This window comes from Candidatus Sodalis sp. SoCistrobi (assembly GCF_900143145.1).
GTDB lineage: Bacteria > Pseudomonadota > Gammaproteobacteria > Enterobacterales > Enterobacteriaceae > SoCistrobi.
On sequence record NZ_FRDB01000004.1, the window covers coordinates 1 to 45121 of the forward strand.

Genomic DNA, 45121 nt, shown 5'->3' on the forward strand with positions numbered 1-45121 from the left:
CATAGGTATCTACACATTTATCGTGATACCTGTTATTACTTTGCAGAATGATTTCAACCTATCTGTTGGCGGGATTGACTCTCGCCTTACCCGCCGATATCAGACGCTGGTTAAACAGCATATGACGCCCGCGGCTCTTCTTGCTTCTGCGGTTAAAGACCTCGCAAGTGCTCAAAAATCAACTTTCGCAACTACCCAAGCTGTCTGGCGTTTTCTGAATAATAAGCGAATTAGCTTCAGTCAACTCAATGAGCCAATTATTTCGCTAGCACTTGAGCAAATTTCGCTTAGCCCGCATCCATACGCTCTCGTTGTTCATGATTGGTCACGTTTACAATTTCTTTACCATCATGCCAAATACGGACGCTTAAAAATGACGCACGGTGGCGATGTTGGATATGAACTTCAAAGCAGCTTGCTGGTTGATGCTGGCACGGGTTTGCCAATAGCGCCTCTATCTCAGACACTTACCGATGCAACCGGTTGTCATTCAACGTTGGCGGAAGGACTGTCCGAACGGCAGACACATATGGACGCCTTGACGACCGATATTGCCCGTGTGGAATCGCTTAATATAGGTAAAAAGCTGATTCATATAATTGATAGAGAGGGTGACTCTATTGGACATATGCGGACGTTGAGTACTCAAGGAATATGCTGGCTTATCCGAGGAAAAGAAGGACATGGTGCAGAGTGGCAAGGTAATTCATTGAAAATTGGTGAGATTGCTGCTCTTCTGCCATACAACGGATGCGGACAGGTAGACTGGAAAGGGAAAAAAGCTGATATGGAAATCAGTGAAACCTCGATAGTCATAACCCGAGCTGCGCAGCAGAAGCGTAAAGATAAAGAAACCGGCCGCCGCATAAAAATCCAACCTGGAGAGCCTCTGACGGTCAGATTGGTTGTTGTTCGGCTTACGGATGATCTCGGTAATGTGGTGGGACGCTGGACGCTGCTTACAAACGTTTGCAGCGAGATCACCTGCGAGGAAGTAGCTCGTTGGTATTACTGGCGCTGGAATATTGAATCATTTTTTAAGTTGCTGAAAGGTGCCGGACATGACGTAGAAACATGGCTTCAGCGCAGCGCGCCAGCCGTACTACGCAGGTTGTTAATAGCCAGTATGGCTGCTGTTCTGGTATGGCGGCTGCAACGCGCTGAAGGAGAAGAAAATGCGGCAGCCCGCCAGCTGATATGTCGCTTGTCAGGACGACAGCAAAAGCGAGGCCGCAGAGAGAGCGCTCCTGCTCTGCTCGCTGGCCTATCCATCTTGTTGAATACACTAAAATTATTATCGGAATATAGTCTGGAAGAACTTACTCATTTAGCGAGAGTTGCTCTTAAGCCTCCTCCCTGATGTGTAGATACCTATGCCTTAAGTGCCAGCGCATGTCGCGGGCGCGGCTGGCCAGCGGCAAGTAATCGGCTTCGGCGGAACCTGTTCCCTTACTTATAACCTTCGCCGCCCCGCGCGGGTGCGGCGGTCGGACAAAAAAGGAGAAATCATGACAACGCAACCCACGGTCACATTCCATGATGGACACACCATGCCGCAATTGGGTTTGGGGGTCTGGAAAGCCACTAACCAGGAAGTCGTCACTGCGGTTGAGGCGGCGCTGGATGCCGGTTATCGCTCTATTGATACCGCGGCGATGTATAAAAACGAAGAAGGCGTCGGCCAGGCGCTGCAGGACGCAACGATCCCACGGGAAGAACTGTTTATTACCACTAAACTGTGGAACGGCGATCAAACCAAAGTGCCCAAGGCTATTGAGCAAAGTCTGACCAAGCTGCGGCTGGATTATGTCGATCTTTATCTGATGCATTGGCCGGTGCCCAGCCAGGATAACTATGTGCAAGCCTGGCGCGAGATGGTGAAGCTGAAGGAGGAAGGGCTGGCAAAAAGCATTGGGGTGTGCAATTTTGAGCCGCACCATCTTCAGCGCCTGCTGGATGAAACCGGCGTGGTGCCGGTGATAAATCAGATCGAGCTGCATCCGCTGTTACAACAACAGGCATTGCGGACCTTTGATGCCCGCCACCAGATTTTGACCGAATCCTGGAGTCCTCTGGCGCAGGGCGGCAAAGGGGTATTTGATCAGGCAATCATCCGCGAACTGGCGGCAAAATACGGCAAAACACCGGCGCAAATTGTCATTCGCTGGCATATCGATAGCGGATTAGTCGTGATCCCGAAATCGGTAACGCCGGCGCGGATCCGCGCCAATTTTGCGGTGTTTGACTTCAGTCTGGCGCAAGATGACCTGGACGCCATCGCCAAGCTGGACTGCGGCAAACGGCTGGGTTCGCATCCGGATACCATGGCGGCAGTCTGATGGGAGAGACAGCTGACGGCACAGCCTGAACGCGGCCGTTACCCCATGGACGGGGGCCGTACCACAAATTGCCCCGCAGCGCCGCGATCGGCCATCTCCAACGTCTGGCTATAATAGAGATAGGGAAAGTGATCCGGCGCCATTTGTGGGAACCAGACCAGCAATTCTACTTCGTTATCAACCCACACCGTGTCTTTCCAGCCCTGATCTTCCGGCAACGGCATACTGCCATTGACGCGTTTAATCAAAAAAGCCACGCCCTGAATATGAAACGCCTGCGGAGTGTTAGTGTGAACTATCCAACGCTCAAAACTGCCCTGTAAGCTTTGAAAGTCGTTACGGCTCATATTCCATAACGCACCATTGATATCAGGCGTAGAGCCGCCGAGTGAAAACTCGCGGGTGCGGCTGATACCGCCGTCAATGAGCTGGTCGGACAGCAACCGCATCGGCAGGTTATCGGTAACCAGGGGTAGCAGCCCCGTCGGTTTCAGCGTCAGCACCGTGGTATTGACCAGTATCGACGAGGGTTCAAAAAAGCCGCGCACCCTGTCCATCAGGCCGGCCGCTTCACCGGCGGTGATGGCCACCTCTTCCCCTTTGGACATATCGATAAGAATTTCACGCCGCTCGCCCGGTGCCAGCGACAGCCGGATAACCGGCACCGGCGCCGGCAGAAAGCCCTGGTCGCCGGCAACGACTTGCATGGCGCGGCCGTCGCTCAGTTGCAGCTGATAGCGCCGGGCGTTTGAGGCATTGAGCAACCGCAGACGCACCCAACCCCGCGACACCTCCACAAACGGATTCTGCGCGCCGTTCACCAGCAGCGTATCGCCGAGGAAACCGCCGCTCGCGGGAGGGTTATAGACCGGCTGACCAAAGTTATCCAGCCGTTTGTCCTGGATAATGAGCGGGAAGTCATCGACGCCATAATGATTCGGCAGCGGCAGCACCTTACTGCCCGCATCTTCCACCAGCCAGAGTCCCGCCAGACCATTGTAGACGTGCGGTGCCATCCGGTTTGGCGTATTGGCATGGTACCAGCAGGTGCCGGCCGGTTGCCGGATGGGCAGCACCGGCGACCAATCGGCACCCGGCGACATCATCCGCGCCGCGCCGCGCCGCCCATGAGCGTGCCGGGCACTTGCAGACCGCTAATGGTCATCGCCACGGGTTCCGTCAGGCGATTGTTATAGATAAGCTTGACGTCATCGCCATTGAACACCCGCACCGTCGGGCCGAGGTAGCCGCCGTTAATGCCCCAGGTGGCGGCGCGCCGACCGGCGGCAAATGTCCAATGCGAGCGCTGCAGCGTCAAAAATAACGGCTGCCCGCGGCGCGACTCCAGCAAGGGTGGGATCGGCAGCGCAACGGGCGTTTCGGCGGCTTGCGCCTGCAGCGGCAACGCGCTGGCCGCAAGGGTAACCCCCGTTGCCTGAATAAACCGACGCCGACTGAGTGACATATCTGCTCCATTAGACACGGCAAAACTTTTCTCGTAATGTCCGGCCTGGGACAGGCCGGGAAATCGTCAATCGTACACCGGCATAGCGGCGTCGGGAGCCTTCAGCGCCCGGCGGATTCCCGCCGCGCCACTTCCGCATTCAGTTCGTCCAGCTTGTTTTTCATAATATCCCGACAGTGTCTGGTCAACGCGCGCACCTGCTCCCGGCTGTAGCCGGCCGTTGCCACCGGCGGCAAAATTTCAATGATGACCAAACCGTTAGACCAGCGATTGAGTTTGATTTTGTTCGAGGTATTGGAAACGCAAATCGGCACAATGGGAACGTCGGCGGCAATGGCGGTATAAAACGCCCCGGTTTTAAACGGCAGCAAACCGCGACCGCGGCTGCGGGTGCCTTCTGGAAACATCCAGATGGAAATATTACGTTTTTTAATGCTCTGCACAATCTCGGTAAGCGTGCTGTGGGCGCGAGCGCTGTTATCGCGATCGATAAGCAGATTGCCGGTCAACCAATAAAGCGGCCCGAACAGCGGGATCCACAGCAGGCTTTTTTTCCCTACCGTAACGGTGCGGGGCTGCACCACATACGCGGCGGTAACCATATCGTAATTGTTCTGATGATTGGCGATATAAATGCAATTTTGCGGCAGCGTCACGCCTACGGGATGACGAACTTCCACCCGGATGCCAAACAAAGGCGACATACGGCCGAACCAGCGGCCAAAGGTGGCGACATGACGAGGGTTTCGCGGGCTGAACAAGCAATAAATCAAGCCAAAAACGCAGATGATTATCGACAACAGCACCACCAGAATGGTGCGAACAATAGCGAGCATAGTTACCTCTTAACCTTCAGCCGTCGCTAGTATACCGGCTTCCTGACAAAATACACGGTTATTCCCCCCGGTGGCCGGGCGGCGGTGGCAAACAGCGAAGAGCATCACCTATCAGCATGAAGAAACCGGCCGGACATTGCCCGGCCGGCGCGCAAATTACGCCGTTTCCTCGTCGCCGTTGTCGGCCAGCGGATCGGTGACTTCCACCCGGTCGATATGCTGCAATCCGCGCGGCAACAGCGTCCCCTTACGTCCGCGTTCGGCGCTGAATTTCTGCAGATCTTCTGGCCGCAGGGTCAGCTTGCGTTTGCCGACGTGGAAGGTGACCGAAGCCTTGGTAGACAGGAGGTACAGGCCGGCGAGGCGATCTTTGCCCGCCGCCGCGTCCGCGGCGGGAATGGAGATGATTTTATTGCCTTTCCCTTTCGACAGCTGCGGCAGATCGTCAACCGGGAACATTAACAGGCGACCGGCTTCGGTTAACGCCAGAAGCTTATCGGCGGCGCCTTTTAACCATAACGGCGGCATGACTTTGGCGTTTTCCGGCAACGTCAATAACGCCTTACCGGCGCGATTGCGCGCCACCAGATCGCTGAAGCTGCAGACAAATCCGTAGCCGGCATCGGAGGCCATCAGCAGTTTCCGATCATCGGCGCCGGTGAGCATCTGTTCGATTGACGCGCCCGGCGGTAACGTTAGCTTACCGGTCAGCGGCTCGCCCTGGCCGCGCGCCGAAGGCAGGCCGGCGGGCTCAAGCGCGTAGCTGCGGCCGGTAGAATCGATGAAGACCACCGGCTGATTGCTCTTGCCGCGCACCGACGACAGGTAATTGTCGCCGGAGCGGTAACCGAGCCCGCTCGGATCGATATCGTGGCCCTTGGCGCTGCGCACCCAGCCCATGGTCGATAGGATAACCGTCACCGGTTCGGACGGTATAAGCTCATTTTCGCTCAGCGCTTTCGCTTCGCCACGCTCCACCAGTGGCGAGCGGCGCGCGTCGCCGTAAGCGGCGGCATCCGCCTCGATTTCTTTTTTCAGCAAGTTGCTCAGCTTGCGTTCCGAGGCGAGAATGGCCTGCAGCTTGTCGCGTTCTTTCGCCAGCTCATCCTGTTCGCCACGCAGCTTCATTTCTTCCAGTTTGGCCAAATGACGGAGTTTTAACTCGAGGATGGCGTCGGCCTGCGTTTCGCTGAGCTCGAAGCGCTGCATCAAAACCTGTTTCGGCTCGTCCTCGGTGCGGATGATGTGGATAACCTCATCCAGGTTAAGGTAGGCCACCAGAAGGCCGTTCAGGATATGCAGCCGGCGCAGGACTTTTTCCAACCGGAAGTTCAGCCGGCGGCGAACGGTGTCGCGGCGATAAACCAGCCATTCCGACAAGATTTCGTGCAGGTTTTTCACCGCCGGCCGGCCGTCCAGCCCGATCATGTTCATATTGACGCGGTAGCTGCGTTCCAAATCGGTGGTGGCGAACAGATGGTTCATCACCTGCGTCAGGTCAACCCGATTGGAGCGCGGGACGATGACCAGACGGGTCGGGTTTTCATGGTCCGATTCGTCGCGCAGATCCTCCACCATCGGCAGTTTCTTCGCGCGCATCTGGCTGGCTATCTGTTCGAGCACCTTGGCACCGGACACCTGATGCGGCAACGCGCTGATGACCGCTTCGCCGTCCTCGACGGTCCATAGCGCGCGCATGCGCACGGAGCCACGCCCGGTCTGGTAAATTTTGCGCAGATCATCCTTGGGGGTAATGATTTCCGCCTCGGTGGGAAAATCCGGCCCCTTTACATGTTCCAGCAATTGCTCCAGCGTGGCGGCAGGGTTGCCCAGCAGCGCAATCGCGGCGGTCGCCACTTCGTTAACGTTATGCGGTGGGATATCGGTCGCCATCCCGACCGCGATGCCGGTGGTGCCGTTTAGCAACACGTTCGGCAACCGCGCCGGCAGCATTTTCGGCTCATCCAGCGTGCCGTCGAAGTTCGGCACATAATCAACCGTGCCCTGTCCCAGTTCGCCCAGCAATACCTCGGCGTAGCGGGACAAGCGCGATTCGGTATAGCGCATGGCGGCGAAGGATTTGGGATCGTCCGGCGCCCCCCAGTTGCCCTGACCGTCCACCAAGGGATAACGGTAGGAGAAAGGTTGCGCCATTAGCACCATGGCCTCATAGCAGGCGCTGTCGCCGTGGGGGTGGTATTTACCCAAGACGTCGCCGACGGTGCGCGCCGATTTTTTGTATTTCGCGCTGGCGTTCAGCCCCAATTCCGACATCGCGTAGACGATGCGCCGTTGCACCGGTTTGAGCCCGTCGCCGATAAATGGCAGCGCGCGATCCATGATGACGTACATGGAATAGTTGAGGTACGCGTTTTCGGTAAATTTATGCAGCGCCAGGCGTTCGGCGCCGTCATGAGTCAGCTCGCTCATTGATGATTGTTTCCTCTGACCGCGGTAGGGTCACGTGAGCAGTCACTTCCCTAGGCCGCGGGTATGGGGTTAGTGAGCATGATACTACCCTATCGCCCCTCCGCTGTCACAGCACTCGCGTGGGCGCTAATCGGTCAGCGTGGCTAAGCCGTGGCCGCATTCAGTATAATAAGGGGTCAAATCACGGATGCGATAAAATATCACGAGCATCCGGCCCGCGTCTTTGGTTAACTATTGGCGCCCCCGAACGAAAGTGAAACAGAGGAAGCGATGATCACGGTAATTGCAGAAATCAAAGTCAAACCAGGACGAAGAGAAGCGGTTTTAGCCGCTATCGAAGCGCTCAGGCCCAACGTGCTGGCCGAAGACGGATGTGGCGAATATACCTTGCTCACCGACTATAAAGCGCAAGTACCGTGGCGTAAAACCGCTCCCGACTCCATTTTTATGCTGGAACAATGGAAGAGTATTCGACATTTGGAGCAGCATCAGCAAACGGCGCATATGGATGCCCACCGCGCCAATATTCGCGATGATGTGATGGATGTGACTTTTCATATTTTGGAGAAACGCACCGGCTGACTCCGGCAGGGGTAACCGATAGAGGGTAAGCCACGGCTTACCTTCTTTTGCCCCGCATCACGCGCGGCGCAGCGGCGAGAGGCTGGCGCTAACGGGAGCGCCGTTAGCGCGGGGCGGCATCAGAAGATCAATTTAAACACACCGGTCAACGTCAGCAGGCCGACGATAAAAATAATGGCAATTATCCACAGAAATATTTTCATTCCCTGTTCCTTCTCGTTAAGTGATGCTCGTTTTGACTATAAGTCGATGATATCGTTATTTGAGTATAGAAGAGGAATCAGGATTTACCGTATCAGCAGGAAGAAATTTCTCCCTCGCGCAACGGCCAGCGCGGAACAGAAAGCCGATTGGCCCGTACCCATGCGGGCCGGGCGTATGGGGTAAAACCGGCGCCCGTCCACGGCAGGTGGCGGCCGCTCAGGCATGTTGACGTATACGGGCATCCAACGCGGCGGCGTCAGTGATGTGCGGCGCAGCGAGGATAAGCATTTTACCCAACGCCAACGCCTGACGCTGGCAGGCGTGACGCATATCATCATCCTGTATGCCGTCAAGATCGCTCACATGCGCCAAGCCTACCGTGCGTCGGATAAGCTCGGTGCCGCAATACCCTATGGCGTCTTGGAACACCTCGCGCAAAAACAGCTGGACATACCCCGGCTCGGCCAGCGTGATGTCGCGGCTCTTTTCCGCTGCCAGAGCGTGGAACCCCTCACTGAACGCCTGCCAGACCACCTGCACATCCTGCAGGCGCTGCTCGCGCCCCGCCGCAGCTTCGCGCAGCGCTAACAGCCCCGGCAAACCGCAATAATTGAGCAGCAGATTGCCGATGGCAGTGCCGATATCAAAGCCCACGGGGCCATAATAGCCAAATTCGGCATCGATCACTTTTAGTCGCTCGCGGGCAACAAAGAGGGATCCGCTATGAATATCCCCATGCAATAACGCTTCCGCCTTCGTCAAAAAACGGTGTTTCAGCGCCGCCACCCGCAGCTTCAATTCCCGATCGTCACGCAACGCCGCAGCGTCCTGCGCCAGTTCCGGCTCATAGGCATTGCGCTCATGCACACGATAAGGATCGGTAAAAAACAGATCTTCCGTTATCCGGCACATTTCAGGATTGGCGAAACGGGCGACTTCGTTTTTTTTCTCCTCGGGCGGCTGGTAAAAATCGGAGGTATGAAACAACGTCTGCGCCAGATATTCGCCCAGTTGGCGGGCGGCGTCAGGGTACCAGGCGCCCTTGACCAGCTCGCTGCGCCAAATATGGTGGTCGGAAAGATCTTCCAGCACCATCGTCGCCAGTTGCGGGTCATGATGCACGACCCGCACCGTGTAGGCCGGACAATAGCGGCCATGAATCAACAGGGTTTCCGCCTCGATACGCGCGCGATCGAGCGTTAGCGGCCAGGATTCACCCACGCAGCGGACATACGGCAGCGCCTGTTTAACGATGACCCGGCTGACGCCGTCGGCATCAAGAATTTTAAACACCAGATTGAGATTGCCGTCACCTATTTCCTGTGCGGCGCAAAGCGTCTCGGGGTTGCTGAGGCCGGCGAAACGGCGGGCATAAGCTACCGCGTCGGCGGCGGTAAGGGTACGGTAGATTGTCATATCGACTTCCCTGATGCGCTGCAAAAAGGCCGTAAAGGCGTAAAACCGTGTAGACGTCTATACATCTTAATGGCATGTTGGCAGAATAGTAAATCAGATGCAATAACCGGACAGGGACAACAGCATGCTCACGTTTAGCACTACCAGCCTGCGGGTCAGGGAGAATCAACTATGGATTTTGGATCAGCAGGCGCTGCCGCAGCAGCAGCGCTGGCATCCGGCGGAGAATGTGGCGCAGTTGGTGGACCATATCCGCACGCTACGCGTGCGGGGGGCACCGCTTATCGGTCTGGCCGCCAGCCTGCTGATGGCACTGCTAGCGGAGGGCGGACAGAGCCGGACACAGCTTGAGCGCGATTTGGCGATACTGCGCACGGCGCGCCCGACCGCGGTAAACCTGATGAATAATCTGGCGCGCATGGCGCAGGCGTTGACGCAGCCGGATTTCGTTAGCGCCATGGGGCAGGAAGCGCTGCGGCTGGTCGCGGAGGATCGGGCGCTGTGCGACGCCATTGCCCGGCACGGCGCCGCGCTGGTCACACCGCACAGCCGCCTGTTGACCCACTGCAATACCGGCGGGCTGGCGACGGCCGGCACCGGCACCGCGCTGGGCGTGATCGCGCTTGCCCACCGTCAGGGCAACATCGCCCAGGTATGGGTAGATGAAACCCGGCCGCTGCTGCAGGGCGGCCGTCTTACCGCCTGGGAGCTGGGCGAACTGGGCGTGCCCTACCGGCTGATATGCGATGCGATGGCGGCCGACCTGATGGCGCGCGGCCAGGTGGATGCCGTCTGGGTCGGCGCCGACAGAATCGCCGCCAACGGCGATGTCGCCAATAAGATTGGCACCTACAGTCTGGCCGTGCTGGCCCGCTGGCACGGGGTGCCGTTTTATGTGGCGGCGCCCCACACCACCTGCGACGCCCGCTGCCCCAGCGGCGAGGCAATCCCCATTGAGCAACGCGACGCCGCCGAGGTGACCGGCGTGGCCGGCAGCTTCGGCCAGTGTCGGTGGGCGTCGGCCGGAGCGGAGGTCTATAATCCGGCCTTTGACGTCACGCCGGCGGCGCTGATTGACGGCTGGGTGCTAGATACCGGCATCGTGACGCCGCAGCAGGTAGCAGAAGGGCTGTTCAGTCGGCCGTTAGGCTAAGGCGGCGCCGCGCCGGGGAAACAATTAACCCCAGGCGGACGGTCACCGCACCGGTAAGGTGACCATCGCGTCGGTAACACCCTCACCGCACCGGTAAGATGACCATCGCGTCGGTAACACCGTCACCGCACCGGTAAGGTGATCACTCAGTCGGTAAGACTATCATTAAAACGGTAAGGCGGTTGCCGCGGCCATGGGTTGGCCGGTACCGCCAGCCTAACGAGCCAGGCGTGGATACGCATCAGCAATGGCATCGCCGGTGAAGCGGGCGATCCAGCCCTCCGGGTTGTCAAACACCCGGATAGCGGTAAAACGTGGCGCCTCGCCCATATCAAACCAGTGCGGCGTCCCTGCGGGTACCGAGATCAAATCATTCTTTTCGCACAGTATCTGATAGATTTTGCCCTGTATATGCAGGCAAAACAGACCGGCTCCCTCGACGAAAAACCGCACTTCATCTTCGCCGTGAGTATGCTCCGCCAAAAATTTCGCGCGCAGAGCTTCGCGCTGTGGATTATCCGGGCGCATGCTGATGACATCCCAACTTTGATAGCCTTTTTCCGCCACCAGGCGATCGATAGCCTGCTGATAGGCAGCGATCACCGTCTCGGCGTCGGGGTTCGCTCCCAGTTCGCTGTCGGCCTGCCAGCGCTCGAAACGCACGCCGATTGCGTTCAGCTCCCGCTGGATAGCGTCACCCTCGTGGCTTTGCCAACGCGGCGCCGTGGCATCGGTGTCGGAATAAATGGTCAGTGCGCTCATTAAACAAACTCCTGCAGGTTTATCTGATCAAAACGACGCACCTGCGGGTGGCTGCCGCCGGCGGTATTCTCGTCGCGAATAAGCTGGCAGGTAAGCCATCCGGCAGCACGGGCTGCATCAAGCTCCTGATAAACATCGGATAAAAATAAAATAGCCTCCGGCGGCAGCGCCAGTTCGGCGGCTATAGTTTGATAGGCGCCGCAGTGACGTTTCGCGCCGACGCGGGTATCAAAGTAGTGGCTGAATAGCCCACGCAGATCGCCCTTGACGCTATGGCCGAACAGCAACTGCTGCGCTTCGACCGATCCCGACGAATAAACGCCAAGCACCCGCCCCTGGCGGTGCCAGGCCGTGAGCTGTGGCATTACATCATCGTAAACATGGCCAAGGAAGTCCCCGCGCCGATAGCCTTCGCGCCAGATAATGCCCTGCAGGGTTTTTAGCGCTGGTGATTTACGATCCTCAGCCATAAACCCGTATAGCGCCGTCAACAGATGTGCGTTATCGGCGTCTTGCTGGCCGATCTCCGCGCGCAGCCCCTGTAACGCCTGTGCGACCTCGGTATCACCAGCCTGGGTTTGCACTACCTCCGCCAACCGTTCACGGGCATAGGGGAACAGCACCTCATGCACAAAGCGGATATCGCTGGTGGTGCCCTCAATATCGGTAATCACCGCCTGGATCATCGGGCCTCCAGCAGACGGCGGCGCCACTCGCACTCAAACAAGAATTCGAGACCTTCCAGATGGCGCCGGGCCTCGCTTACGTCCCGCCCCCAGCAGGTCAGGCCGTGGCCGCGCGTCAAAAAACCATAGCGCAGGGGGGTTAGCGCATCGTGCCGGGCAATGCGCTGCACCAGCGCGGGAATATCCTGGGAATTATCAAAAACGGCAATCGCCACTTCCTCACGATGATCGGTTTGTCCCGTCAGCGATTTCTGCATCTCGTAACCGGACAACCGCAGAGCGCTTCCCTGCTCCGCCCGCGACAGCACCGTTGCGCTGACCGAATGAGTATGGAGCACACAGCCGACCTCGGGAAAACGCCGGTAGAGGAAGGTATGTAAGCCGGTTTCAGCCGAAGGCCGCCGGCCGGGCTGCGCCGCGCCGGTATGGATATCCACGGTGAGAAAATCGTCGGCGTCGAGATGGCCTTTATCCAGGCCGGACTCGGTGATATAGCAGCTGCGCGCGTCTCGTCGCTGCGACATGTTGCCGCCGGTGGCCGGGCTCCAGCCCCTCGCCCCTATCCAACGGCAGGCCCCGACCAGTTCAGCCAATTGCCTATTTTCCGCCATAAGCGTCCTTGTATGATCCGCCGAAGGGGGTGCCATTCGGGAATCTAGCCATCTGTATGTCTTGATAGCCAAATACTAACACCGACGCCCGACGCCAGCAACCTCGCGTCGGCGCCCGCCGTGGTAGGGGGAGGTTAGGCCTATAGTGCCAGTTAAAAGCCTTAAACGGCTACATCCGGCGCTGTCAGGGGAGGATTGGGGAGGTTAGAAACCGCTTGGTGGCGTCTTGTAAATTCACGCCTGGGGGGACATCGCCAATGCGTAACGCTGGCGATGAACGGCTCGACAGCATCACGCCAGAGAGCGGCTCAACAGCATAACGCTAAAGAGCAACGCGTAAGCATCACACCAAAGAGCGGCTCGTAAGCATCACGCCAAGCGCGGCTCGTAAGCATCACGCCATAAAGCGGCTCATCAGCATCACGCCAGAGCGCAGCTCAACAGCATCACGCCAAAGAGCGGCTCATCAGCATAACGCCATAAAGCGGAAACCCGCGACGCCTGATGGGCACGTCGGTCGTGCCGGTCGCTCAGACCTCGATTTCCGCTTCGTCGCCCTTTTCCTGCAGCCAGTTGCGGCGGTCTTCCGAGCGTTTTTTCGCCAGTAGCATATCCATCATCGCCAGCGTCTGCTGCACATCGTCCGCCCCGACCGTTAACTGCACCAGCCGACGGGTATTGGGATCGAGCGTCGTTTCGCGCAGCTGCAGCGGGTTCATTTCACCCAGCCCTTTAAAACGCTGCACGTTGGGCTTGCCCTTTTTGCGCTTTAACTGCTCCAGCACGCCGGTCTTTTCTTCCTCATCAAGGGCGTAATAAACCTCTTTGCCCAAATCGATACGGTAGAGCGGCGGCATCGCCACATAGACATGCCCCTCTTCCACCAGTTTGCGGAAGTGTTGCATAAACAAAGCGCATAACAGCGTGGCGATATGCAGACCATCGGAATCGGCATCCGCCAAGATGCAGATTTTACCGTAACGCAATTGGCTTAAGTCGTTGCTATCGGGATCGATACCCAGCGCCACCGAGATATCGTGCACTTCCTGGGAGGCCAGCACTTCATCGGAAGACACCTCCCAGGTATTGAGGATTTTCCCCTTCAGCGGCATGATCGCCTGATATTCGCGATCGCGCGCCTGCTTGGCGGATCCGCCCGCCGAATCCCCTTCCACCAGAAACAGTTCCGTACGCGCCAGATCCTGGGCGGTACAGTCGGCCAACTTGCCCGGCAGCGCCGGCCCGCTGGTCAGCTTTTTACGCACCACCTTTTTCGCCGCGCGCAGGCGACGCTGGGCGCTGGCGATCGCCAGCTCCGCCAGTTGTTCCGCCACCTGTATATTCTGGTTTAGCCACAGAATAAAGGCATCTTTCACCACGCCGGAAACGAAGGCGGCGCTTTGCCGCGACGACAGGCGCTCTTTGGTCTGGCCGGCGAACTGGGGATCCTGCATTTTCACCGAGAGCACATAGGCGCAGCGCTCCCAAATATCGTCCGCCGACAGCTTGACGCCGCGCGGCAGAATATTACGGTACTCGCAAAACTCACGCATCGCGTCGAGCAAACCCTGACGCAGCCCGTTGACGTGGGTACCGCCCTGGGGCGTGGGGATCAGGTTGACATAGCTCTCGGTCAGCAGTTCCCCCCCTTCCGGTAGCCATAATAGTGCCCAGTCCACCGTTTCGGTATCACCGCTCACCGCGCCGACAAAGGGTGTCTCGGGCAACGTGATAAGCCCGTTGATCGCTTCATTCAGGTAATCGGTCAGACCCGCCTGATAGCACCAGCGCTGCTCGGTATTGTTGACCCGATCTTGAAACACGATTTCCACGCCAGGGCACAGTACCGCCTTCGCTTTCAGCAAATGGGTCAGGCGTGACACCGAGAAGCGGGGGCTGTCGAAAAAGCGCTCGTCCGGCCAAAAATGCACGCTGGTACCGGTATTGCGCTTGGGACAGGTACCGACCACGCTCAAGTCTTCGACTTTATCGCCGTTTTCAAACGCGATGCGGTAGACATTGCCGTTGCGGCGCACCGACACCTCGACCCGGGTCGACAGGGCGTTGACCACCGAAATACCTACACCGTGCAGACCGCCGGAAAATTGATAGTTTTTATTGGAGAACTTACCGCCGGCGTGCAGCCGGCACAAGATTAATTCCACCGCCGGCACGCCCTCTTCAGGGTGAATATCCACCGGCATACCGCGACCGTCGTCGGTGACTTCCAGCGACTGATCGGGGTGCAAAATCACATCAATGCGCCGGGCGTGGCCGGCAAGCGCCTCGTCGACGCTGTTATCGATGACTTCCTGTCCAAGATGATTGGGCCGCGAGGTATCGGTGTACATCCCCGGGCGGCGGCGGACCGGTTCCAGTCCGCTCAGTACTTCTATCGCGTCGGCGTTATAGCTTGATTGAGTCATGGCTTAAATCATATTTCGTGACAAATTGTTGGAGAGCCTACCGCAAAGGCCGGCCTTCGGGAAGCAGATATTCTGTGCGGCGACGTTTGTGGCCTCACCCGGTGGTAAGCCCCAAAAAATGCACGATAGAGGAGAAATAATGGTCAAATCCCACGAATGCATGGTTACCGCCGGACTCGACGGTCTGGCGACAGTGGGTGTAGTAGGCCACCGCCTGGCGATAATCGAGGATCTCATCGCCGCTTTGCGCCAGCAGCCAGATAAGATCCGGCGACTCCAGCACGTCGACCTGCATCACTTTCAAATCATAAATGTGCCGTGGCGCCAGAACATATTTCTCGCCGGTGAAGGGGTTCAGGTTCTCCCCCAGATAGCCTGTGAGCAGTTCAAACGGCCGCACCGCCGGATTGACCACCACCGCCGGCAACAGAAAGGATTGTGACAGCCAGGTAGCGAAATAACCGCCGAGCGACGAGCCCACCAGCCCCAGCGCTTCCCCGGCCCGCTCCATCACCAGCGTCTCCATCATTTCCGCCGCCTCGGCGGGATAGACCGGCAACTGCGGCACCAGCAGTTCAATCTCGGGATGATGGCGCGCCAGCCAGGCGCCGAGAGCGGTGGCCTTGGCGGACAAGGGGGAACTGTTGAAACCGTGGAGATACAGCAGCGTCGCCATCAGTAGCCTTCGTAATCGGTGTCGGGCTGGTGTTCGGTTCCGTCCAGCCGGCGCACTTCGGTCTGGAGCAGGCCGCCCGGCAGCAAGTCGAGATAGCGCCAGCCGGGGCCGAGGGTATCGATGGTAAAATTGGTGCAGTGCGGCTTGAACTGCACGCAGGTAGATGGTGACGCCAGCACGCGCCGGCCCAGCCAATCCACATCCAGTTCCTGATGAATATGGCCGCACAGCAGGGTGTTTACCCGCGGATGGGGCTGCAACACTTCCGCCAGCATATGGGCGTTACGCAGGCTATGCTGGTCAAGCCAGATACAGCCGGAGGGGAAAGGATGATGATGCAACAACAGCAGCGTATGGCGCTCAGGCTGGCCGGCCAACGCCTGCGCCAGCCACTCCAGCTGATAGTCACTCAGTTCGCCGTGGGGGACGCCGTAAACCTGGCTGTCCAGCAGCAACAATTGCCACTCGTCGCCGATCAACACCTGTTTGGCGCGGGAAATCCCGCACTCCGCCAACACATCCACCATCGCCGGCTGAAAATCATGATTGCCCGGCAGCCAGACGCAGGGCGCGGGCAGGCGGGCTATCCCGGTGGCGAAATGCCGATAAGCCTGCGGTGAGTGATCTTGCGCCAGATCCCCCGTGGCGACCACCAAATCAAAATGCCGCTGTTCAGCCTGTACCGCCTTCAGCACCGCGCTGTAGCTGCGAAACGTATTCACCCCGAGCAACGTCTCGTCCTCACCTGCAAATAGGTGAGTGTCGGTGATTTGTAAAATCCTGATATTGGCCCCACGCGCCACAGGAAGTTTCAACAGGCTTTCCAAAGATTGTCCTTGGTTATCGAAATCTGCCTAACAAACAGGAACCGCCATGGCACCATACGCCAAACAATAGCGTAGCCAGTCCGCAAGGAGCTGGTTGATTTGATGTTTCTCATCACGTTGATGTAACTTTTTATTCGGATAATCATAACGCGCTTTGAAGCGAGAGATCTGCTGACTGGAACACACTTCCGCAACCATGGCGTCATGATAGAGCCTGACGGTCATCGAGGGCAGGCTCCAGTAGCTGGCGACCGGCGCGGTCTGGGTGATGGCCACAAGCGTTGTATAGCGTGTGGACTCCTGAATGGTCAGCCGGTAGCTGGCGCCATGCACCTGATAGGCGACGGTTTCATCCACCTGATTTATCGGCGGCAGCAACCGGCGCAATTGGGCGAAATTGGTTTCGCACAACCGCATCATTTCAGGGAAATCGGGCGTGTAGCGCTTTATCATTAATCGGCCCACTCTTTTCTCAAGGATTCATGGTGTAATGCCAGCCATTGCAGGGCAATGACAGAGGCGGCGTTATCGATCACTCCCTCCTCCACCCAGCGGTACGCTTGTTCGCGGCTCACCGCGTGGAGACGGATATCTTCATTTTCCTCGACCAGTCCATGGATACCCTGGGCTTTCAGCGCATCCACCTCCCCCACCATGACCGTCAGACGTTCACTGGTGCCGCCAGGGCTGACCAGATAACTCAGCATCCGTTTGCAGCGGCCCACCGTGAGCCCCGTTTCCTCCACCGCTTCGCGTCGGGCTACCTGCTCCAGCGTTTCCCCTGGCTCAATCATACCGGCGACCAACTCCAGCAGCCAGGGTGTTGGGCTGCTGTCATAAGCGGCGATACGGATTTGCTCCAATAATATCACCTGATCACGCCGCGCATCATAGGGTAATAGGACGACCGCATGTCCGCGCTCGAAAATTTCCCGGATCACCGTCTGGCTCATGCCGCCATTAAACAGCCGGTGGCGGAAGTGGTAAAGCTCCATTTTGAAAAAGCCGTTGTACAACGTCTCACGGGAAAGCATTTCAACATCATCACGGCCAAATGTCACCGGCGTGACAAAAGAAGAGGTCATCATAGCGCTCTTATTAGCAAATAACGCCGTCAACCGGCCCGATAAATCAGTCTGCCGGAAACTGACGGTTTATGATAGATTTTGTAAATAGCGCCGGCATGGCACGTTAAGCCACCTCTTCAGTCCGGCAGTGTCTGCTAGAATTAGCCACTATTTTTCTAATAGCGCTACCCTAGCAATTTTGCTGTTTCAAAAGGAATGCAAATGAAGAAACTGCTCCCCCTCCTTATTGGACTGAGTCTTGGTGGTTTCAGTGCAATGAGTCAGGCAGAAAATCTGCTACAGGTGTATCAGCAGGCCAGATCCTCCAACCCGGATCTTCGCCGCTCCGCCGCCGATCGCGATGCAGCCTTTGAAAAGATTAATGAAGAGCGCGCCCCGCTGCTGCCTCAATTGGGATTGGGAGCAGATTACACCTATACCCAGGGTTTTCGCGACAACCGTGATATCAATTCCAATGAGTCCAGCGCCGCGCTGCAGTTGACCCAGACCATTTTCGATATGTCCAAATGGCGTGCCCTGACTCTCCAGGAAAAAACCGCGGGTATTCAGGATGTCTCGTATCAAACGGACCAGCAATCGTTAATTCTCAATACCGCTACCGCCTATTTTAACGTATTGAACGCCATTGATACACTGTCATATACCGAGGCGCAGAAGCAGGCGCTTTATCGCCAGTTGGACCAAACTACCCAACGCTTTAATGTCGGTCTGGTCGCCATTACGGATGTGCAGAATGCGCGCTCGGATTATGACACCGTTCTGGCGTCCGAAGTTAGCGCCCGCAACGATCTGGATAATGCGCTGGAAGCGCTGCGCCAGATTACCGGCATGGAATATCCGCAGTTGGCGACGCTGAATATCCCGAGTTTCAAGACCCAGCGGCCCGATGCGATCACCAGCCTGTTGAAAGAAGCGGAAAACCGTAACCTCAGCCTGTTATCGGCGCGCCTGTCGCAGGATTTGGCGCGTGAACAGATCCGTTACTATCAGTCCGGCCATTTGCCGACGTTAGATCTTAACGCCTCGTCAACGGTGAGCAATTCCGACTACAATGGCTCGCGAAACAATTCTGTGACCAATCCCGATAAGCATATCGGCGGTAACGCCATCGGCCTGAGTCTGAACGTGCCGCTTTATAGCGGGGGTTCCGTCACCTCCCAGGTGAAGCAGGCGCAGTACAATTTTGTTAGCGCCAGCGAACAGCTGGAAAGCGCGCACCGCTCGATGGTGATGACCCTGCGTTCATCGTTTAATAACATCTCCGCTTCCATCAGCAGTATTGCCGCCTATGAACAGGCGGTGGTGTCGGCGCAAAGCTCCCTGGACGCGTCGGAAGCCGGTTATCAGGTGGGCACCCGTACTATCGTTGACGTGTTAAATGCCACCACAACGCTTTATGATCGCAAGCGGGATCTCTCCCAAGAGCGTTATCAATACCTGATCAATCAATTGAATCTGAAATCCGCTCTCGGCACGCTAAACGAAGCGGATTTGGTGACGTTAAATAATACCCTCGGTAAAACGGTGCCGACCGATCCGCAGACGGTAGCGCCGGAAAACGCGTCGCAGGACGCCCGTGCCGATGGCTCCGATACGCCGCGTAGCACCAATTCGGCGCGCGAAGGTGCTGCGCAAACGGCCGTCCAGCCCCGCGCGGCCAGCGTGACAACCGCGCCAACCACCGGCACCGGCCGCGCTAGCGGACGTAATCCTTTCCAGCATTAAGTTCTTTACCGGCGGTTAGGGCAGATATTTGTTTCCCCGGCCGCCGGCACCGATCGCGCTAGCGGACGTCATACTTTTCAGCATTAGGTTCTTTCCCGGCGGCCAGGGCAGACATTTGTTTCCGGCCGCCGGCGACGGCCGCGCTAGCGGACGTCGTCCTTTTCAGCATTAAGTTCTTTCCCGGCGGCCAGGGCAGACATTTGTTTCCGGCCGCCGGCGACGGCCGCGCTAGCGGACGTCTTCCTTTCCAGCATTATGTTCTTTCCCGGTGGCCAGGGCAGACATTTGTTTCCGGCCGCCGGCACCGATCGCTCTAGCGGACGTCGTCCTTTCCTGCATTAGGTCTTTTCCCGGCGCTAGGTGAAACCTCGGCTTCCCCCTGCCGGCGCCGGCGCCCTTCTTTGCCTATCACTGCACGCGGGGAGGATCACACTGAAGTGTATAACTACGTAAAGATGCGGGCCGCGGACCGCCCATGCTTCATTTTTCACCGTTTTTACCCTATTCTACAGTGACTTTCTCTGGGTCGAGCCTAATACTAATAAAGCAGGATAATCATGAAACGCACTCAACAGATTAATCACGCCAGCTTTCGCAAGCATTGGCGCGCTTACCGTATGGCGCCCATCGCGCTGGCCGTCGGTGCCGTTTTTGTACTGGCCGGCTGTGAAAAAAACGACGAAAACGTTTCGCTGTACATGAACAGCGACGATTGCACCCGAGCCAATCCCTCGTTGGGCGAGCAGTGCACCACCGCGTATAACACCGCACAGCAGGAAGCGGTGAAAACCGCCCCCAAATACGCCTCGCGCGCCGACTGCGTGGCGGAGTTTGGCGAAGATCAATGTACCCAGGTTCCGGCGCAGGCCGGCATGGCGGCGGAGTCGCAGCACAGCGGCAGCATGTGGATGCCGCTCATGGCGGGCTATATGATGGGCCGCATGATGGGCGGTGGCGGCTATGCCCAGCAGCCGCTGTTCAGCTCGCGCGCAGCGAACAGTCCGGCGCGCGGCCAGTTTGTCGACGCCAGCGGCCGCAACTACGGGGCAGCTACCAGTGGCCGTTCGATGACGGTGCCCAAAACCGCCCTGGCGCCGAAACCGGCGACCACGCAGACCATCCCCCGCGGCGGCTTCGGCGAGACCGTCGCCAAGCAGAACGCCATGCGCAGCAGCAGCGCCACCCCTCACCGCTCCATGGGCGGCTAACGGGACATGAAACGAGTCACTCTCGACGAACGGCCGGACTGGCGTGAGAAAGCCACCGAATACGGCTTTAATTTTCATACCCTGTACGGCGAGCCTTACTGGTGCGAAGAGGCCTATTATCAATTTACCCTGGCGCAAATCGAGACGCTGGAGGCGGCCACCGCCGAGCTGCATCAGATGTGTTTGCAGGTGGTGGAAAAGGTGGTGGCCAGCGATGCGCTGCTGACCAAATTCCGTATTCCCCGCCATACCTGGTCATTCGTGCGCCACGCCTGGCAAACGCGTCAACCGTCGCTCTATTCGCGGCTCGACCTGGTTTATGACGGCCAGCATCCGCCCCAATTGCTGGAAAATAATGCCGATACGCCGACCTCGCTGTACGAAGCGGCGTTTTTTCAGTGGATTTGGCTGGAAGATCAAATAAACGCCGGCAAGCTGCCGGCCAATGCCGATCAGTACAACAGCCTGCAGGAGAAGCTTATCGCCCGCTTCGCCGAACTGCAGTCGCAGCACGGGTTTAGTCTGCTGCATCTGGCCTGCTGCCAGGATACGGAGGAAGATCGCGGCACGGTGCAGTATCTGCAGGATTGCGCCACGGAAGCCGGGTTGCCCAACACGTTTCTGTATATTGAGGAGCTGGGGCTGGGAGAGAAAGGGCAGTTTACCGATATGCAGGATCAGGTCATCAGCAACCTGTTCAAGCTCTACCCGTGGGAATTCATGCTGCGCGAGATGTTCTCTACCAAGCTTGAGGATGCCGGCGTGCGCTGGCTAGAGCCGGCCTGGAAGTGCATTTTGTCCAACAAGGCGCTGTTGCCGATGCTCTGGCAGATGTTTCCCGACCATCCCAATTTGCTGCCGGCCTATTTCGCCGAAGACGATTACCCGCCGATGGACAATTACGTGGTGAAACCCCTGTTTTCCCGCGAGGGCGCCAATGTGCGCGTCTACGAGCAGGGACGCGAAACCGCACGCGTAGACGGCCCTTACGGCGAGGAAGGCTCGATTGTACAGGCATTTTGCCCGCTGCCCCGCTTTGGCGACAGCTATACGGTCATCGGCAGCTGGCTGGTTAACGATGAGCCCTGCGGCATCGGCCTGCGCGAAGACCGGCAGATTATTACCCAGGATCTCTCCCGCTTTTATCCCCACATCATTCTTGATTGATTCTGCCTCGGCAGCGCGGTGACGCCGCGCCGCCGTATTAGCCGACCTGCACCGACAGCATACTGATGGAACCCAGCGTGATACCGTCCACGGGCACCGAGACGGGTTCATCGCCTATCCGGCTGCCCAACACATAGAGCAACGGCAAAAAATGCTCCGGCGAGGGATTGGCCAGCGCGGCATCCTGGTGCTGTTGATAAGCGATCAAGGGATGCGGTTCCCCTTGCGCAGCGAGATTGTCGCGCACAAACTGATTGAACGACGTTGCCCACGGGTAGGGTTCGGCATTGTCCTGCCAGCGTACCGTGCGCAGGTTATGCACCACATTGCCGCTGGCCACCAGCATCACGCCTTCATCGCGCAGCGCGGCCAGTTTTTTCCCGAGGGCAAAATGGTAGGCGGCATCCCGCGTCGCATCGAGGCTAAGTTGCACCACGGGGATATCCGCCTCGGGATACATTTTGATTAACACGCCCCAGCTGCCGTGATCCAATCCCCATTCGTCGATGTCGGCCTGCACCGGTACCGGCGCCAGCAGGGACTGCACCCGCTGCGCCAGCGCCGGCGAACCGGGAGCGGGGTAACGCGTATCGAACAGCGCCTGGGGAAAACCACCGAAATCGTGCACGGTGCGCGGTTGCGCCATGGCGGTCACGGCGGTGCCCTGCCGGTACCAATGGGCCGAGATGGCCAATATCGCCTCCGGCCGCGGCAGCGTCTGGCCCAGTTGCCGCCAGCTACGGGTATAGTGGTTGTCTTCCAGTACGTTCATCGGACTGCCGTGGCCGAGGAAAAGGGCGGGCATGCGTGGGCTACTCATCGTCTATCCTTATTCATTGTGCGTCGCTTGCGGCGGCTAATGGCATCACATTAACCCTTTTCGCTTTGCAATGAACCGATATAACCATGATGAAGATAATCAGGAAAATTGAATAACCGAGGCCAATAGATGAAAACAGCACTGCTCTTTGGCGCCAGCGGATTAGTGGGCGGTCACCTGCTGTCCACCTTGCTGCACCATTCCGCTTACCGGCAGGTGATTGCGGTGGTACGGCGCGAGCTGCCGCTGCGCCATCCGCAGTTGAAACAGCTTATCGGCGATAGCGCCACGCTACCCGCATTGGCGGACACACTGGCGGCGGAGGATCTGTTTATCGCCCTCGGCACCACGCGCAAAAACAGCCCGGACCCGCGGGACTACTACCGTATCGATCACGACTATCCGCTGCTGGCGGCGCGGCTGGCGCTTGAGCATGGCGCGCGCTCAATCTCGCTAGTGTCATCGATGGGGGCCAGCGTCAGCGCTTACGCATCCTATCTGCGCATAAAAGGGGAAACCGAGCAGGATATCATTGCCCTGCACGCCACCCGGACGCACATTTTCCGACCCGGCATGATTATGGGCGATCGGCGAGAGCACCGCCCGCTGGAGAAGGGGCTAAATCTGGTCTGGCGACGGTTGAACCCAGTATTGCGGGGGCGGGCGGAAAAATACCGCGCGATCACGGCGGCGGATATCGCCGTGGCGATGGTTGCCGCCGCTCAACTCCCCACAGGCGAAGTGAATATTTACACTTGGTCGGAGATGCAGGCGTTAGTGCGGGATGCCGGCTGATACCACGCCGGATCCGCAGGACGTTAGCTTACTTCGCGCGTCAGGGCGCGACGGTAGGCCACCAGATCCTCAATGGTCAGCACCGGCATGTGGTGTTGCCGGCCAAAGGCGATTATCTCTGGCGCATGCGCCATAGAGCCATCGTCATTGGTCACTTCACACAGCACCCCCGCCGGTTTCAGGCCGGCAAGGGTGGTCAAATCCACCGCCGCTTCGGTATGGCCGCCGCGCACCAGCACGCCGCCCGGCTGCGCGCGCAGCGGGAAAACATGCCCGGGTCGGTTAAGATCGGTGGGTTTGGCATTATCTTTGATGGCGGCCCGAATCGTCGTCAGGCGATCGGCGGCGGAGACCCCGGTGCTGACCCCTTCAGCCGCTTCGATTGTGACGGTAAACGCCGTCTGATAATGGCTGCTGTTGCGTTCCACCATCATCGGCAGCGCCAGCTGCTGGCGGCGTTCTTCGGTCAGGCACAGGCAGACGATACCGCTGCCGTGACGGATGGTCAGCGCCATCTGCTCAACGGTCATGTTCTCGGCGGCGAATATCATATCGCCTTCATTTTCACGATCTTCATCGTCCAGTACCAGCACCCCGCGGCCATTGCGCAGCGCCTCCAGCGCGTTTTCCACGCGTTGGGACGGGGAACCGAATTCGGAAAGAAGCGTCTGATTCATGGTAAGTAAAACCTCATAATTGTTATGGATTACCAGAATCAGGGCAGACTTAGGAGCGGCCGCGAACGGGCCAAATAATAACGATAGCGGGCCGTAGCCCACCTGGACGTCGTTACACTCTCCCATCCGGACTATGACCGTCGGCCCCGGAATTACACCGGATCTGCTGACCTCAGACTGCAAGGCAATCTGAGCGCTCGCGGGCTTCCTGTGCAATACTTTAGCCAGGTTTACCGCCGGTGGGGAATTGCACCCCGCCCTGAGAATAAGCAGAAATACTATAGCGCCAACCCGCAGCCGAGGCAATTAGCAAACGCATAATTTCGATGAATGCTTTTGTTTCCACTCAGGGGAAACAGGCATTACACTTAACCCATTCTGACCAGTTAGGGAACCGACGATGATTGATCCAAAGAAACTTGAACAGCTTGCCCGCCAGGTGCAGGAGTCGCTGCTGAAAGGCATCCGCGATCTGGGCGACGATGTGGAGAAAAAGATCCGTCAGGTGCTGCAAAACCAGTTCAGCCGTATGGACCTGGTCAGCCGCGAGGAGTTTGACGTACAGACCCAGGTGCTGTTACGCACCCGGGAAAAATTGAGTCAATTGGAATTGCGCCTGAATGCGCTGGAAACCATGCCGAAAAGCGACCCGGGCGTCAGCCCAGCGGCACCTGCCGGTGGCGCGACGTCGGCGGCCGGGGCGCCGGTGGCGGGCAAGAAGCCTGCGGGCGTGGACGGCGTAGACGACACTACCAGCGTTTCTCCCGCGGATCGCGCCGCGCCGAAGACCGGCGCCGCGAGCGACAAACCGGCTAAAGACACCTTCAAAAAGCTCTAATCGCCGCGACCGCCGCTTGCTGAGGCCATCGGCAGACATCATCCCCCGCGCGTCATTGACCACCGCCCAGCGCGGCGCGTCACTGCCGCGCGCGGCTGACCATGCGGGGGGCGCATCACCGCCGTCGGACAACCGATCGCCGCCCGGCGCGGCGTTTCTCCGCCCGCGCACGGCTGACCATGCCGGGCGCGGCCTTTCTTTTCCCCTGGGTCTGAAGCCTAACCCCGTTCGCCGCGCTTGATGGCGTTAATGATATTGGTGGTGGAACAGCCGTCTTCAAAATTCAGCACCAGCACATCCCCACCGTTGTCCCACACCTCCTTGCTGCCGGCGATCTGGTGCGGCTGATAATCGCCGCCTTTGACCAGCACATCCGGCAGCACATCGGCGATGAGCCGCTGAGGGGTATCCTCGCTGAAGGGCACGACCCAATCCACCGCCTCCAACGCCGCCAGGACGGTCATTCGCTGCGCCAAAGGATTGACCGGGCGACTTTCCCCTTTCAGACGCTTTGTGGACTCATCGCTGTTCACCGCCACGATAAGCCGATCGCCCAACCGCCGGGCATTAGCGAGATAGCTGACGTGGCCCGCGTGCAGAATATCGAAAATACCGTTGGTCATCACCACCTTCTCGCCGCGCTGACGCGCCAGCGCCACCGCCTGCTTCAGCTCGCTTTCGGTCATGACGCCAAAGCCCGTTTCGGCGCGGCCGCGGATGGCGTTCTCAAGCTCGATGGGACTCACGGTGGAGGTGCCCAATTTCCCGACCACCACCCCCGCGGCGGCGTTGGCCAGAAAACAGGATTCCTCCAGACTGTTACCGGCGGCCAGTGCGGCGGCCAGCACACCAATGACCGTATCACCGGCACCGGTGACGTCGTAAACTTCCTGCGCCTGCGTCGGTAAATTCAGCGGATCCTTGCCCGGCTGCAATAGCGTCATCCCCTGCTCCGAACGGGTAATCAGCAGCACCGACAGTTGGTAATCGGCGATAAGTTGCATGCCGCGGCTCACCAGCGTTTCCTCATCCTTGCAGGCGCCGGCGACCGCTTCAAATTCGGACAGATTCGGGGTCAGCAGCGTTGCGCCCCGATAACGGCCAAAATCCGTGCCTTTGGGATCGACAAGCACCGGCACGCCGGCGGCGCGCGCCTGCGTAATCATCTCGCGCACGCGCGCCAGCGCGCCCTTGGCATAATCGGATAGCACCAGCGCGCCGGTTTTCGGCAGCGCCAGCTGAATACGCTCTAGTATGGGGGCGGCGTCGACATCGTCGAAGCCCTGCTCGAAATCGAGGCGGATCAACTGCTGATTACGCGATAACACCCGCAGTTTGGTAATGGTGGGATGGGTCGCGACGGCGACAAAATCGCAGGTCACGTCGACGTCACTGAGTCGCGCGCCCAGAGCGCGGGCGGCATCATCAATGCCGGTGAGACCGACCAGACGCGAATGGCAGCCCAGCGCGGCGATGTTCATCGCGACGTTAGCGGCGCCGCCGGGACGCTCCTCAATGGCGTCCACTTTTACGATAGGCACCGGCGCTTCCGGTGAGATCCGGCTGGTGGGACCGTACCAGTATCGGTCCAACATCACATCGCCCACAACCAGCACGCCCGCCCGGCGGAAATCAGGCAAGGTCACTTTCATCCACTCGCTCCAAAGAGATCCTGTTCAAGGGTCGGGATCATATCACAGGCGGGAAAAATTCGCCCCCTGCGGCGCCGGCTTCCACCCGTTGACGGTGCCTCCACCGCTGACCCGAACCCTGCCGGCGGCGGACGCCGAGGCTAATTCCGACGCACGGGCATGCTGACTTTGCAGACCACTTTACCTGCGCCGCTCAATCAAGCCACTGACGCCAGCAGCGGCTTATCAAAGCGCGCTCGCGGGCGAACTGCGCCTCCGGCACCCGGCCGGGCAAGGCTTGCAGCGCCAGATGGTGCAGCGTATCGCGCAACGTGGTGTAGCTTGCGCGCAGCCCTTCGGCATTATCACCGTCCATGATCCTCTCCCTGGCCATCAGCTCGAACAGACGGACATTATCCGACCAGCGCGTCAGTTCAGGCTTTTCTGCGGCGTAGCGCAACACCAAATATTGCGCCAGAAACTCGATGTCGGTAATACCGCCTGCGTCGGTCTTGATATCAAAAACGTCTGTCTGCTTGCTGGCCAGGTGCTGGCGCATCTTGGCGCGCATCTCGCTGACCTCCCGGCGCAGCGTCGCGGGATCTCGCGGCAGACTCAGCACGCGACGGCGGATGGCGTTGAAACCTTCCTGCAATTCTGGGGAGCCATACACCATCCGCGCGCGCACCAGCGCCTGATGCTCCCAGGTCCAGGCCTCATTAAGCTGATAGTCCTCGAACGCGGAGAGCGTACTCACCAGCATCCCGGCGGCCCCGGACGGCCGCAGCCGCGCGTCCACTTCATACAAAACCCCCGCCGGGGTCCGGGTGCTGAACAGATGCATCACCCGCTGCGCCAGCCGCAAATAAAACTGCCGTCCATCGATGACGCGCGGTCCGTCGGTCACGGCATCATCCGGGCATTGATGCAAAAACACCAAATCCAGATCGGAGCTGTAGCCTAACTCCCAGCCGCCCAGCTTTCCGTAGCCGATGACCGCAAAGCCGGCGTCCTGCCCGTCACGCAGATGCGAGGGCCGACCGTGGCGCGCGACCATCGATCTCCACGCCTGCTGGATGACGGCGTGGATCATGGCTTCCGCCAGATAGGTCAAGTGATCGCTGACTTTCATCACCGGCAGCACGCCGGCAATATCGGCGGCGGCAATGCGCAACTGCTGCGCCTGCTTGAATTGCCGCAGCGCCTCCAGTTGCTGTTCCTCATCCTCTTCGGGCACCCGCAGCAGATATTGGCGCAGCTCGTCGCCATAGGCCGCCGGCGCCGGGGGGTGGTATAGGGTCGCGGGGTCGAGCAATTCGTCCAGCAGCAGCGGATGCCGAGCCAATTGGCTGGCGATCATCGGCGAGGCGGCGCACAGACGCGTCAAGTGCCCCAGCGCGCCGGGGTACTCCAGTAACAACTCCAGGTAGGTGGTGCGCGAGACGATACTAAGCAACACCGGCGCCAAGCGGGCAAACACCTCGTCCGCCGCGTCCCGTTCGCCGATGTGCGCCAAAAGCCGCGGCATAAGCGCGTCCAGCACTTCCCGGCCCCGCGGGCCTAGCGTACGTTTGGCAACATCGCGGCGGAAATCGGCGACATAGTGCGCCAGACGCGGCCAGGGCACGCCTTCGCCGTCGGCCTCCGTCGCTTGCGACATCGGCTCCTGCCACAGCGCGGCCGCCGGGCCGGGCGTATCGTTATCTTCAGCGTCGGGGGCATCGTCGCCAATCAGCTCATCGAACACCGCCCTGACCGCTTGCATGTGGGCGTCCAGCGTGCGGGTGAGCTGCGGCCAGTCCGCCTCGTCCATTCCCCAGGCCAGACGCGCCTGATTGAGCGGGTCGGCGGGCAAGGTTTGCGTCTGCTGATCATTAATGCCCTGCAACAGATTTTCCAGCCGTCGCAGGTAGAGGTAGGCCGCACTCAGATGGGCGCTTTGCGCCGGCGTGAGCAGGCCAAGCGCGCCGATGGTCTCAAGCGTCGGCAATAAGGCGCGCGACTGCAGGCGCGGCTCGCGGCCGCCGCGAATCAATTGAAACACCTGAGCGATAAACTCTATCTCACGGATCCCGCCAGCGCCCAGTTTGATATTGTCCTTCAAGGCGCGCCGCCGGACCTCGCGGGCGATCATTTGTTTCATATTGCGCAGCGACTGGATAACGCTAAAATCAATGTAGCGGCGATAGATAAATGGACGCAGCATGCTGCGCAATTCCTGGCTATAGGGATCGCCATCGCCGCCCATCAGCCGCGCTTTGATCATCGCATAGCGTTCCCAATCCCGGCCCTGTTCTTGATAATAATCCTCCAGCGCGGCAAAGCTCAGCACCAGTGGTCCGCTATCGCCGAACGGCCGCAGCCGCATATCGACCCGGTAAACGAAGCCGTCCACGGTCGGCTGGTCGAGCGCCTTAATCAGCCGCTGACCGAGGCGGGTAAAAAATTGGGCGTTATCCAACTCGCGACGGCCGCCGCGGGTAAAACCGTTTTCAGGGTAGGCGAAAATCAAATCAATATCGGAGGAAAAATTCAGCTCGCCGCCGCCCAGTTTGCCCATGCCTAAAATCAGCAGCGGCTGGGGCGTGCCGTCCGCGCCGCAGGGGGTACCCCACTCGCGGCAACACGCCTGCCACAGCCAGTCGCGCGCGGCGATAATCAGGGTTTCCGCCAAATGGCTTAGCTGGGTCAGGGTTTCACGGGTATCGCAGAGGCCGAGGATTTGCGCCCAGCCGATACGCACCAGCGTGTGGCGCCGGAAGAGGCGCAGCTCGCGCATCAGCGCGGATTCATCGTCAACCGCCGCCAGCCGGGCGGCCAACAGCGAGGCATACTCACGCCACTCGCCGGGTTGCGGCGCCTGCGTCACCAGCGCCTGCTGCCACGCCGGATGGCTTTGCAGCGCGTCGCTGATGAAATCACTCATGGCGAGCGCCCGCAGGGTTGCATCGTCCGCCGGCGCCGGTAATCCGGCCGCCGACTGCTGTCCTTGCTTACGCAGGAGCGGCGGTAAAGGTCGCGTATTCATGGTCGATACTCCCTGGAGACAAACATGGCTCGCCGGCGGAGTGCTAACACCAGGCTCTCGCTATTTTAGCCAGAATCCCACCTGCGCCAACGCCTGACGCCGCAAATGTTCCCTATCATCGGATCCTGGCTGCACGATAGACTGATGTAGCGCTGTCCAATGCATCAGATAGGCCACCACCTCGGTCGGCCGATAAGCGCCGGACAAGACATGAAATGCCATCAGCCGGCGCGCCAGCCGCGGCAACTGCTGCAGGTATTCTTCATGAGAGAGCGTACGGCCAAACGCGACCTTCAATTCCGCTCCGCAGCGCGCAAGCGTCATGTCGGCGAATTGCCGGTAGGCGCCGGCGAGCTTCTTGCGCGTATCCTCATCGGCGGTGTTCTGCCACGCGCTAAACACCAGCCAGGACGTCAGCGCCAGCTTGGTACGCAGATAGACCGGCATATAACAGATTAGCTGCGGATCCGCCCGTTCAGCGCCGATCAACGGCACGATATCCGCCAGCAACCCGCGCAGCGCGGAGGTGGCTTTGCGGCTAACCAGATTCCCCATCACGCGGAAGGTTTCACGTATCAGCGTAATGCCCTCCAGCACGCCGGCCTTAGCCTGCACCAGCCCGCGCAACCAAAGTTCCTCGTGATATTGCCAATGATCCAGCGCCAGGTGCAGCGCCGCGCTCATGCCCTCTTCCACCGTCGCCTGCGCGGCGGGATTGAGCAGCGGCAGTGGCCGGATGGCGCGCGGGGGGTTTCCTTGCTGAAGATGATAACCGCGCGCGGCTTTACTCAGACTGCCCAAACGGAGGCCGCCGGCATCGCTCAACGTACCGGCGAAGGCGAAGAGATCGCGGGCATTACCGCTCAGTAATTCCATCTCCAGCTCGCAAATCGGCTCATGCAGCGCGCCGGCACTCACCTCCCCCCGATCCAGCGCCAGCTCGATCTCGCTTTCGCCCTGGCTCACCCGCCACTTCTCGCGGGCGAAATCGTTGGTAAACAGCGGCTTGAGCCGCGATTGCAGTGCGGCGGGATCAAGCTCAGGCGGCCAGGCCTGCGCCGGTAAGCGAGTGAGATCCAACTTTGGCCCCGCCAGCGGCACATTGAATTCTGGATGCTGATGCAAGCCGCCGATGACCTGACCGGCGGTTTTCATTGTCATCTCACACTGTCCGTCCACCTGACGGATACGTAACCCTATGCCGTGGCGGCGCAAGTCAAAGCCGTCCGTCTCAAAATAGGTATTGGTCAATTGCCGGAGCGCATGACCGTCATGGCCCATCGCCGATAACCGCTGCCGCAAGGCGGGCAGTATCTCGGGCTGAACGATAAATTTTAACTCGATTTCTTCATTCATAGTGTTTTATGGCCATAGCGGTAAAATTCATTGACGCTTAAGCCATCCCTGGTGGCGACTCATCGCTTAAGATGGCAAGTGTTAACGCCTAATCATGGCCTTAATGGACAAAACGGACAAGCCCAACGGCACTTTTCGTGTCATGGGGGGTCCAAAGATCTCATCACCTTTGACGCGTTTTGTCATTGTCGTCCCTCACCCGCCGCCGGCGGCGCAGAGGGTACGCCGCGCCGGTAACCGCGCGGCGCCGGCCCATGGATGCCGGCATCATCGGGTGGTGGGGGCAGCAACGGCTATACGCTTCGTCCGAGAGTAAGAGTGTTCTCATTTCGGACCCGACATTGCGTCGTCAAACTGAAGCCACTACTATCGTGCAACATTTGCTTAAAAATGACGGAATAATGCTGAAATTACGCCATATTTACTTCGTCGCGGTCGGTTTGGGCCTCGCCTGCGCCGCCAATGCCGACGAGCCACGTTATGTTTCCGACACCCTGCTGACCTATATCCACAGCGGTCCGGGTAATCAGTATCGCATTGTCGGCACCTTGAATTCCGGCGACGCCGTTACGCTTCTCGGCCAGAATAACGACACCGGCTTCGCCCAGATACGCGACGAAAAGGGGCGCACCGCCTGGATCCCACAAGATCAGTTGAGCGCTCAGCCCAGTTTGCGCACCCGGGTGCCGGCGCTGGAGCAGCAGGTGCAGGAGCTGACGCAAAAGCTTAACACTATCGACGCCAGCTGGAATCAGCGCACCGCCGACATGCAGCAAAAAGTGGCCACCAGCGACGGCGTGATAAACGATCTTAAAGAACAGAATCAGGCGCTGAAGGATCAGCTGGCGACGGCGCAGAAAAAGGTCAATGCGGCGGCGGTCCAGCTTGACGACAAACAGCGCACCATTATCATGCAGTGGTTCATGTATGGCGGCGGTGTGGCTGGCGTAGGCCTGCTGCTGGGGCTGCTGCTGCTGCTGCCCCATATCATTCCCCGGCGCAAAAAAGACAACCGCTGGATGAACTGAGCCGCTCCCGACACGGGCGGCGGTGAATCGCGCGCGAGATACGGCTACACTTAATGAACGGTACCGATAAAGGCAACACCGGCTTTGCCAGGAGAGAATTGTGAAGAAATATCTGGTCGGCGGCGCCGTGCGTGACGGTCTGTTACAGCTCCCCGTCAAGGAGCGGGATTGGGTAGTGGTTGGCGCGACGCCGCAGGAGATGCTGGCGCAAGGTTATCAGCAGGTCGGCAAGGATTTTCCGGTTTTTCTGCACCCCGAAAGCCGCGAGGAGTATGCGCTGGCACGCACGGAGCGCAAATCCGGTCAGGGCTATACCGGCTTCATCTGCTATGCCTCGCCGGAAGTCACGCTGGAAGAAGATCTGCGCCGCCGCGATCTTACTATTAACGCCATCGCCCGCGACGACGAGGGTAATCTGATTGATCCCTATCAGGGACAGCAGGATCTCCGCCAGCGCTGGTTGCGCCATGTCTCCGACGCCTTCGGCGAAGATCCGCTGCGGGTACTGCGGGTCGCCCGTTTTGCCGCGCGCTTCGCCCATTTGAATTTCCGCATCGCGCCGGAAACCATGGCGTTGATGCAACAGATGACCGATGAGCTGCCGCTGCTGGCGCCTGAGCGGGTCTGGAAAGAGACGGAGCGGGCGCTGGCAACCCGCAACCCGCAGGTCTATTTTCAGGTCTTGCGCGATTGCGGCGCGTTGAAAGCGCTGTTTCCCGAGGTGGACGCGCTGTTTGGCGTCCCGGCGCCGGCGAAATGGCACCCGGAAATCGATACCGGCATCCACACCCTGATGACGGTGTCGATGGCGGCCCGGCTGACGGACGATATCGCGGTACGCTTCGCCACGCTTTGCCACGATGTGGGCAAGGCGCTTACGCCGCGCGAGCTGTGGCCCAGCCACCACGGGCACGGCCCGGCGGGGGTGAAGGTGGTGGAAGCGCTGTGCCAACGTCTGAAGGTGCCCAATCCGCTGCGCGATCTGGCCACGATCGTGGCCCGCTACCATGATCTGCTGCACGGTGCCCAGAGCCTGACGCCAAAGACACTGATAAAACTGTTCAGCGCCATTGATGTCTGGCGCCGACCGGCGCGCCTGGAGCAGATGATCCTCGCCAGCGAAGCCGACGCCCGTGGCCGTACCGGTTTTGAGAACCATGCCTATCCGCAGGGGGATTTTCTTCGCGACGCGTTCTGCGTAGCCAGTTCAGTCAGCGCGCGCGAGGTGATGGCGGCGGGATTTAGCGGCGCGCACATCGGCGAGGAGCTCAACCGGCGACGTCAGCAGGCGCTGACGAGCTGGAAGCGACAGCAAGAGAACAGCGATACCGAGACCATTCAGGACTGACCGCTACCCTACCGCGTACCGTGCGTCAGATACTGCAAATGCCGTCAGAGATACCCTAACAATGACGCCGGGCGGATAACGCTCAGCGGCCCGCGCACGGCCCGTCCCCTGCCCTGCGGCTATCGCCCCCCGCCGCGGCGCAGCAAAAACAGCCAATTAGTCGATCAGTCAGCCCATCTGCCAATCAGCCAATCAGCCAATCAGCCAATCAGCCAATCAGCCAATCAGCCAATCAGCCAATCAAGATCCAATACACTACCGCCGCCAGAATGAAGCGGTAAATGGCGAACGGCACGAACGAGATACGCTTAATAATTTGCAAGAAGAATTTGATAGCCAGCAGCGCCACGACAAAGGCGGTAACGAAGCCGATAGCGAACATCGGGAAATCCTGCCAGGCGAGAAACGGCAGGCTTTTGTACAGATCCAGCACCGTCGCGCCGAGCATCATCGGCACCGCCAGAATGAACGAGAACTCCGATGCGGCGTAACGGCTAACGCCGACCAGCAGGCCGCCGCTGATAGTGGCGCCGGAGCGGGAAAAACCCGGCCACAGTGCCAGACATTGGAAACAGCCGATGAGAAACGCCTGCAGATAAGTCAAATCGTCGATACCCGCCGCGCGCGGCACTTTGGGCTTCAGCCATTCCCCCGCCAGCAACAGCACACCGCCGACCACCAGGGCATACATCACGTAAATCGGGGCAAAAATGGCTTTGATTTGCTCGTGAAACACCAGTCCCAGCACCACCGCCGGGATCATGCCCAGCAAAATATGCCCGAGACGCAGGCGACCGCTGCCGATACCCTCGTGAGGCACCTGGCCAAAATGGATACCGATAAGACCAAACAGCCGGCGCCAAAACACCACCACCACCGCCAGAATCGACCCCAGCTGGATGATAACCTCAAAAGTCTTGGCTTTATCATCCGTAAAACCAAGCAGGCTACCGACCAATATCATATGTCCCGTCGAAGAAACCGGCAGAAATTCCGTTAACCCTTCCACCACCCCCAGAATGAACGCGATAACCCACTCGTGCATATCCGCCATACAACGTTTCCCTCAAAGTCACGACAATAAAAAAGCGGCGGTATGTAAACAGACCAGCCGCTAAATCTCCCGCAAATTGAGACAAACATACGGTAATTTGGTTGCAATCGCATGGCTAAATGATTACCGCTGCGCTATTTTCAGACTTTTCGCCGCCCGCGCTCAATGATAACGCCGACGGTGGCCGCCTGCGGCACCGCGCCGGGCTTACCGATTTTGATACGTATCCAGGGCAGTTTGAACTGGGTCATCAGCCGCTCCGCCGTCTCCTCGGCAACACGCTCCACCAGCGCGAAACGCTTGCCGTTCACCAGCGACAGCACGGCGTCGGTGACGTCCGCATAGCTGAGGCAATCGGCGACATCATCGCTACGCGCCGCCGGGCGGTTATCCCAGCCCATTTCCAGGTCGAACACCAATTTTTGCAACCGTTGCTGTTCCCAGTCATAAACGCCTATCACCGCCATTACCGTTAATTGCTCAATAAATACAATGTCCATGTGCCATACTCGGTTTTTGTGGCTATCGGATACCACTTCCTCGGGAATATGCGTATTATCCACAGATAGCGAAATAAAACGAATGTTGATGAATGGAATGTGGTTATGAATGCTATCGCGATTGGCATGATAATCTTCGCCTACTTATGCGGTTCAGTCTCCAGCGCGATTCTTATCTGTAGGCTCGCCCGCCTGCCGGATCCCCGCACCAGCGGCTCCGGCAATCCCGGCGCCACCAATGTGCTGCGGCTTGGCGGCAAGCTGGCGGCCGCGGGCGTAATGGTTTTCGATGTCCTGAAGGGGATGATCCCGGTGTGGATAGGCTACGGCCTCGGCCTGCCGCCGTTCTGGCTGGGTCTGGTGGCCATCGCCGCCTGTCTTGGCCATATTTATCCGATTTTCTTCCACTTTCGCGGCGGTAAAGGGGTCGCTACCGCGCTGGGGGCCATTGCGCCCATTGGCTATGATCTGTCCGGCCTGATGATAGGCACCTGGCTTTTAACGGTGCTGCTCTCCGGTTATTCTTCGCTGGGAGCTATTGTCAGCGCCCTGATCGCCCCCTTCTACGTCTGGTGGTTCAAGCCGCAGTTCACCTTCCCGGTGGCGATGCTCTCCTGTCTGGTGCTCCTGCGTCACCACGACAATATCCAGCGGCTGTGGCGCGGTCAGGAAAGCCGCATCTGGCGCCGCCGGCAAAAAGACCGGGATATTGACCGGCAGCAAAGCAAGCACTGACTCAGGCGCCCAGCGCCGGCAACTCCTCCAGCGGCCAGCGCGGCCGTACCGACACCGCCAGACTCGCCTGCGACCCGCCCAGCAGCCGCACCATGCCCGCGTAAGCGATCATCGCGCCGTTGTCCGTACAAAACTCGGGACGGGCGTAAAATACCTCTCCGCCACGTTGGCGCATCATTTCGCCCATACTGGCGCGCAGCGACTGATTGGCGCTGACGCCGCCGGCCATCACCAACCGCTGGAATCCGGTTAGATCGAGCGCGCGCCGACATTTTATCATGAGCGTTTCCACCACCGCCTCCTCGAACGCCCGCGCGACGTCCGCGCGCGTCTGGTGGTCATCGGCACCGGCGCGCACGGTGTTGGCGGCAAAGGTTTTCAGCCCGGAAAAGCTGAACGCCAGCCCCGGACGGTCGGTCATCGGCCGCGGAAATTTGTAACGCCCCGGCACGCCCTGCTGCGCCAGACGCGCCAGCATCGGGCCACCGGGATAGTCCAGCCCCAGCAGCTTAGCGGTTTTATCGAACGCTTCGCCGGCGGCATCATCGATAGACTCCCCCAGCAGCCGATATTCGCCGATGCCGGTCACGGCGATAAGCTGAGTATGACCGCCGGAAACCAACAGCGCCACGAACGGGAAGGCCGGCGGATTGGCCTCCAGCATCGGCGCCAGCAAATGCCCTTCCATGTGGTGAACGGCGACAGCCGGCACCTCCCAGGCATAGGCCAGCGCGCGGCCGACGGTGGCGCCGACCATTAACGCCCCCACCAGCCCCGGCCCGGCGGTGTAGGCCACCCCATGGATATCCGACGCCTGCAGGCCGGCCTCGGCCAGCGCCGCCTGGATAAGCGGCACGGTTTTACGGACATGATCGCGGGACGCCAGCTCCGGCACCACACCGCCATAATCGGCGTGCAGTTTCACCTGACTGTAAAGCTGGTTAGCCAGCAATCCTTGATGTTGATCGTAAATCGCCACGCCGGTTTCATCGCATGACGTCTCAATACCCAATACGCGCATAATCTTTACCACCCTTTTTTGCGGCGCACAGTTTACCATATTCTGCGCCGCTGCGCGGCCTGCGGACGACGGCTTTGGCGTAAAACCCTTTCATCTCTGCGGCCGTCGTGCTACAAAAGCCGACCTGACGATCGCTCGATCGCGCCAGGATCCCACGGTAGTCCACCGCGATCCCGCCGCTTGCCCGCGCAGAGGGTGTTAATGAACGCCCGCGCCAGCGGATCGCGGCTTTTAGGGCGTTATCCCCTGTTCAGGGCCGATTTCATGCCCGCTTTTTTGCCCGAATTTACGCCTGACATCAGCGGGTTGTGTGGCAACCGACGTGCAGCGAGTAAGATCACGCAGTGCGGCGCTTTACAAAGCAGGCGGGCTTAGAGTAAAATTCCGCACCATTTTGAAAAGGCTGGCACAGGTCAGCGACAAAATCCGAATTCTATCGAGGTGAGAGGCACATGCCGGTAATTAAAGTACGTGAAAACGAGCCGTTCGACGTAGCACTGCGTCGCTTCAAGCGTTCCTGCGAAAAAGCGGGTGTTCTGGCCGAAGTTCGTCGTCGCGAGTTCTATGAAAAACCGACGACCGAACGTAAGCGCGCTAAAGCGTCCGCCGTTAAACGTCACGCCAAGAAACTGGCTCGCGAAAACGCACGCCGCACTCGTCTGTATTGATTTTCCGGGGTGCGAACCACCCCGGCCGCGTGATTAATCCGCAGACTTAGTTGTTGCATACGAAGGCCGTGCCATCCGGAAGGATTGCGCGGCTTGTTGTCGTTCAAGTGCTTACCTGACAGGGCTTATGGCTGGACGAATCCCACGTGTCTTTATCAATGACTTGTTGGCGCGAACCGACATCGTCGATCTGATCGATGCGCGGGTAAAGCTCAAAAAGCAGGGCAAGAATTTTCACGCCTGCTGTCCATTCCATCATGAGAAAACCCCGTCGTTTACCGTGAACGGCGAAAAGCAGTTTTACCATTGTTTCGGCTGCGGCGCCCATGGCAACGCCATCGATTTCCTGATGAATTACGACCGGCTGGAGTTCGTCGAATCCATCGAAGAGCTTGCCGCCCAGCACAGCCTGGAAGTGCCCTATGAAACGGGCACCGGCCCGAACCAGCAGGAACGCCATCAGCGACAAAGCCTGTATCAATTGATGGACAAGCTCAGCGACTTCTATCAACAGGCATTGCAGGCGCAGACGGCGTCGGACGCGCGCCATTATTTGCAACAGCGCGGGCTGAGCGAAGCGGTCATGACGCATTTTGCCATCGGCTTCGCGCCGTCGGGCTGGGATAACGTCATTAAGCGTTTCGGCCGTTCGGCGGAGGATCGCGCTTCGCTTAACGACGCCGGCATGCTGGTGGTCAATGACAACGGTCGCACCTACGACCGTTTTCGCGATCGCATCATGTTCCCCATCCGCGACAAACGCGGGCGGGTGATCGCCTTCGGCGGGCGGATATTGGGCGAGGGTCAGCCGAAATACCTGAACTCGCCGGAAACCGATATTTTCCATAAGGGCCGCCAGCTGTACGGCCTGTACGAGGCCCAGCGGCAGCACCCGGAATTATCCCGGCTGCTCGTGGTCGAAGGGTATATGGACGTCGTGGCGCTGGCACAGTTCGGCATCGACTATGCGGTGGCTTCGCTGGGTACCTCAACGACCGCTGAGCATATACAGCTGCTGTATCGCGCCACCGATCGGGTGATCTGCTGCTATGACGGCGATCGCGCCGGGCGGGAAGCCGCCTGGCGCGCGCTGGAAAACGCGCTGCCCTACCTCACCGATGGCCGCCAGCTGCGTTTTATGTTTCTGCCGGAAGGCGAGGATCCCGACACGCTGGTGCGTAAAATTGGCAAAGAGGCCTTTGAGCAGCACATCGAACAGGCGCAGCCGCTATCGACGTTTTTATTTGAAACGCTAATGCCACAGGTGGACTTAAGCAGCCCCGACGGCCGCGCCAAGCTGAGCACGCTGGCGCTGCCGCTGATAGGCCAGGTACCGGGCGAGACATTGCGTCTCTACCTGCGCCAGCAGTTGGGCAATAAACTCGGGATCCTTGACGACAGCCAACTAGAGAAACTGCTGCCCAAGGCGTCCCTTAAGGCAAATATTTCACCGCAAGCGCGGATAAAACGCACAACCATGCGTATACTGATAGGATTACTGGTGCAACATCCACGGCTTTCCACCCTGGTACCCACGGTGGAGGGGTTGGAGCAGGCAAATCAGCCGGGTGTGCCGTTGTTTGTTGAATTAGTGCAGGCCTGCCAGGCCCAGCCGGGGTTAACCACCGGCCAATTGCTGGAGCATTATCGGGAGAATAAATCCTACTCCCAGCTTGAAACCCTGGCGACCTGGAACCACATGATCATAGATGAGATGATCGAGGCGACATTTGTCGATACCCTGGCGAGTCTTTACGACTCCATACTTGAACACCGCCAGGAAGCGCTTATCGCCCGCGACCGGACCCACGGCCTGACGGCCGAAGAACGCCAGGAGCTTTGGTCGCTGAATCAGGCGCTGGCGAAAAAAACCTGAATGACGAGGCTTAATTGCCTATATCTGGCAGGGCAAGACCCTGCGCAATGCCGTATTGGGCTGCGGCGCGAAACAAAGCCCAGATCTCTTGTTGGTGATGCGCTTTCACCAACCAACACCGAATATTACTCTGAAGTGTGGATACCGTCTTATGGAGCAAAACCCGCAGTCACAGCTTAAGCTGCTTGTCACACGTGGTAAGGAGCAAGGCTATTTGACCTTTGCCGAGGTCAATGACCATCTGCCGGAGGATATCGTCGACTCCGATCAGATCGAAGATATCATCCAGATGATAAATGACATGAACATCCAGGTGATGGAAGAAGCACCGGACGCCGATGACCTGCTGCTGGCCGAAACCACCTCCGACACCGACGAAGATGCGGCGGAAGCTGCGGCGCAGGTCTTGTCCAGCGTCGAGTCCGAAATTGGACGCACCACCGACCCGGTGCGCATGTACATGCGCGAAATGGGTACCGTGGAGCTGCTGACCCGCGAAGGCGAGATCGATATCGCCAAGCGTATCGAAGATGGCATCAATCAGGTCCAGTGCTCGGTCGCCGAGTACCCTGAGGCTATCACCTACCTGCTGGAACAGTACGACCGCGTCGAAGCCGGCGAGGCCCGCCTGTCCGACCTTATCACCGGCTTTGTCGACCCTAACGCGGAAGAAGATATGGCGCCAACCGCGACCCATATCGGCTCTGAACTCTCCGCCGAAGAAATCGCCGATGACGATGACGAGGATGAAGAGGACGGTGACGACGACAGCACGGACGACGATAACAGCATCGATCCAGAGCTGGCGCGGCAGAAATTCGTCGAGCTGCGCGAGCAGTACGAAACGACCCGTAACGTTATCAAAATCAACGGACGCAGCCATGCTAAATCGGCCGCTGAGATTTTGAACCTTTCCGACGTATTTAAACAGTTCCGCTTAGTGCCGAAGCAGTTTGATTACCTGGTTAACAACATGCGCGCCATGATGGATCGCGTGCGTACCCAGGAACGTCTTATCATGAAGCTGTGCGTCGAAATCAGCAAGATGCCGAAGAAAAACTTCGTCACGCTGTTCGCCGGCAATGAAACCAGCGAAAGCTGGTTCAAAGCCGCGCTGGCGATGAACAAGCCCTGGTCGGAAAAACTGCACGAAGTCGATGATGACGTGCATCGCAGCCTGCAAAAACTGCGCCTGATTGAAGATGAAACCGGTCTGACCATCGAGCAGGTGAAGGATATCAACCGCCGGATGTCGATCGGCGAAGCCAAGGCGCGGCGCGCCAAGAAAGAAATGGTTGAGGCTAACCTGCGTCTGGTTATTTCCATCGCCAAAAAATACACCAACCGCGGCCTGCAGTTCCTGGATTTGATTCAGGAAGGCAATATCGGTTTGATGAAGGCGGTGGACAAGTTTGAATATCGCCGCGGCTATAAGTTTTCCACCTACGCCACTTGGTGGATCCGCCAGGCCATCACCCGCTCTATCGCCGACCAGGCGCGCACCATCCGTATTCCGGTGCATATGATTGAGACGATCAACAAACTCAACCGTATCTCCCGGCAGATGCTGCAGGAAATGGGACGCGAACCCACGCCCGAAGAGCTGGCGGAACGCATGCTGATGCCGGAGGATAAAATCCGTAAGGTGCTCAAGATTGCCAAGGAGCCTATCTCCATGGAAACGCCTATCGGCGACGATGAAGATTCGCACTTGGGGGATTTTATCGAGGACACCACCCTCGAATTACCGCTGGATTCCGCTACCTCGGAGAGTCTACGTTCAGCCACTCACGATGTGCTGGCCGGCCTGACCGCGCGTGAAGCCAAGGTCCTGCGCATGCGGTTCGGTATCGACATGAACACCGACCATACGCTGGAAGAAGTCGGCAAACAGTTTGACGTCACCCGCGAGCGTATTCGTCAGATCGAAGCGAAAGCGCTGCGCAAGCTGCGTCACCCGAGCCGTTCTGAGGTCCTGCGCAGCTTCCTGGACGATTAAGTTCCGGTTGTGCTGACGGCCCTTTCCTTAAGGCGCTCAAAACATCGCCACGCAGCACACCGCGGGGCTTTTTATTGCCCGTCGCCCAGCGCGGGCGTCTGGCCCACAAGGCTACCTCATCTGAATATCAAGACGTGCCCCACAACGCGGCTGGCCTAAGTCGTGAGACGCTCCCTGTAAGGCCGCTGGCTCCCTTAACGGAAGTGACCAACTAGCCCGACGGCCATGACAGCGGTGGAATTAGCTAGCGTGTCGTTAATGAAGGCGGCGGGAGCGCGTCGGACAAAGCGCGATACGCCGCCAGCAGTGCGTCGCCGCTCATGCGGTTAAGCCCGCTGGGGTTAGGCAAAACCCACAACTGTGTGGCGCCAATGCGCATTTCCTGCCGCCCCCATGGCGCATTTTTCACCCGAAATGCCTGGCAGTAAGCTTGCTTGCCCAAAATCGCCAGCGCCTGCGGCTGGAACGTTTCTATCTTGGCCACCAGCCGCTCGCCACCCTGCCGGTATTCCGCCAGCGACAGCTCTGAGGCTTCGGTGGTGGGCCGCGTCACCAGCATCGTGATCCCGCACCCGGTCTCCAGCAACCGCTGCTCCTCCTCCTCCGGCTGCAGTTGCTGCGCCGTAAAACCCGCAAGATGAATGATCTTCCAAAAGCGATTATTGGCATTGGCAAAATGCACCCCTTTATGCGCGCTGGACAACCCCGGATTGATACCGCAGAACACCACCCGAAGCCCCTGCCGGAGAATATCTTCTATCATTGAACCCTCTCTTTCATCTCTGGCCGTGGCGCCAATAATTAACGATTTTAGCCAAAAACCGGCGATAAATCATCCATCTGGCGGGAGTCGCTATAGACCCGGTTGGCGGCATCATTTATAATCAACGCCCACTCGGCCCCTTAGCTCAGTGGTTAGAGCAGGCGACTCATAATCGCTTGGTCGCTGGTTCAAGTCCAGCAGGGGCCACCAAATTTTCGTATCAAAAACAATGAATTAAGCCACATTTCAAACGAGTGGCGTTTTCCTATCAATACTAAGTGTCCCTTTTTCGTCCCCTCAGGTAGTCAAACGCTGAGCTTTGGAAGGTAGATTTCATCTACTACAAGGAATGGTTATGGCTCTCACGCAATGCAAAGAATGTAAAAAAGAAGTCTCTACGCGCAATACGGCCATTTAGCTTGCAACAACATAACAAATTTGTTATCTTTAACCCATGGCATATTTAATTGATTATTATAATAAAGAAGTACAGGAAGAAATTATGGCTCTTCCGGTAACGTTACAGGCTCGTTATGTCCGCTATACACAAAGAATGCAGACACATGGAGCAAATCTTGGTGTGCCCCATACTGAGGCATTCGGTAATGGCCTGTTTGAACTTAGACTAAAAGGTGCTGAAGGTATTGCACGTGTTTTCTATTGCACAATTGTGGGCAAACGCATAGTTATGCTGCATTGCTTTATTAAAAAAACGCAAAAAACACCGCCGAGGGAACGCCGTATTGCTGAAGCCAGAATGAAAGAGGTAAAAAAATGAGTGTAAAGAACATGATGACTCACGACGAATTGATTAAAAAAATGCTGTCTAATCCAGCTGTAAAAGCAGAATATGACAGTTTGGAAGAGGAATTTACTCTGCTGGATGAACTATTGAAAGCACGTAAAAAAGCCGGGCTTACCCAAGCTCAGGTTGCTGAACGCATGGGAACAAAAGCAACCGCGATTACCAGGCTTGAAAGAGCTCTTGTATCTGGAACTCAAGGCCCCTCGTATACAACGCTTAAGAAATACGCGGCAGCGGTTGGTAAAAAACTACAGATACGTTTGGTGTAAGTTGCCGCTTAAAGCACTCTTTTACATACTTCAATTACATTTTTTTCAATCAAGTAGTACTCATCTCAAGCCCTAATTACGGCCGCTTTAGCTGGTTTCGTGGGTAATGCTACCGATTTCGCTGGTATAACGCCGGGTCAGGCGTTCCAGCTCCTTTTCCGATAACTCGCGCGGATCGACGCGAATGCCCCCTTTAGCGCCACCAAAAGGCAAATTCAGCGCGGCACTTTTCACCGTCATCCACGCCGACAGCGCCATGACCTCTTCCAGTGTGACATCCGCATGGAAACGCACACCGCCTTTACCCGGACCACGGGATAAATTATGCTGCACCCGGAAACCTTCAAAATGACGGATAGTGCCGTCATCCATCTCCAGGGGAATATCCACAATCAGCGCCCTCTTGGGATGGCGCAGCGTATCTGCCCAGAGAGCCAGATCGCCTAAATAGGGTAACACGCGCTCCACCTGCGCCAGGAAGGTAGCACACGCGGAATTGTTATCAGTAGAAACATAAGAAAGGGCACTCATAAAACAACCTCTATCAAGCTAAGCGATGGGACGATAAGGGCGAATCGCTACGGCTATCAGGCATTCGCACCATTATCGGCGGGTAAATGACTTCCGTTTTTGTTTTACTCTGCTACGGTATCAGTTTACCCGCGCAAAACCCCACGAACCTTGCCGGCGCTAGCAATTTCGTCTTATTCTCCACCGCTTGTCGGTATAATTTAAGACAAGATCGTTTGTGCCAGCGGCGCGACATGCCGCAGCGCGCGGCGACATGCCATCGGCCCGTCGCCGACCGCCCGTCATAGGCTGCGCCGCAGCCCCGGGCCTTCGCTGCCAACGCATTTACGACGCAGCGGCTACCCCCTCCCCTGTAAGCGCGGCGTAATGGTTGCTCCTTTCGCCACTCCACGCGGCGCGTCCAATAGCCCTTTGCCGCCTAAGCGTCGACCACGCGCCGCTTCCCCCGCCTGCCCGTTACGCGCGGCGGCGCACGACGGCATTTCCCTACTTAACGGCAGCAGGTGGGCGCTACAGCCGGGTTGCCTCAATGTCCCCCTCCCGCAGCAGCGATAGCCGGGTTGCCTCAATGTCTTTCTCTCGCAACGGCGTTAGCCGGGCAGCCTTAATGTCCCTCTCTCGCAGCGGCGATAGCCGGGCAGCCTCAATGTCCCCCTCCCGCAACGGCGATAGCCGGGTTGCCTCAATGTCCCTCTCTCGCAGCGGCGATAGCCGGGTAACGCCCACAGCGGCGCGATGGCGGCAAACCATCAGGCTGAGCAAAAAAACAATCAACGCTACGGTGCCCGTCATCAATGCCTCATATCGGTAAGCCGGCGCGCAGGCCATGTAGCTTAGTACGGCGGCAATGATCCCAATACACAGCCAGTTAAGCCAAGGGAACAGCCACATTCTGAATTGGGGCGGCTGCCCTTGGCGTTCCAAAATGCCGCGCATGCGCAACTGGGATACCGCAATGACCAGATAGACCAGCAGCGCAATCGCACCGGTACTTGAGAGCAGGAAACCAAACACTTTGCCGGGAAACAGATAATTGGCCAGGCAACCCAGAAAGCCGGCCGATGTAGAGGCCAGAACCGCGATACGCGGCGTCCCATGGCTGGAAAGCCGCTTACCCAACGCGGGGGCATCCCCCCGGCGGGCCAGCGCGTAAAACATGCGCGAGGCGGTATACAGAGCGGAATTCATGCAGCTGCTTACCGCTATTAGCACCACAAAATCCATAATCCGTTTGGCGCCGGGAACATTTAGCACCGACAGCACATATTGGAAAGTCCCCTGTCGGGGCAGCGCGGGGTCATCCCAGTCAATCAGGCAAACCACCAGAAAAATCGACATGATATAAAACAGCGCGATGCGGTAGATAATCAGATTGGTGGACTTACGGATTTGCCTTGCCGGCTCCTGTGATTCCGCGGCGGCGATACTCAAGATCTCCGCACCGAAGAAAGAGAAAATCGTCACCAACACCCCACCCAACACCGCCCCGGGGCCGTTGGGCATAAAGCCGCCATGATTGAACAGCCTCGCCGTTCCGCTAATGTCCGCCAGCGGCCAAAACCCCATCACCGCCAACGTACCGACGACGATAAACGCGATGATGGCCAGTACTTTAACCAGCGAAAGCCAGAACTCAAATTCGCCAAAATGCCTTATATCTTGATCATTGACTTTCAAAGGTTAATGATCCCCAACTGATCATTGGGATGTTACCGGTGAGTTTGTACTCTGCCTTAAGCTTACAGCTTGTACGTCAGATTAAACCCTGGTGACATATT

General features: G+C 58.3%; 37 protein-coding genes, 1 tRNA gene, 3 pseudogenes and 1 riboswitch. Of the genes and pseudogenes, 18 read left to right on the forward strand and 23 right to left on the reverse strand.

Annotation, left to right across the window (positions count from 1 at the left end; all coding sequences use genetic code 11):
• A partial coding sequence (locus tag CINSTRO3249_RS00675) for a flagellar biosynthesis protein FlhF (RefSeq protein WP_254304262.1) occupies nucleotides 1-1360 on the forward strand: 1360 nt, incomplete at its 5' end.
• 148 nt (nucleotides 1361-1508) lie between these two features.
• Nucleotides 1509-2339 carry a 2,5-didehydrogluconate reductase DkgA gene (dkgA, locus tag CINSTRO3249_RS00680; protein ID WP_074011746.1) on the forward strand — a complete coding sequence of 277 codons (831 nt, stop codon included), beginning with the start codon at nucleotides 1509-1511 and terminating at the stop codon, nucleotides 2337-2339.
• A gap of 38 nt (nucleotides 2340-2377) precedes the next feature.
• Here the strand turns inward: dkgA and ftsP are convergent.
• The 3 genes and pseudogenes from ftsP to parC form a co-directional block, all read right to left on the reverse strand.
• Nucleotides 2378-3804: pseudogene (gene ftsP, locus CINSTRO3249_RS00685) on the reverse strand (cell division protein FtsP).
• A gap of 101 nt (nucleotides 3805-3905) precedes the next feature.
• Nucleotides 3906-4640 (reverse strand): 1-acylglycerol-3-phosphate O-acyltransferase, encoded by a 735-nt coding sequence (locus CINSTRO3249_RS00690; protein ID WP_074011747.1) that lies wholly within the window; start codon nucleotides 4638-4640, stop codon nucleotides 3906-3908.
• A gap of 156 nt (nucleotides 4641-4796) precedes the next feature.
• On the reverse strand, nucleotides 4797-7070 hold the full coding sequence (parC, locus tag CINSTRO3249_RS00695; protein ID WP_074011748.1) for a DNA topoisomerase IV subunit A: 2274 nt from the start codon (nucleotides 7068-7070) through the stop codon (nucleotides 4797-4799).
• Between the two features lie 270 nt (nucleotides 7071-7340).
• On the opposite strand from parC, the gene CINSTRO3249_RS00700 reads away from it, so the two are divergent.
• Nucleotides 7341-7652 (forward strand): putative quinol monooxygenase, encoded by a 312-nt coding sequence (locus tag CINSTRO3249_RS00700; protein ID WP_074011749.1) that lies wholly within the window; start codon nucleotides 7341-7343, stop codon nucleotides 7650-7652.
• Between the two features lie 420 nt (nucleotides 7653-8072).
• On the opposite strand, the gene mtnK is transcribed toward CINSTRO3249_RS00700, so the two are convergent.
• Nucleotides 8073-9272 carry an S-methyl-5-thioribose kinase gene (gene mtnK, locus CINSTRO3249_RS00705; RefSeq protein ID WP_074011750.1) on the reverse strand — a complete coding sequence of 400 codons (1200 nt, stop codon included), beginning with the start codon at nucleotides 9270-9272 and terminating at the stop codon, nucleotides 8073-8075.
• A gap of 124 nt (nucleotides 9273-9396) precedes the next feature.
• Here mtnK and mtnA point away from each other — a divergent pair, with 124 nt between their 5' ends.
• Nucleotides 9397-10425: an S-methyl-5-thioribose-1-phosphate isomerase gene (gene mtnA, locus CINSTRO3249_RS00710; protein ID WP_074011751.1), complete on the forward strand. Its 1029-nt coding sequence runs from the start codon at nucleotides 9397-9399 to the stop codon at nucleotides 10423-10425.
• 216 nt (nucleotides 10426-10641) lie between these two features.
• On the opposite strand, the gene CINSTRO3249_RS00715 is transcribed toward mtnA, so the two are convergent.
• The 8 genes from CINSTRO3249_RS00715 to nudF all read right to left on the reverse strand — a co-directional run bounded on the left by CINSTRO3249_RS00715 (nucleotide 10642) and on the right by nudF (nucleotide 17498).
• On the reverse strand, nucleotides 10642-11187 hold the full coding sequence (locus tag CINSTRO3249_RS00715) for a 1,2-dihydroxy-3-keto-5-methylthiopentene dioxygenase (RefSeq protein WP_074011752.1): 546 nt from the start codon (nucleotides 11185-11187) through the stop codon (nucleotides 10642-10644).
• Nucleotides 11187-11873, reverse strand: a complete 687-nt coding sequence (gene mtnC / locus CINSTRO3249_RS00720; RefSeq protein ID WP_074011753.1) for an acireductone synthase — start codon at nucleotides 11871-11873, stop codon at nucleotides 11187-11189. Before mtnC ends, CINSTRO3249_RS00715 begins: the two co-directional genes overlap by 1 nt.
• The gene (locus CINSTRO3249_RS00725; RefSeq protein WP_074011754.1) at nucleotides 11870-12484 is read right to left on the reverse strand and encodes a methylthioribulose 1-phosphate dehydratase; all 615 of its coding nucleotides are present in this window, start codon (nucleotides 12482-12484) and stop codon (nucleotides 11870-11872) included. Before CINSTRO3249_RS00725 ends, mtnC begins: the two co-directional genes overlap by 4 nt.
• Before the next feature lie 530 nt (nucleotides 12485-13014).
• Entirely contained in the window at nucleotides 13015-14910 is a 1896-nt protein-coding gene (parE, locus tag CINSTRO3249_RS00730; protein WP_074011755.1) for a DNA topoisomerase IV subunit B, read from the reverse strand.
• Nucleotides 14911-15004: 94 nt separating this feature from the next.
• Entirely contained in the window at nucleotides 15005-15586 is a 582-nt protein-coding gene (yqiA, locus tag CINSTRO3249_RS00735; protein ID WP_074011756.1) for an esterase YqiA, read from the reverse strand.
• The gene (gene cpdA, locus CINSTRO3249_RS00740; RefSeq protein ID WP_074011757.1) at nucleotides 15586-16413 is read right to left on the reverse strand and encodes a 3',5'-cyclic-AMP phosphodiesterase; all 828 of its coding nucleotides are present in this window, start codon (nucleotides 16411-16413) and stop codon (nucleotides 15586-15588) included. The genes yqiA and cpdA overlap by 1 nt, the downstream gene beginning before the upstream one ends.
• Before the next feature lie 27 nt (nucleotides 16414-16440).
• Complete coding sequence (locus tag CINSTRO3249_RS00745) at nucleotides 16441-16863, reverse strand: DUF1249 family protein (protein WP_174249711.1); 423 nt, start codon at nucleotides 16861-16863, stop codon at nucleotides 16441-16443.
• Between the two features lie 2 nt (nucleotides 16864-16865).
• Complete coding sequence (gene nudF, locus CINSTRO3249_RS00750) at nucleotides 16866-17498, reverse strand: ADP-ribose diphosphatase (RefSeq protein WP_074011777.1); 633 nt, start codon at nucleotides 17496-17498, stop codon at nucleotides 16866-16868.
• A gap of 204 nt (nucleotides 17499-17702) precedes the next feature.
• Between nudF and tolC the strand changes: the two genes are divergently transcribed.
• From tolC to CINSTRO3249_RS00765, 3 genes are all read left to right on the forward strand, one after another.
• Nucleotides 17703-19226, forward strand: coding sequence for an outer membrane channel protein TolC (gene tolC / locus CINSTRO3249_RS00755; protein WP_074011759.1), 1524 nt, complete (start codon nucleotides 17703-17705; stop codon nucleotides 19224-19226).
• A gap of 557 nt (nucleotides 19227-19783) precedes the next feature.
• On the forward strand, nucleotides 19784-20434 hold the full coding sequence (locus CINSTRO3249_RS00760; protein ID WP_074011760.1) for a DUF1190 family protein: 651 nt from the start codon (nucleotides 19784-19786) through the stop codon (nucleotides 20432-20434).
• 6 nt (nucleotides 20435-20440) lie between these two features.
• Entirely contained in the window at nucleotides 20441-21601 is a 1161-nt protein-coding gene (locus tag CINSTRO3249_RS00765; protein WP_074011761.1) for a glutathionylspermidine synthase family protein, read from the forward strand.
• Between the two features lie 37 nt (nucleotides 21602-21638).
• On the opposite strand, the gene ygiD is transcribed toward CINSTRO3249_RS00765, so the two are convergent.
• On the reverse strand, nucleotides 21639-22421 hold the full coding sequence (gene ygiD, locus CINSTRO3249_RS00770) for a 4,5-DOPA-extradiol-dioxygenase (RefSeq protein ID WP_074011762.1): 783 nt from the start codon (nucleotides 22419-22421) through the stop codon (nucleotides 21639-21641).
• Nucleotides 22422-22550: 129 nt separating this feature from the next.
• On the opposite strand from ygiD, the gene CINSTRO3249_RS00775 reads away from it, so the two are divergent.
• Nucleotides 22551-23216: an NAD(P)H-binding protein gene (locus CINSTRO3249_RS00775; protein ID WP_074011763.1), complete on the forward strand. Its 666-nt coding sequence runs from the start codon at nucleotides 22551-22553 to the stop codon at nucleotides 23214-23216.
• Between the two features lie 23 nt (nucleotides 23217-23239).
• Here the strand turns inward: CINSTRO3249_RS00775 and ribB are convergent, their stop codons facing one another.
• Nucleotides 23240-23893, reverse strand: coding sequence for a 3,4-dihydroxy-2-butanone-4-phosphate synthase (gene ribB, locus CINSTRO3249_RS00780; protein WP_074011778.1), 654 nt, complete (start codon nucleotides 23891-23893; stop codon nucleotides 23240-23242).
• Between the two features lie 110 nt (nucleotides 23894-24003).
• Nucleotides 24004-24164, reverse strand: a riboswitch (FMN riboswitch).
• Between the two features lie 129 nt (nucleotides 24165-24293).
• Between ribB and CINSTRO3249_RS00785 the strand changes: the two are divergent.
• Nucleotides 24294-24548, forward strand: a pseudogene (locus CINSTRO3249_RS00785) (accessory factor UbiK family protein); the annotation flags it as partial.
• A 401-nt stretch (nucleotides 24549-24949) separates the two neighbouring features.
• Here CINSTRO3249_RS00785 and hldE read toward each other — a convergent pair.
• The 3 genes from hldE to CINSTRO3249_RS00800 form a co-directional block, all read right to left on the reverse strand.
• Nucleotides 24950-26383 carry a bifunctional D-glycero-beta-D-manno-heptose-7-phosphate kinase/D-glycero-beta-D-manno-heptose 1-phosphate adenylyltransferase HldE gene (gene hldE / locus CINSTRO3249_RS00790; RefSeq protein WP_074011764.1) on the reverse strand — a complete coding sequence of 478 codons (1434 nt, stop codon included), beginning with the start codon at nucleotides 26381-26383 and terminating at the stop codon, nucleotides 24950-24952.
• Nucleotides 26384-26576: 193 nt separating this feature from the next.
• Nucleotides 26577-29390, reverse strand: coding sequence for a bifunctional [glutamate--ammonia ligase]-adenylyl-L-tyrosine phosphorylase/[glutamate--ammonia-ligase] adenylyltransferase (gene glnE / locus CINSTRO3249_RS00795; RefSeq protein WP_074011765.1), 2814 nt, complete (start codon nucleotides 29388-29390; stop codon nucleotides 26577-26579).
• A gap of 60 nt (nucleotides 29391-29450) precedes the next feature.
• Nucleotides 29451-30746, reverse strand: a complete 1296-nt coding sequence (locus tag CINSTRO3249_RS00800; RefSeq protein WP_074011766.1) for a CYTH domain-containing protein — start codon at nucleotides 30744-30746, stop codon at nucleotides 29451-29453.
• A gap of 401 nt (nucleotides 30747-31147) precedes the next feature.
• Here CINSTRO3249_RS00800 and CINSTRO3249_RS00805 point away from each other — a divergent pair, with 401 nt between their 5' ends.
• Nucleotides 31148-31774, forward strand: coding sequence for a TIGR04211 family SH3 domain-containing protein (locus CINSTRO3249_RS00805; protein ID WP_074011767.1), 627 nt, complete (start codon nucleotides 31148-31150; stop codon nucleotides 31772-31774).
• Between the two features lie 100 nt (nucleotides 31775-31874).
• Nucleotides 31875-33122 (forward strand): multifunctional CCA addition/repair protein, encoded by a 1248-nt coding sequence (locus CINSTRO3249_RS00810; protein ID WP_074011768.1) that lies wholly within the window; start codon nucleotides 31875-31877, stop codon nucleotides 33120-33122.
• Between the two features lie 232 nt (nucleotides 33123-33354).
• On the opposite strand, the gene bacA is transcribed toward CINSTRO3249_RS00810, so the two are convergent.
• Nucleotides 33355-34176: an undecaprenyl-diphosphate phosphatase gene (gene bacA / locus CINSTRO3249_RS00815; RefSeq protein WP_074011769.1), complete on the reverse strand. Its 822-nt coding sequence runs from the start codon at nucleotides 34174-34176 to the stop codon at nucleotides 33355-33357.
• A 140-nt stretch (nucleotides 34177-34316) separates the two neighbouring features.
• Nucleotides 34317-34676 carry a bifunctional dihydroneopterin aldolase/7,8-dihydroneopterin epimerase gene (folB, locus tag CINSTRO3249_RS00820; protein ID WP_074011770.1) on the reverse strand — a complete coding sequence of 120 codons (360 nt, stop codon included), beginning with the start codon at nucleotides 34674-34676 and terminating at the stop codon, nucleotides 34317-34319.
• A 105-nt stretch (nucleotides 34677-34781) separates the two neighbouring features.
• On the opposite strand from folB, the gene plsY reads away from it, so the two are divergent.
• The gene (gene plsY / locus CINSTRO3249_RS00825; RefSeq protein ID WP_074011771.1) at nucleotides 34782-35411 is read left to right on the forward strand and encodes a glycerol-3-phosphate 1-O-acyltransferase PlsY; all 630 of its coding nucleotides are present in this window, start codon (nucleotides 34782-34784) and stop codon (nucleotides 35409-35411) included.
• Between the two features lies 1 nt (nucleotide 35412).
• On the opposite strand, the gene tsaD is transcribed toward plsY, so the two are convergent.
• Nucleotides 35413-36432 carry a tRNA (adenosine(37)-N6)-threonylcarbamoyltransferase complex transferase subunit TsaD gene (gene tsaD, locus CINSTRO3249_RS00830; RefSeq protein ID WP_074011779.1) on the reverse strand — a complete coding sequence of 340 codons (1020 nt, stop codon included), beginning with the start codon at nucleotides 36430-36432 and terminating at the stop codon, nucleotides 35413-35415.
• Nucleotides 36433-36884: 452 nt separating this feature from the next.
• Here tsaD and rpsU point away from each other — a divergent pair, with 452 nt between their 5' ends.
• From rpsU to rpoD, 3 genes are all read left to right on the forward strand, one after another.
• Nucleotides 36885-37100 (forward strand): 30S ribosomal protein S21, encoded by a 216-nt coding sequence (gene rpsU / locus CINSTRO3249_RS00835; RefSeq protein WP_001144069.1) that lies wholly within the window; start codon nucleotides 36885-36887, stop codon nucleotides 37098-37100.
• A gap of 127 nt (nucleotides 37101-37227) precedes the next feature.
• The gene (gene dnaG, locus CINSTRO3249_RS00840) at nucleotides 37228-38976 is read left to right on the forward strand and encodes a DNA primase (RefSeq protein ID WP_074011772.1); all 1749 of its coding nucleotides are present in this window, start codon (nucleotides 37228-37230) and stop codon (nucleotides 38974-38976) included.
• Nucleotides 38977-39127: 151 nt separating this feature from the next.
• Nucleotides 39128-40975, forward strand: a complete 1848-nt coding sequence (rpoD, locus tag CINSTRO3249_RS00845) for an RNA polymerase sigma factor RpoD (RefSeq protein ID WP_125933085.1) — start codon at nucleotides 39128-39130, stop codon at nucleotides 40973-40975.
• Between the two features lie 244 nt (nucleotides 40976-41219).
• Here rpoD and mug read toward each other — a convergent pair whose 3' ends face one another.
• Complete coding sequence (gene mug / locus CINSTRO3249_RS00850) at nucleotides 41220-41738, reverse strand: G/U mismatch-specific DNA glycosylase (RefSeq protein WP_074011773.1); 519 nt, start codon at nucleotides 41736-41738, stop codon at nucleotides 41220-41222.
• A gap of 134 nt (nucleotides 41739-41872) precedes the next feature.
• Here mug and CINSTRO3249_RS00855 point away from each other — a divergent pair.
• The 3 genes from CINSTRO3249_RS00855 (at nucleotide 41873) to CINSTRO3249_RS00865 (ending at nucleotide 42812) form a co-directional block, all read left to right on the forward strand.
• Nucleotides 41873-41948, forward strand: a tRNA-Ile gene (locus CINSTRO3249_RS00855).
• A 244-nt stretch (nucleotides 41949-42192) separates the two neighbouring features.
• Nucleotides 42193-42516, forward strand: coding sequence for a type II toxin-antitoxin system RelE/ParE family toxin (locus CINSTRO3249_RS00860; protein ID WP_074011774.1), 324 nt, complete (start codon nucleotides 42193-42195; stop codon nucleotides 42514-42516).
• Between the two features lie 14 nt (nucleotides 42517-42530).
• Nucleotides 42531-42812 carry a helix-turn-helix domain-containing protein gene (locus CINSTRO3249_RS00865; RefSeq protein WP_074011781.1) on the forward strand — a complete coding sequence of 94 codons (282 nt, stop codon included), beginning with the start codon at nucleotides 42531-42533 and terminating at the stop codon, nucleotides 42810-42812.
• Nucleotides 42813-42917: 105 nt separating this feature from the next.
• Here CINSTRO3249_RS00865 and CINSTRO3249_RS00870 read toward each other — a convergent pair.
• Nucleotides 42918-43343: pseudogene (locus CINSTRO3249_RS00870) on the reverse strand (Glu/Leu/Phe/Val dehydrogenase); the annotation flags it as partial.
• A gap of 510 nt (nucleotides 43344-43853) precedes the next feature.
• Nucleotides 43854-45020 carry an amino acid permease gene (locus CINSTRO3249_RS00875; RefSeq protein ID WP_074011776.1) on the reverse strand — a complete coding sequence of 389 codons (1167 nt, stop codon included), beginning with the start codon at nucleotides 45018-45020 and terminating at the stop codon, nucleotides 43854-43856.
• Nucleotides 45021-45121: the final 101 nt, after the last annotated feature.

Excerpts from the sequence above, each read along its gene's own strand:
- hldE (WP_074011764.1), bottom strand. The coding sequence starts at position 26,383 with ATGAAAGTGACCTTGCCTGATTTCCGCCGGGCGGGCGTGCTGGTTGTG.
- CINSTRO3249_RS00860 (WP_074011774.1), top strand. The coding sequence starts at position 42,193 with ATGGCATATTTAATTGATTATTATAATAAAGAAGTACAGGAAGAAATT.
- nudF (WP_074011777.1), bottom strand. The coding sequence starts at position 17,498 with ATGACCTCTTCTTTTGTCACGCCGGTGACATTTGGCCGTGATGATGTT.
- mtnA (WP_074011751.1), top strand. The coding sequence starts at position 9,397 with ATGCTCACGTTTAGCACTACCAGCCTGCGGGTCAGGGAGAATCAACTA.
- yqiA (WP_074011756.1), bottom strand. The coding sequence starts at position 15,586 with ATGGCGACGCTGCTGTATCTCCACGGTTTCAACAGTTCCCCCTTGTCC.
- ygiD (WP_074011762.1), bottom strand. The coding sequence starts at position 22,421 with ATGAGTAGCCCACGCATGCCCGCCCTTTTCCTCGGCCACGGCAGTCCG.
- tolC (WP_074011759.1), top strand. The coding sequence starts at position 17,703 with ATGAAGAAACTGCTCCCCCTCCTTATTGGACTGAGTCTTGGTGGTTTC.
- plsY (WP_074011771.1), top strand. The coding sequence starts at position 34,782 with ATGAATGCTATCGCGATTGGCATGATAATCTTCGCCTACTTATGCGGT.
- CINSTRO3249_RS00775 (WP_074011763.1), top strand. The coding sequence starts at position 22,551 with ATGAAAACAGCACTGCTCTTTGGCGCCAGCGGATTAGTGGGCGGTCAC.
- mug (WP_074011773.1), bottom strand. The coding sequence starts at position 41,738 with ATGATAGAAGATATTCTCCGGCAGGGGCTTCGGGTGGTGTTCTGCGGT.
- CINSTRO3249_RS00805 (WP_074011767.1), top strand. The coding sequence starts at position 31,148 with ATGCTGAAATTACGCCATATTTACTTCGTCGCGGTCGGTTTGGGCCTC.
- mtnK (WP_074011750.1), bottom strand. The coding sequence starts at position 9,272 with ATGACAATCTACCGTACCCTTACCGCCGCCGACGCGGTAGCTTATGCC.
- tsaD (WP_074011779.1), bottom strand. The coding sequence starts at position 36,432 with ATGCGCGTATTGGGTATTGAGACGTCATGCGATGAAACCGGCGTGGCG.
- parE (WP_074011755.1), bottom strand. The coding sequence starts at position 14,910 with ATGACTCAATCAAGCTATAACGCCGACGCGATAGAAGTACTGAGCGGA.
- bacA (WP_074011769.1), bottom strand. The coding sequence starts at position 34,176 with ATGGCGGATATGCACGAGTGGGTTATCGCGTTCATTCTGGGGGTGGTG.
- parC (WP_074011748.1), bottom strand. The coding sequence starts at position 7,070 with ATGAGCGAGCTGACTCATGACGGCGCCGAACGCCTGGCGCTGCATAAA.
- CINSTRO3249_RS00765 (WP_074011761.1), top strand. The coding sequence starts at position 20,441 with ATGAAACGAGTCACTCTCGACGAACGGCCGGACTGGCGTGAGAAAGCC.
- ribB (WP_074011778.1), bottom strand. The coding sequence starts at position 23,893 with ATGAATCAGACGCTTCTTTCCGAATTCGGTTCCCCGTCCCAACGCGTG.
- CINSTRO3249_RS00800 (WP_074011766.1), bottom strand. The coding sequence starts at position 30,746 with ATGAATGAAGAAATCGAGTTAAAATTTATCGTTCAGCCCGAGATACTG.
- rpsU (WP_001144069.1), top strand. The coding sequence starts at position 36,885 with ATGCCGGTAATTAAAGTACGTGAAAACGAGCCGTTCGACGTAGCACTG.
- CINSTRO3249_RS00700 (WP_074011749.1), top strand. The coding sequence starts at position 7,341 with ATGATCACGGTAATTGCAGAAATCAAAGTCAAACCAGGACGAAGAGAA.
- mtnC (WP_074011753.1), bottom strand. The coding sequence starts at position 11,873 with ATGATCCAGGCGGTGATTACCGATATTGAGGGCACCACCAGCGATATC.
- dkgA (WP_074011746.1), top strand. The coding sequence starts at position 1,509 with ATGACAACGCAACCCACGGTCACATTCCATGATGGACACACCATGCCG.
- glnE (WP_074011765.1), bottom strand. The coding sequence starts at position 29,390 with ATGAATACGCGACCTTTACCGCCGCTCCTGCGTAAGCAAGGACAGCAG.
- rpoD (WP_125933085.1), top strand. The coding sequence starts at position 39,128 with ATGGAGCAAAACCCGCAGTCACAGCTTAAGCTGCTTGTCACACGTGGT.
- folB (WP_074011770.1), bottom strand. The coding sequence starts at position 34,676 with ATGGACATTGTATTTATTGAGCAATTAACGGTAATGGCGGTGATAGGC.
- CINSTRO3249_RS00865 (WP_074011781.1), top strand. The coding sequence starts at position 42,531 with ATGACTCACGACGAATTGATTAAAAAAATGCTGTCTAATCCAGCTGTA.
- CINSTRO3249_RS00690 (WP_074011747.1), bottom strand. The coding sequence starts at position 4,640 with ATGCTCGCTATTGTTCGCACCATTCTGGTGGTGCTGTTGTCGATAATC.
- CINSTRO3249_RS00725 (WP_074011754.1), bottom strand. The coding sequence starts at position 12,484 with ATGGCGGAAAATAGGCAATTGGCTGAACTGGTCGGGGCCTGCCGTTGG.
- dnaG (WP_074011772.1), top strand. The coding sequence starts at position 37,228 with ATGGCTGGACGAATCCCACGTGTCTTTATCAATGACTTGTTGGCGCGA.
- CINSTRO3249_RS00760 (WP_074011760.1), top strand. The coding sequence starts at position 19,784 with ATGAAACGCACTCAACAGATTAATCACGCCAGCTTTCGCAAGCATTGG.
- CINSTRO3249_RS00715 (WP_074011752.1), bottom strand. The coding sequence starts at position 11,187 with ATGAGCGCACTGACCATTTATTCCGACACCGATGCCACGGCGCCGCGT.